The organism is Halalkalibacter sp. HAAS-P014 (assembly GCF_056619965.1).
This window is the reverse complement of the sequence record NZ_JBWQTV010000011.1, coordinates 230,686-275,788: the sequence shown is the minus strand read 5'-3', so window position 1 is coordinate 275,788 and position 45,103 is coordinate 230,686. Positions and strand designations below refer to the sequence as shown.

The window sequence follows — 45,103 nt, the reverse complement described above, 5'->3', positions numbered from 1 at the left end:
TGACACAAGTAAGGGAGAGGTCGACCTATACCGTTTTGAAAAAATTCGGAGCGATGAGCGTAACCGCCGTAATGTTTTAAGGCTTTTGAGCGAACTTCTCAAAAGACGCACGGCGAGAGGAGCCATCGCAAACAGTTGACACAAGTAAGGGAGAGGTCGACCTATACCGTTTTGAAAAAATTCGGAGCGATGAGCGTAACCGCCGTAATGTTTTAAGGCTTTTGAGCGAACTTCTCAAAAGACGCACGGCGAGAGAAGCCATCGCAAACAGTTGACACAAGTAAGGGAGAGGTCGACCTATACCGTTTTGAAAAAATTCGGAGCGATGAGCTAAATAGAGCTGATAGTAAATAGAGGCTATTCTCGATTATGAGATAGCCTTTAGTTCACTCAGAAGTTGATTTAATTTGGCATGATTATTCTCGCATCCTAATGAACTCATTTGGTTTTATTATATGAACCTCAAATACCTTTCTGTTTCGGTTCCCCCAACGGATTCCAAGAAAATTAGAATACCGAACTTAGCTAAAACAAAATATAACAAATAGAAAAAATATCAGCTCATATTGTGAAAAAATAGTGACATACTATAGATGGCATAGTTAGCTTATCATTAAAAGTGTTAAATATCCTGAACTTAGGAAGGGTGAATAGGGGAGGGCATTTAAAAAAGTGTGATCAAGTTCACTGCAAAGGTTGAACTTACATATGGAAATAAGGTGATTCTTTTAGCATAAAGTAATGAGACCCTCAGAAACAAGGGCTTTTTTAACAAGAAAGAGTTTTTTTACTTTTTTTGAGAAAGGATAATATTACCAAAAAAATGAACAACTTATTATCGCTTTCAAAAAAGGTTGTAAACTAAAAATCAGCATGCTAGTATACTAGTATAAATTATAGGGATAGATCATGATTACTATCGAAACTTAATTGTTTTACTATTAATTGAATTCAAATTAATTTTTGCACTGATCTCTACTATTTATGTTATGAAAGGATTCACAATTTTTTTAATGAGGTGACAACAATGAAAGACAACAACAATAACAAACATCGTCCTTTTGGATTAAGGGATAAAGTTGGTTATTTATTAGGTGATTTTGGTAATGATTTTTCATTCCTACTTGTAAGTGCTTTCCTTATGGTTTTCTATACGGATATACTAGGCATTTCTGCAGCTCAAGTAGGTACGCTTTTTTTCGTAGCTAGGTTTTGGGATGCCATAACGGATGTAATTTGGGGAAGGTTTATTGATAGCAGAAAACGAGGGAAGCTCGGAAAGTTTAGACCTTGGATTTTCCGTATGTCTTTCCCATTAGTTATCGTAAGTGCGTTATTATTCTTGGAAATACCGGGTATGTCTGATGGATTTTATCTTGCTTATGCTTATGTTACATATATTTTATGGGGGGTATTGTATACAACTGTAAATATTCCTTATGGTTCGATGGCAGCTGTCATCTCAGGGGAAGCTGTTGACCGTACAGCCTTATCAGCATGGAGAACGATGGGGGCAATGTCTGCTGGTTTAGTTATTAATGTTCTAGGTCCATTGGTTGTATTTGTTGATAATCAATTGGATGCTAATAGAATGTTTATGATGGCTGTAATCTTTAGTATTCTAGCTCTAGCTTGCTTTATGGGATGTGTTAGTTTATCAACTGAACGGATCACGTTACCAGAGAAGAAGAAAGATGATAAAGTTAATATCAAGCTAACATTGAAGGGGCTTGCGACAAATAAGCCGTTAATTTCAATCTTAATTGCATCACTTTTATTTATGACAAATGTACTTTTAATTAATGCTGTTAATGTTTATTTGTTCAAAGACTACTTTTTAAATGCGAGCGCGTTAGCGATCTTTGGTATAATTCAAGCTTTCGCTGCATTTATTACGGTGCCGTTTATTAAATCACTTGTTGCTAGATTTGGTAAAAAGGAAGTTGCTTCTGCAGGGATGTTAATAGCAAGTTTATCCTTTTTAACTTTATTTATTATACAGACAAGTTCACTCGTAGTGTTCTTTATCGGTACTGCAGTTGGTATGATCGGTTTTGCCTTATTTAACTTAGTTATTTGGGCGTTTGTTACAGATGCGATTGATTATCATGAATTTAAAACTGGTCTGCGTGAAGATGCAACAGTTTATTCCGTTTATTCATTTGCTCGTAAAATTGGTCAAGCCTTTGCAGGTGGTCTTACAGGTTATGCAATCGCGTTTGTCGGATATGATTCAACGAGGGCAACGCAATCTGAGGAGGTTGCTCAAGGTATTTATTCATTGGCAACTTTATTTCCAGCAGTTATTTTCGGTCTGGTTTTCTTAATTCTAGTCTTTATTTACCCACTTTCTAAACAACGTGTTCTTGATTTAGCCACAGAATTAGCTGAAAGAAGAAAGCAACAACAATAAAGACAGGCAATGAGGGGATAACTGACGATCAGTTATCTCCTTAAACATACTGAATTCTGTTCTTTACGAATAGAATTCAATATGAGATTATATTTTTATATAATATTTTTTTATTTAAATGAATAATTTTTTTTGGGAGAGTGTGAAAATGCTTACAATAGCGCCTAGAGTACCGGGTGAAAATAACCAAAAATACTCCTATCGAGTTATTAAGGATGCAATCATGTATTTAGAATTGAAGCCGGGTCAATCAATTAGTGAGATAGAAATAGCAGAATTGCTTAACATATCTCGGACGCCTGTTCGTGAAGTGTTAACAAAACTTAGAGAAGAACACTTGATTGAAGTGATCCCTCAAGTAGGTACCTATGTGTCAAAAATTAATCTTCAATTAATTGACGAGGCTGCTTTTATGCGATCAACTCTTGAAAAAGAGGTTTTAAAACAAGCGTGTCTTTCGTTTCCTGAGGATAAGTTAATAGATTTAAAGAGAAACCTTGCTCTACAAAAAGAGCTTCTGAAAAAAAGAGGAACAGAGCGTCAATTTCATGCATTAGATACAGAGTTTCACCTTTTGATCTTTCTTGGAAGCAAAAAAGAAAATGTGTGGTCTGCTATTACACGTTTGAGTACGCATTATAATCGTATTCGACTTCTTTCTGAAATGGAAAATAATTTTGAAGCTGCAATTATTCAGCACCAAGAACTTATCGAAATGATAGAAAGCAAAGATGTAAATAAAGTAAATAATATTGTTCAAGAACATATTATTGACCCAATGAAGGGGTGGGAGCGGTTATATCAACCAGGTTCAGTTTATGAGGAATATTTTGATTCACCAACGCTTAAAGCCAGTATCCATTAATGAAGGGTAATGGCCTTTCTTTTCCCTAAAATAAGTATGTGCCAACTCTATGAAGAATTTGTTAACAATTAAAAAAGTACTTATAAATCTATTGAACACTTCTTGTGTGTATGCTAGTATACAAGTATACAACATGAAAGAGAATTTAAGTTGATCTCCTGTTGTATAGTTTTTGTTTATTTAAGAACTATAAATAGTAAGAAATCATTCTTTAATTTAAGAATTCTTTTCTTAAGTGGGAGTAAATTTTTTTGGAGGTGATTCCTGTGTTACAAAAATTTGATGTACTAAAAGAGATGAATAAAGGTTACTTAGTTGCTGTTATTCGTGGACAAAATAAAGAGGATGCAGTAGAGATCTCTAAACACGCATTTAAAGGTGGCATTCGTTCTTTAGAAGTTACGTTTTCAACACCTGGTGCAGAAGATGCAATTGCTGAATTATCACGCTTAGGAAATGATGAGATGATTGTGGGAGCTGGTACAGTTTTAGATGCAGATACTGCAAGAATTGCGATCATGAAAGGTGCGCGTTATATTGTAAGTCCTCATTTTGATAAGGATATTGCTCTTATGTGTAATCGTTATGCAATCCCTTACTTACCAGGTTGTGGATCAGTCACTGAGATTATGAGTGCTCTTACATATGGTGTAGACGTTGTGAAATTGTTCCCCGGAAGTTTATTTGGACCATCGTTCATTAAAGATGTTAAGGGGCCAGTTCCTCATGCACAACTAATGCCATCTGGGGGCGTAAGTTTGGACAATGTTTCAGAATGGATTAAAAATGGAGCGTTTGCTGTAGGGATTGGAAGCGCATTAACAAAAGGCGTGACTGGAGATAACTATCAATCAGTAGAAGATGTCGCTAGAGAGTTTATTCAAAAGATTGAATCAATCAGAGGAGTATAACTATGAAAAAGGTAGTTACACTTGGCGAATTATTACTACGGTTATCAACACCTAGTTATTCTAAAATTGAACAATCTACCTCTTTTTCAAAAACCTTTGGTGGTGGAGAAGCAAACGTAGCGATTTCACTTGCTCAATTAGGCTTGAAAAGCTTGTTTGTAAGTAAATTACCTACCAATTCATTGGGCATTAGTGCAAAGCAACAGTTAAATAGCTATGGTGTCATGACGGATCACCTCCTTTACGGTGGTGACAGGATCGGGATTTACTTTTTAGAAAAAGGCTATTCAATACGCTCTTCTAAAGTGATCTATGACCGTCAACACTCTGCATTTGCGCACTCTGCCATTGACGAATATGACTTTGATTCAATTTTTGAAGGTGCTGATTGGTTTCACATTAGTGGAATTACTCCAGCATTAAATCAAGAATTGTTCAATATAACCAAGGAAGCGTTAGCTGTTGCTAAACAAAAAGGGCTAACGACTAGTTGTGATTTGAACTTCAGAAGTTCATTATGGTCTTTTGAACGTGCACGAGAAAAAATGACGGAATTAATGAACGATGTAGATGTATGTATTGGTATTGAACCTTTGCAATTGCTTGATGAACAAGGGAATGACATAAAAGATGCAATACCTAAACCTTTTGGCGAAGATGATCTAAACACTATTTTGAAGAGAATGCACAAACAGTTCGGCTTTTCGCATATCGCAATGACTTTTAGAGAAAGCATTAGTGTCACTAAAAATCGTTTACATGCTTTGATTTCTGATGGTGAAAAAATTCATCGTTCGAAAGAGGTTGAATTAGATATTGTTGACCGAGTTGGAGCAGGAGATTCTTTTTCTGCAGGTGTTATTTACTCATTGATTCAAAAGTATCAAACTCAAGATGCGGTTGATTTTGCATCTGCTTGTTTTTCATTAAAGCATACGATTGAAGGGGATGCGAATATCCTCCAACTTTCTGATATCGAACAATTCCTTGGACAGGATTCGTATCATTCTATAAAGAGGTAAATCAGACTAACTTTTTTTAAAATGATCGAATTAGCTCCAATGAGTAATACTACTTATGTGGGAGGAATGTTTTTTATGGAAACATTTATCCATGAAAATTTCATCTTGAAAAATCAAACTGCTATTGACTTGTATCATAATTTTGCAAAGCAAATGCCAATTTATGATTACCATTGCCATTTGTCACCTAAAGATATCGCCGAAAATAGAAAGTTCAACAACATTACTGAACTTTGGTTAGAAGGTGATCATTATAAATGGAGAGCAATGAGAGCAAATGGTATAGAAGAGCGTTTTATTACAGGTGATGCAAGTCCTAAAGAAAAGTTTGATGCATGGGCAAAGACTGTTCCATATACAGTTGGGAATCCTTTGTATCACTGGACTCATATTGAATTAAAGACCTATTTTGGTATTGAAGAATTATTAAATGAAAGTAGTGCAGATCGTATTTGGGATCAGTGCAATGAACTTTTAGAAAAAGATGAATTTCGTGTTCAACAATTGATTAAGCGCTCGAACGTTAACGTCATCTGTACTACGGATGATCCAACAGACGATCTTCATTTTCACGAAGTTATAGAAAGCCAAGAAGACTTTTCTGTAAAGGTTTTGCCAACGTTTCGTCCCGATAAAGGAGTAGAAATTAACCTTGGTACATTTGTTCCTTTCGTGAAAAAGCTAGAAGAAGTAGTGGGAAGATCACTTTCAAGCTTCAATGATTATCTAGCTGCCCTTGGTGAGAGAGTTGATTACTTCCATGAAAAAGGTTGTCGAATTTCTGATCATGGTTTAGGAGAAATTCCTTTTGCGACCTACGAAGAAAGTGAAGTTGAACAGATTTTTAAAGCTGCTCTTCAAGCAAAGAAAGTTTCACTCACCGAAGAGAAGAAGTTTAAAACTGCTGTATTAATTTATTTAGCAAAGCGTTATAAAGAAAAAGAATGGGCAATGCAATTACATTTTGGAGCTATTCGTAACAACAATCAAAAAATGTTTGAGCAATTAGGTCCAGATGCTGGTTTTGATTCGATCAATGATCAAGGTGAAGTAGCTGCACCACTAAATGCATTACTTAACGCTTTTGAAGAGCGTGGGCACTTACCAAGAACAATTCTTTATAACCTAAATCCAAACTACAATGACGTGGTTGGAAGTACATTGGCTAACTTCCAAACAGAGCCTGGAATTAAAGGGAAAATTCAATTCGGTTCTGGATGGTGGTTCAATGATACAAAGCGTGGGATGCTACGTCAAATGACGGCTTTAGCCGATCAAGGGCTTCTAATGCACTTTGTAGGAATGCTAACAGATTCACGTAGTTTTATTTCTTACAGCCGTCATGAGTATTTCCGTCGCATTTTATGTAACTTAATTGGGACTTGGGTTGAGGATGGCGAGGTTCCAAACGACGAGGCTTTGTTACAAGAACTTGTCGAGAATATTTGTTATAACAATGCGAGAAATTATTTTATGATCGATGTAAATTAACATAAACATAACAATTTATTAATCAGTTTCAAGCTGTTTAATAAAAGGAGGAAAAATAAAATGGAAATGAGTTTTCGTTGGTACGGAAAAACTGATTCTATCTCACTAGATTATATTCGTCAAATTCCAGGGATGGAAGGAATTGTTACGGCTATTTATGATATCCCTGTTGGTGAGGTATGGCCTTTAGACAAAATTATGGAATTGAAAAACACAGTTGAAGAAAAAGGGTTACGTATCTCTGTGATTGAGAGTGTACCTGTTCATGAGGATATTAAAATTGGACTTCCAACTCGTGATAAATATATTGAAAATTATAAGGAAACGCTTCGTAACTTAGGTAAAGCGGGTATTCCAGTTGTATGTTATAACTTTATGCCAGTTTTTGACTGGACTCGTTCGTCATTAGATCACGAGCTAGAAGATGGTTCAAAGGCATTGATTTTTGAAGAAGATGTTGTGGCAAAAATGGATCCTTTAACAGGTGAACTTTCACTACCAGGTTGGGATAGCAGTTATGAAAAAGAAGAGCTTCACCAACTATTCGAGCACTACAAAAAAGTAGATGAAGAGAAACTTTGGGAAAACCTAGAATATTTCATTAAAGAAATTATTCCTGTTGCTGAAGAGTCAGATGTTAGAATGGCTATCCACCCGGATGATCCACCATGGGCGATCTTTGGTTTACCACGTGTTATTACAAATAAAGAAAACCTTGACCGTTTTATCTCGCTATATGACAGCCCGTACAACGGCTTAACTATGTGTAGTGGGTCACTTGGTGCACACCCTGATAATGACTTCCCTGAAATGCTTCGCTACTTTGGGAAAAAAGATCGTGTTAACTTTGTACATGCTCGTAATATCAAACTTACAGGACCAAGATCATTTGAAGAGTCTGCTCACCCTTCAAAATACGGATCTGTTGATATGTACGAAGTAATCCGTGCAATGAAAGATTTTGATTATACTGGTCCAATTCGTCCTGACCATGGAAGAATGATTTGGGGAGAAACTGGTAAACCAGGTTATGGCCTTTACGACCGTGCATTAGGGGCAACTTATCTTTACGGATTATGGGAAGCAGAAGAAAAAAACAGAAAATAATAAATCGATAATCGATTATAGGAGGAAAAATAATGACAGTACCATTTAAAGTTGATTTAGACGGAAAAGTAGCAGTTGTCACTGGTGGAGGCGGTGTTTTAGGTTCGTATTTATGTACCGCTCTAGCAGAATGTGGTGCTAAAGTTGCTGTAATGGACCTTAACCAAGAACCTGCAGATAAAGTCGCTGCTCAAATCAATGAGTCCGGTGGGAAAGCAGTGGGTGTTGCTGCGAATGTTCTTGAGAGAGAAAGCTTAGAAAAAGCGAGAGAGATTATCGAAAAAGAGCTTGGTACATGCGATATTCTTATCAACGGTGCTGGAGGAAATAACCCTCGTGGTACAACTGATGATGAATTCTACGATGCAGAAGCAGTGAAACAAAACCCAGATTTGAAGACATTCTTCGATCTTGATCCAAAAAGTGTTGGTTTCGTATTTGACCTTAACTTCCTTGGTTCACTTCTTCCATCTCAAGTATTTGGTGAAGCAATGGTAGAGAAAAATGATGCTGTTATCATTAACGTTTCTTCCATGAATGCATTTACACCATTAACAAAGATTCCTGCATACAGTGGTGCGAAAGCGGCAATCAGCAACTTTACTCAGTGGCTAGCTGTTTACATGTCAAAAACAGGAATCCGTGTAAATGCGATTGCTCCTGGATTCTTAGTAACAAAACAAAACGAGCAGTTACTACTTAACGAAGACGGTACTTACACTGCTCGTGCTCAAAAGATCTTAACAAATACACCTATGGAAAGATTTGGTAAACCAGAAGAATTAATTGGTGCCTTACTTTACTTAGTGGACGAGCGTGCAGCAAGCTTTGTTACAGGGGTTGTACTGCCGATTGATGGTGGATTTGCAGCATACTCTGGCGTTTAAGCATTAACTTCTTAATTGGTTGCCGGTCTATTTTCTAGACCGAGCAACCTTTTAATAAATTAACTTGATAACCGTTCTCATATAGAAGATAGAGATCCTATTTGAGATCAGCTTCGTAATTTCAATCTGTGGAGGATATACCATGAAGGATAGTATTACAGAATTTAATAAAACAAAGAAGTTTCTTGTTTGTGTCGATTCAGATGGTTGTGCGATGGACACGATGGATGTAAAGCATATTAAATGCTTTGGTCCAAAAGCAATTGAAGTTTGGGGTTTAGAAAGTATTGAAAAACGCTTTATGGAAGTTTGGAACGATGTCAATCTTTATACGATGACACGAGGAATCAACCGTTTTAAAGGACTAGTTCGTACATTTGAACTAGTAGCTGAAGAAGGGTATGACATTCCTAGTTTGGCCACTGTTAAAGAGTGGACTGAAACGACAAACGAATTATCAAACCCATCTTTAGAAAGAGAAATTGAAAAAACAAACGATCCTGAATTAATTAATACATTAAAGTGGAGCAATGAAGTAAATAAAGCGATCACGGAACTTTCTGATGATGACGAGCCTTTTCCAGGTGTGAAAACAGGCTTAGCGACGATTGAAAACGTTGCTGATGTTGCGATTGTTTCATCAGCGAATGGTGGAGCTGTCCGTGATGAATGGACTAGACATGATCTCACTCCACATGTGCAAGTAATGCTTGGTCAGGAAGCAGGAACGAAGGCATATTGTATTGGTGAGCTTAAAAAGTTTGGATATGAAAGTGAAAATATTTTAATGGTTGGAGACGCTCCAGGAGACTTGGATGCAGCAAAAGTAAATGGTGTCCTTTATTACCCGATCCTTGTAGGAAAAGAAGGTTTCTCATGGGAACGACTAGCAACTGAAGCATTAGAACGTTTCATGGATGGTACGTTTAAAGGGGAATATCAAGAACAGTTAATAGATGAATTCCACTCTGTGTTAAAATAAATTTTTTAGGGAGTATGTGTTAGATGACTGCTAAAGTTGATGTGAAAATGCCTAAAGTAGACTTAAAAGCAAAGCCTTATCACTTATCTGATGAAGATATTAAATGGGTAAGAGATACGATTTCAGGTATGACGGATGAAGAAAAAATTGGTCAGTTATTCATTAATTTATTCTTCTTCGGTAAAGACCAGTATAGTGGAAATGATTTTACAAACCAAGAACTTCTCGAAAAATTCCACATCGGTGGTGCGCGCTACCAGGGTGGAACATCAGAACAGGTTCAAGGCTTAATCAATGAATTACAAAGCTATTCGAAGGTTCCGTTATTAGTAGCGGCAAACTGTGATGCTGGTGGTAATGGTGCTTGTAATGACGGTACATACATTGCCTCAGCTGCTATGTGCGAAGCTTCAGGAGATACACAAGTGTCTTACGATGCAGGTTATGTTAGTGGGCGTGAAGAACGTGCAATTGGGGTAAACTGGAATTTTGACCCTTGTGTTGATATTCTAAAAAACTGGAGAAATACGATCGTTAACACTCGTGCTTACGGTACAAATGCAGAAACTGTTATTACACATACCAATGCATATTTAAAGGGTCTTGAGGAAAGCAATATTGCTTCTTGTATTAAACATTGGCCTGGAGATGGTACAGAAGAGCGCGATCAACACTTAGTTTTGGGTGTAAATGAATTAAGTGTTGAAGAATGGGAAGAGTCTTTTGGAAAAGTGTACCGTAATCATATTGAAAACGGTGTAGATTCAATCATGTCTGGTCATATTGCTTTACCAGAATACCAAAAAGCGTTAGTTCCTGGACTGGAAGATAAAGATGTTCTTCCTGCAACCTTAGCACCTGAATTAATCAATGGCTTACTAAAAGATAAACTTGGTTTTAATGGCTTAGTTTTAACAGACGCTACTCACATGCTTGGTATGACGGCTGCCATGAGACGAGAAGATTATGTACCACAGTCGATTGCAGCAGGTTGTGACATGTTCTTATTCTTTAACAACATTGAAGAGGATTTCGGCTTTATGTTGAAAGGATATAAAAAAGGTGTTATTACGGAAGAGCGTCTTCAAGATGCATTAGAAAGAATCCTTGGATTAAAAGCAAAATATGGTTTGCACAAAGCAAAAGAAAATGGAACATTAACTCGTACGAAAGAAGACTTAGAAGTAGTCGGGTGTGAGGATCACATTGAACGTGCGAAACAAGCTGTCGATAAAGGAATTACGCTAGTTAAAAACACGTTAGATCAACTTCCAATTCGTCCTGAAACACACAAGCGTATCCGTCTTTATTTCCTAGAGGGCGAAGTTGGTGGTATTTATGAGCCGAACGAAAAAACGTTAAATTTCATTATTGAAGAATTAGAACGACGAGGTTTCGAGGTAACGCTAAATGATGGTAGTTCTCGAGTGAAAGGGTCTACGTTAAAATATCGTGATGAAGTAGACGCAGCTTTGATTTTTGCTGATGTTGTTGGCTATGGTGCAGAAAATAATTATCGTATTAGATGGAAAACAGCAATGTCTAATGAAGTACCATGGTACGTACATGAAGTACCAACTGTGTTTGTCTCACTAAATTTCACGACTCATTTGACCGATGTCCCAATGGTGAAATGCTATATCAACGCATACAAGGATTCTGAAATCACAATTAAATCAGTAATTGATAAAATTATGGGTGAATCAGAATTCAAAGGAACTCCCAATGAAAATGTTTGGTGTAACAAATGGGATACTAGATTATAACAATGAATTAGGGAAAAAAGAGAAATAGACTAAAGCCACGGTCAAGTTGAATCTAACTAGATCGTGGTTTTTTCATGGTGGAAACGTGTTTTGATGTTATGATGAAAGAGACATATTATGAAACAAATAGAGAGGGGCTTAAATGAATGAATATTCGCGATGCTAAAGAAAATGAGATAGAGACGATTCGAAAGAAAAGACTAGAAGCCTATAGCGAACATGCAAAAGCGATATCAGATCAACATTGGCAAGTTCTTAAAAATGCCGTTATTTCCGAAGCGGATAGACAAGAAGGTGTTGAGCTAATAGTTGCTGAAATAGATGGAGAAATAGTAGGCAGTGTTGCCTTATTTCCACCGGATGTTGATGCTTACGAGGGGAAGCTTGATGAGTTGGAGCATTCTGAGATTCGCTTACTAGCGGTAAATCATGAAGCTCGTGGAATAGGAGTTGCAAAGGCACTTGTAAAAGAATGCATCGAACGGACTAAAGCAAAAGGATATGACGCAATTGGTTTACATACTGCAGATTTTATGAAAAGTGCGATTGAACTTTATAGTCGAATCGGTTTTGAAAGATTGCCTCAATATGATTTTGAACCTGGGAATGATGGAGTAATTGTCAAAGCCTTTCGACTTGCTATTTAATAATTAATGATAGATACATAGGGACTGTCTTAAAAAGCATAGATTAAATGATAGTTAGACACATATTATCATATGCGACTTTATCTAATTACAGGGTCACGCCCTTGTGAGACAGTCCCTTGAGTTCTTATTAAAAAGGATCTCCTGGGGCCTACCCAACCATTTCAATGTTACATCCTCCTTTAGTTTGTTTCCCATAAATTCGAATAACATGTCTACGGTTTTGGGGAATGAACTTGAAATCACCTTCTGTATCTTCAGTAAATGTTTTCTTAAATATTACCTTTTTTTTTGTTCCGTAGTTCAATACTTACTGCTCCCTGATCAACTTTTATCGAATATTTCATTATTGTTTTTTTGTTTTTTGCTAACAGAAAATTATGATAATCAATCCCATTAAATTTACGGTATGAAAGATTAACAACGTTTCCCCACTTCTTATAAACATAACCAACTTTCGTACTAAATCTCAACACTTTCAATTTGTATAGTAACAATATAAATGCAATGACCATAATTAGACTTATATATTCTAGCATTTACTCACTCCTATGATAAACTTTGACAGTTAAGACAATAAGTACATTTTGCTAGGGATGTAGAGTTAATTTCTATTATAATGGCATAAGGAGTAAATGTCTTCAATTAGTAAATGACCAATGATAAGGTAGGTTGTTGTTATTTCGTGGGCTTAAGTTTTAACAAAAAACTACTAAATTAAATAGAAACACTAGGTTCAACAGTGGTCAATGTATTTTCAATTGTGTTGAGAGTAACAGTAGTCCCAATTGGAATTGCTGCTTTAAATCTACCGTGGCCAGTAGCAAGGTTGACCATTAAAGGCTTTCCTAAAGGGACTAAGAAACTATTGATCAAATCTTGATAGGTTGTACCCCAAGATACAAGGCAATTTGTACATTCACCCATTACAATTCCTATACAGTCTTTAAATTTACCTGCCATCTCTAATTGGGCTAAGTATCGGTAGATCATATTGGTCGGCGCATTAATTTCTTCTAAAAATAAGATTTTTCCTCTTGTATCGATTTCAAAAGGGGTCCCAAGAGCATTGACTAAAGAAGTCATATTTCCACCGACAATCGGTCCTGTGACATTTCCTGGAACTAAGCTGATTTGAGGCATATTAATTGGGTTCTGAATAAGCCTTGGAGAAACGATAGTAGAAGTCGCAGCAAAAAAGTGATTAAAGTTATAGGCTGGTGTAACTAACTGAAAATCAGCTAGCATTAGGCTGTGAAACGTAACTAGATCACTGAATTGATACAAACTGTTGAGAAGAATCGTTATATCACTGTATCCAGATACGAGTTTAGGATTCTGTCTAATTATTTCATAATTTAAAAAAGGAAGGAGCGTTTGAACTCCTGATCCCCCTCGAGTTGCGAGAATCATTTTCACTGCAGGATTTATAAACATGTTCATAATGTCTTCAGCCCTTTGTTCTGCAGGAGCAGCGGTAATCCCCTCAAACGAATAAACGTAACGGCCATATGCAATGTTAAATCCCATATTTTCTATTGTTTGTATTCTTGCATTTATAATATTTGCATCAAGGGGGCTGCCTGGAGTAACCAATCCGATCGTATCTCCAGTTTGCAATAATGGTGGTTGGATGGACATAAACTTCTCTCCCTGCTTTAATAATAAATTTAATGATGTTGCATTTTGTGAAAAAATGCATATTTGATATTTATGATGTGATTTATGTAATATTCAATGGATTGTTTGGATTAGGGAGAAGAGGTCGGGAATCAGTAGAACATTATTAACTGATTAGATTTAATGAGTTATTCATAAAATATATTTGCTTTATAGATTGCGATCTGTTAAGCTTAAGCAGAATTATTATTGTTCAGTCTGTTAGGTAAGAGTAAGTATTTAAACTTTTCGCCTTTGATAACTAATTTGAGCAACAATAGTATTAAATTGTGGATTGTTCCACACAGGAGGAAACAAACATGCAACAAGGTACAGTAAAATGGTTTAACGCAGAAAAAGGATTCGGTTTCATCGAAATTGAGGGTGGAGACGATGTATTCGTACATTTCTCAGCTATCCAAGGCGAAGGATTTAAATCTTTAGATGAAGGTCAATCTGTTACATTTGAAACGGAACAAGGACAGCGTGGACTTCAAGCTGTTAACGTTAAAAAAGCATATTAATATTTAAAAAGGACTCTTTAAGTAGAGTCCTTTTTTGTCTTTGAAAAAAGGCTGTTTTCGTAAAGATGGTTGCTATTAGAAAGTTTTTACTCGTAGTGAAATGAAGTGGAAGTCACTCGACTCCTGTGGGATTTAGAGGCTCGGCACCTCCCCACGGAAAGCGAGTGACTGGAGCGAAATGGAACGAACATGTGAATACAAGCAAGCCCAAAAACAACAAAGTATGCGAGTCAGCCTTGAAAAAAGATATATCGAGTTAGCAGACATTATCCTTATGCTTTTGTTTCGTCCTCTGATTTATCTTTATTAAACCAAAGAGGTTCATTGTCATCTACATCGCCATTATAATTAATAAGGATTTCGTCTCCTGCTCTTATATCTGTATAAGCATAGAATTCAAACGTGTGGTTATCAAAATTAATATCATAATGGGCATTTGGAGTATAAGAATGATTAAATAGCATTCCATACCCTAAAAGAAGTGCGGTATGGTTTATTCCGTACTCGAAAGCGTAATCACCGAGGAGGGTTTTCTCGATGTGTTCATGCTGTTCATTTGGATAAGGAATGACAGGTGCTTCATGTATCAACTGGCCTTTAGCTATATCGCATGTTGCAAACACTCCCCGATTAAACTCTCCATCACTTAGCTTTGATGTTTTTATTTCAATCATGTTGTCTCACCTACTGTTCTTAGATTGGACTATTATTTACAGATGTCCAATTGACTATATTGATGTTCTAAACACAATACAACAATAAACAAATGTAATTTTTAATTATACGTTATGATTACAATATCTTCAAATAAATACTTCACCTTACTTAAGAAGACTTTAATAAGTCAGCAAACCCTGCATTTGTTACAGAAGCTAAATCACCTGTTTTTAATTCAATTTGAATACCAATTATTCCACCACTAACAATAATTCTTTCAAGATTTCCAGCACTTTGGTCAATAAATGTTACAAATGATTTTTTCATTCCAATTGGAGAACAGCCACCACGTACATAACCCGTAATTTTTGTTATGTCTTTTACTGGAATCATTTCTATTTTCTTTTCAACGACCACTTTAGCAGCTTTCTTTAAATCGAGTTCAGCTTCAACTGGGATAACAAAAACATAGTAGGTTTTGCTTGCTCCATATGCTATTAATGTTTTATAGACCAAGTTTAGATCTTTATCGATTTTTCTAGCAACAGACATACCGTCAATTTTTCCATCATCTGCTTTGTAGAACAACACTTTGTAGTCGATGTTCTCTTTTTCTAAAATACGCATTGCGTTCGTTTTCTTCTTCATATAATCAGCTCCTTGTCCGTTCCATTAAGTGTAGTATAGGGATGTTTTGTTTAAAAGTCTGGAGAAAGGGTATCATCTTGTAAGAATAAGAGAAAATTGACATATAGATCAACTAAATACAAAATGGTGGGAAGGTAATAATCCCCAGTAATTTAAACATGCAAATTTAAAGAGGTATGTATTTGGTAATTTTCTAATGAGTTCATTTATGGGAGGTCTTCATTTTATGGCTAGTCAGACTGGATCGATTGTTCAAGGATCATTGGAAGCTTTGTTGGAGGACAAATCATTTTTGCCGGAATTAAGAGGTCAAGATAGAAAGCAAGCATTTGTTTCTTTAGCTTCAATCCTTTCAACACCTAACAAAATACATAAAGCATTTCTGCGAGTTGCTTTAGATAATGGCAAGATTGTTCGGATCCCTGCTTTTCGTGTTCAACATAACAACACACTTGGACCGTATAAAGGGGGAATTCGTTTTCATGAAACCGTTAATGAGGAAGAAGTTATTAATCTTGCAGCATTAATGACACTAAAAAATGCACTTCATGACGTTCCTTTCGGTGGTGGAAAAGGTGGCGTTGTTTTAAGTCCACGAGATCATTCAGCAAAAGAAATGAATTTAATCTGTCAAAAATATGTTCATTATTTTAGTGATGTAATAGGACCAGATAAAGATATTCCAGCACCTGATATGGGGTCAGGTGACCGTGAAATGGATTGGATGATGGCGGAATATAAAAGCATTCGACCAGGCGAACCATACAGAGGGAGTTTTACAGGGAAAAGTATTATTAACGGTGGTTCCTTAGGAAGAAGAGAAGCGACAGGGAAGGGAGTATACTTTACATTTCGTTACATGCTCCATGATTTTTTAAAGGAACAACAAACCTTTTTATCGAATACTGGAAACAAGTTTGCTAAGACTTTGTTAAGCTATACGAAAAAGCCACTAACTATAGCGGTTCAAGGTTTCGGAAATGTTGGTTCGGTTGCAGCGCTTGAAGCATATCATTGCTCGCTTTTACAAAATAAAGTTGTTTCAGTGAGTGATCGTAATGTTATGCTATATAATTCAGATGGTTTAGATATTCCTGCGCTAATTGATTACACTTCAAAAAACCAAGGAGATCTCCCAACAACGGAGGAGCAACTTGAGGAATCTGGAATTAAAGCAGTTATCGATGATCGAGATAAATTGATTACACTTGATGTAGACGTCATGATTTTTGCTGCGTTACAAGACCAAGTCCATAAGGGCAACATGGAGCAAGTTAAAGCAAAGATTATCGTAGAAGGTGCAAATGCACCAGTAACAGGGGAAGCTGATCGTTATTTAAGTGAAAAGGGAGTAATTATTATCCCTGATATCCTTGCTAATGCTGGTGGGGTAATTGTATCCTATTTCGAATGGTTGCAAGGGCGTGAAACACAATTTTATACGGAACAAGAAGTGTTTAAATTGTTGGTTGAAAAGATGAAAGCAACAATGGATACGCTCCTACCGAAATATTTTGCCGATCCACTACCGTTAAGGCAAAACTGCTACATTCATTCGGTGATGAAATTGAGCACGGTGCTTTATCGTCAAGGGAAATTGTATTAAGAGAAATTAGGGTTACGGAACAGTGAGCAATTTATAAGTACTTTACTCCCTTTGTATGGTAAAGTACTTTTTAAGAACGCTTTCTTAACCTGCAAAATAAATTAAGTAGAAGAGGATGATATCAGTATGTCAATTAAACAACTTAAAAGTACTGAAGAAGTAAATCAATTTGCACAACAACCAGGAAAAAACTTACTTTTAAAACACAGTACAACGTGTCCGATCAGTGCGAAAGCGCATGAAGAATTCCAAACATTTATCAACGAAACTGATGCTTCAGCAGCAATTGTATTAGTAATTGAAGATCGTCCGGTTTCTCTTCAAATTGCTGAAGATACAGGGATTAAGCATGAATCTCCACAAATTCTCCTATTTGAAGATGGGAAGGTTCGTTGGAATACATCTCATTGGAAGATTACTCAACAATCAATCAAGGAGGCTATGGAAAATGAATAAACAAGTGATCGTGTACTCTACAGACGGTTGTGTAGAGTGCAATTATGTGAAACAAATGCTTAAAGAAGAAGGCGTCCCTTTTGAAGTGAGAGATGTTATGGCCAGTGAAGAACACCAAAAAGAGGTTGAAAAGTTTGGTTTTATGGGTGTGCCTGTTACGGTAGTAGGAGATAAAGCGGTCAAAGGATTTACTCCTGAATTAAAAGAGCTTATCGAAAAACGATAAAGAGGTAAAAAAAGATGTACTCCGAAGGCCTTCAATGGCCAAAGAGTCATCTTTTTTTGTTAATTCGCCCAATTCGTAGTGATTGACCACTGGTGTTACAAATGCATTTCACCTTTTCAATTTAACCCCCAAAGATATCGGCTTCTGAATTAACGGCAATTAATATGATTGCGGATTCATCTCCAATGTTTTTTACGAAATGAGGAACACTAGCATTCCAACTGAAAGAATCGCCTTGTTCTAACACGATCGATTCTTCACATTGCTCAGCTAAAATTTTCCCTTTTACTACAACATGGCATTCTTCGCCTTCGTGTGAATGTGGTTGGACTCCTGTAGAAGCTCCAGGAGCAAGCTCAACATTCATTAAGCGTAATCCACCTTTTGACGTAAGGTTCTCCACCTTCATTGATCCGTTTTGATACGTTGTATACGTTCGTTGATCTTTTCTAACTACACGCATTCGATCATCTTTTTTTAGTAATAGGTATGGAAGGGGAATGTTGAGAAAATTCGCAACTGTCTCTAATGTGTTAATAGAAGGAGATGTATTGTTATTTTCCATGTTGCTAATGAATCCTTTTGAGAGACCTGTCCCATTGCTCATTTCTGCAATGGTTATTTTTTTTCGTTTTCGAATTGCGCGAATGGTTGATCCGATTTCCATGAGCCACCTCTGGTTCTCTTTATATGAAACTTATATTCATATTACCAAAAAGAATATTGACCTTCAATTGATGATTTGTTATTCTATATTTAACTTTTTTTCATATAAAGAAACATCAAGGTGCATTTTAGATATATAAATTTGTGCAAGAAAAGGAGAGAAATCAGGTGAATGATCAAATTTATAACAAGCTTGAACAAAAGATCGAGATAATCCATCAAGAAGGGAAACCTGATCTTGCACTTGTTGGACCGATACAACTTCCTGTACAGCTTGGTGAATACGAGAGAACTTTCCAATGGTATACATGGATCACATTAGAGGATTTACCTTCTTCTAAGGAGGAGTTGTTAAAAGCATTACCAACTGCAAATCTAGCAACCTCTCAACAATCATCGGTGTTAGTTTATGGAGATTTTTCAAGTGCTGATCAAGCTTTTATTCGGTTTCATAGTATTTGTCATACAGGTGATATTTTTGGAAGTAAACGCTGTGACTGTGGTTTTCAACTTAAGCAATCGATGAATATGATTGTTGAAAACGGGAGTGGTGCTCTTTTTTATATAGCCGATCATGAAGGACGAGGCATTGGTTTATTTTCGAAATCATTAGCATACCTATTGCAAGAAGAGGGTTATGATACGGTAGAAGCCAATGAAAAATTAGGCTTTCAAGATGATCATCGCTCATATGACGAAGCGATACGTGTACTCAAGACTTTTCGAATAAAGCCAGTGAGTTTAATCACGAACAATCCTAAAAAAGTAACGTCACTGCGTGAATCTGGTATTATAGTTGATCGACATGTATCGTTATGGGGAGATGCTTCCGAGTTTAATAGTAAGTATTTACAAACGAAAATAGAGAAGTCAGGCCATATGAAAGCTGTGGTAACGGAGCTTTCTAGTTAAACGTTGAATGGGTGAAGAAAATGAATTTGCAAACTGATGTTTGTATTGTTGGTGGAGGTCCAGCAGGTATATTGCTTGGTCACTTGTTAGCGAAAAAAGGTGTATCGACTGTTATTATCGAGCGTTCTAACGGTAAAAGCAAGGAGTTTAGAGGGGAACATATTACATCTGAAACAGAGGCCATCTTAAGAGAACATAATCTGTTTGATAAAATGGAGCAATTTGGAATACTTAAAATGAATAAGGTGGAATACTTTGCCGGGGAAAAGATTGTTAAGGTTGTCACTCCTGGAGTAAATGAGGATCATGTCGGAATTCATGTTCCACAATCTCATTTATTAGGAGCAATCATTGAACAATCAGCATCTAATTCAAATTTCCGATTGCTAACAAACACGCTCGTATTAGATTTAATTCAGGATGAAAATGGGTTTTATACTGGGGTTAAAGCGAAAAAGAACGATGAAGAATTTATTGTGAAAAGTTCAATCATTGTGGGGGCTGACGGCCGTTATTCGACAGTAAGAGAAACTACAAAGATTCCATTTGTAAAAAATAAACACGGGTATGACGTATTATGGGCAAAAATTCCTTCTCCTAAAGATTGGGAGCCTACTACTAAAATGTTGCTTGTTGATGACCATCAGCTTGCATTGTTCACGCAAACAGCTGGATTCATTCAAATTGGATGGAATATTGAAGCTGGATCATTTCCTTCACTGAGAAAACAGCCGTTACAGCCCTTTCTTAAAACACTGATTGAAAGCTTTCCTCAATTAAAGGAAATCACTTCTCAGCATTTGCAATCTTGGAAAAAATTTGTTTGTTTGAAGGTTGAAAGTTCGCGTTGTGAAACGTGGGTAAAGAATGGGTTAGTCTTAATTGGTGATGCTGCCCATACAATGACACCAACCGGAGCGATTGGAGTTAACTGTGCAATAAAAGATGCGCATGTTTTAGCGCCATTCATAATTGAAGCTCTTTTTGAAAATGATATGAGTGTTAAGCGATTAAAAAGGTATGAGCAAGTAAGAAGAGTTGAAATTGAAGCACAACAAGATAAGCAGCTAGAAAGTGAACGATCTTTTTGGAAAAATTTTTTGGAGCCAGTGGTTACATAACCACCTATACAGAAGCAATAGATGTAATTAATAACAAGAGATTGAAAGAGAATGCGTTGTGTAAAGCATTCTCTTTTTTGATGCGCTCCTCGCACTAGCATAATTGAGCGACAATGGATCAGAATTCCGTTCAAAATAATTTTGCATTTAGTATGCATATACTTTCACTAAAACAGAAATTAATAAAGGTAGTAAATACATATACATATTTATCTAACGAAGAGGGGGAGTGCCTCTTGTCATTGAAATTTAAGGTATGCTACACATCGTTGTCAGGTATGACAAATGTCATATACTTTACTTGACGTTCATGACTTCATAAGAGAGTCATTTTCCCTTATCATAAAGTAATTAGTTCTCCAAAAATCGATTAGATAGTTTCTTTCAAGGGGGAAAATATGAGTAAACAAAAACTAGCCCAACTTAGAAAAAGTGTCGCACCATTTGAAAACTCAGATGTGAAAACAAGTGTAAAACAAATACTGAATACGATTCCACCATTTTTTATATTATGGTTTTTAGCGTACCAGAGTTTGTCTATTTCCATTTGGCTAACCTTCGCTTTTGCCATTATTGCTGCAGGGTTTGTCGTACGAATTTTTATTATTTTTCATGATTGTTGTCACGGATCATTCTTTAGTAATAAAAAGGCAAATAACATACTTGGTACGATTACAGGGATCATTACGATGTTTCCGTATGCAAAGTGGAAGCGGGAGCATTCGATTCACCATGCAACAAGTGGGAATTTAGATAAACGTGGAACTGGCGATGTATGGATTATGACAGTAGAGGAATATGTCAAAGCGTCATTTAAAGAAAGAATTGCATACCGTATTTATCGCAACCCTCTGGTTATGTTTGGACTCGGTCCAATGTACTTGTTCTTTATTACAAATCGGTTCAATCGTAAAGACGCAAGAAAGAATGAAAGATTGAACATGTACTTGATCAATATGTCAGTTGTCGCGATTTATTCCTTTATGATTTGGTTGATTGGTTGGCAAGCGTTTCTTCTAATTCAAGCTCCAATCTTGTTTGTAGCTGGTGCATTAGGTATTTGGTTATTTTATGTGCAACATCAATTTGAAGATTCATATTTTGAAGATGAAGAAGACTGGGATTATGTAAAAGCTGCTATTGATGGCAGTTCTTACTATAAGTTACCGAAAGTACTGCAATGGGTGACTGGAAATATTGGTTATCATCATGTTCACCATTTAAGTCCACGAGTTCCGAATTATAACTTAGAAAAGGTTCATGAAACGACGCCTCCATTGCAAAAAGCCACAACGATTACGGTTGGATCTAGTTTACAATCGATCCGATTCCGTCTGTATGATGAGAATAGTAAAACGTTTGTCAGCTTTAAACAGGTAAAGCATCTACTTCCTAAATCAGAAACTGGTGTACAAGTTAAGAAAAGACAGCCAACCCTAGAAGGAAAATAATATAATTACTAAGAGAAAACCGTTCAACTTATTATTGAATGGTTTTTTCGCTTATAGAGTGTTCTGACAAAACGAAGTTAATTATTGTATGATAAATGAGTGAACTATGGCTCGTACGATGCTTTTTAGCAGAATAAGAGAGGAGGCTATTATGCAGAGTTGGTATAACCTTTTTCCAAAAAATACAGGACTAAGTATTTATGTATGGATCATTTTTTGTTTGTTACCATTTTATTTTATCTTCCGCTCTACTTCAGCAATTGAAATTATTTTTGGGATTTTGATGATTCTGCTATTTTTTCTTAGCTACCGATTATCATTTACTACCAAAGGTGGTCTTGTCTATCTATGGGTAGCCATTGAAATGGCCATAAGCATCGGTATGACACTTTTTTACGGTTATGTTTATTTTGCTCTTTTTCTAGCATTTTTCATAGGTAATGTTCAAAACAAAATTGGGTTCTTTACATTGTATGTAGTTCATTTGCTAACGACGGTCATTGCAGTGAGCTTAAGCTTTTTCACGCAGAATGAGTTGTTCTTTGCTCAGTTCCCTTTTATTATTATTTCGGTGATCGGAGTGATTTTGCTTCCGTTTAATACGTATAATCGAATCAAACGAGAAAAATTAGAAGGTCAATTAGAAGACGCCAATAAAAGAATTTCTGAATTGATGGTTATGGAAGAACGTCAACGGATTGCTCGTGATTTGCATGATACACTTGGTCAAAAATTATCATTGATTGGCTTAAAAAGTGATTTGGCTAAAAAGTTAATTGAGCGAAATCCGGATGCCGCAAAAGTTGAAATCAGCGATATTAATCAAACAGCTAGAACGGCCTTAAAGGAAGTCCGTGAGATGGTGTCGGATATGCGTGGTGCAAAGCTGGAGGATGAAATTATTCATATTCAACAAATCTTAAAGGCTGCCGAAATCGATTTTGAGATAGATGGAAGTACTCTGCTCGTAAACACACCACTATTAGTCGAAAATGTTGTAAGTATGTGTTTGAAAGAGGCTGTTACAAATGTCGTTAAACATAGCGAGGCAACTTGCTGTAAAGTAACCATTCAAGAGTCTCCTGATGAATTGCAAATCATCATTCAAGATAATGGAATTGGTTCAGAAGAGGTTGATTCCTTCAAAGGATATGGAATTCGTGGGATCCGAGAACGGCTAGAATTTGTAAATGGCAGCTTGGAAATCAAAAAATCAGCTGGAACCATTGTTGATATTCGTGTCCCGAATGTCATCCAGCAAACGACACTGGAGGGATTGACTTGATTAGAATTGTAATTGCCGAAGACCAGCGAATGTTGCTAGGAGCTCTTAGTTCATTGCTTGATTTAGAAGAAGATATGGAAGTGGTCGGCAAGGCGAAGAATGGAGAAGAAGCATTGGTTTTAGTAAAGAAGCATCAGCCTGACATTTGTATTATGGATATTGAAATGCCGATTAAAAGTGGGCTTGATGCAGCTGAAGAAATGGTAGAACAGTCATGTAAAGTCATAATTTTAACAACGTTTGCTCGAGCTGGTTATTTTGAACGTGCACGAAAAGCTGAAGTGAGTGGCTATTTGTTAAAAGACAGCCCGAGTGAGGAATTAGCTAACTCGATTCGGATCATCATGGATGGCAGGAAAATCTATGCTCCTGAGTTAGTGGACTTAGCATATGAAGATAAAAATCCACTGACTAATCGAGAAAAGCAGGTAATGGAGCTAATTGCTGATGGGAAAAGCACGAATCAGATTGCAAAGGAGCTTTCGTTAACGAATGGTACGGTACGCAATTATATTTCAGTGATATTAGATAAGCTAGAGGTTGGTAACCGAATTGAAGCGATCGCAAGGTTTAAAGAAAAAGGATGGTTTAAGTGAAGTTTAAGAAAGAGATGCAGTGCAAAGTAATAAGGGGGACCTTGGAGGTGCCTCTTTTTTGTGTCGAGATTTGATTTCTTTACTACCGAAGTATAATATTCCAATTGCATCACAAGCTAACATAGCATGACTTTTCGAAATTTACGTTAGAACAAGTTAGGTGATTGTGATGGAATCAAGTTGGCTTTCGATTGTCCCGTTTTTAGTGGTGATCCCGGTAGCGATTTATACGAAACAAGTACTCCCTGCTCTTTTTCTTGGCTTATTGGTTGGGTCATATATTATGGAACCTTCTGTTTTTGGTGGTATCCAGACGATGTTTGTTTATGTTGTACAAGCACTTATTGATACCAACAATATTAAAATTATTGTCTTTTTATATGCTTTTTCAGGGCTCGTTGGTATGATTAAGATGACAGGAGGAATAAGGGGCTTTGTTGAGAAGGCAGCAGAAAAAATTCAAACGAGAAAACAAGCTCTGCTGTTAACTTATGTATCCACGATTGGAACGTTTGCTGCTCCTACTTTTCGGTTTGTAACAATCGCCCCAATTATGCGAGCCTTGCTAAAAAAAATAAAAATGACTACAGCTGAACTTGGGTTTGTGATTGAGACAACGGCAACGCCGATTATTGTATTGATCCCTGTAGCTACGGCTTTTGTAGGATACATGGTGTCCATTATTCAGATCGCGACGGAAAATCAAGGAATTGAGTTAGATCCTTATTCACTTTTTATTCAAAGTATTCCGTTTAACTTTTTTTCAATTGTAATTATTTTATTGGGCGTATATTTAAGTTTCTTTCATCGCTCAAAAACAAAATCTACAGCGCCGATGCAAATCGATGAGAAAACAGTAGAAGAGGAAGATGATTGGCATGATTGTCACCCTTCTGTTGCAAAGGAGCTGCCGATTAAACCAATGAATCTTTTACTGCCACTCGTATTAGTCATTGGCTTTACATTATTCTTAACCTGGTGGGATGGTCATGTTCAAGGATATGATTTCTTTGAAGCGTTTATAGAAGCTGATGTGATTGATGCGATGGTCGTTGCACTTCTGATTACAATATTAATCTCGATTGCTTCTTATTTATTTCAAAAATTTAAATTAAATGATTTAATTGCCGGCTTTATAGATGGTGGGAATGAATTAATGTCTGTAATCCTATTATTATCAATTGTATGGGGGCTTTCTTCCATAACGGATGATTTAGGGTTCTCAGCCTTTGTGACTGTACATTCAGGCTGGATCCCACAGATGTTTATTGCTCCACTGATCTTTGTATTTGGAGCAGCAGTTTCCTATTTCATTGGTTCAGCTTGGGGGACGTGGGGAATTTTGATGCCTTTAGGGATTTCGTTAGCAACAGTAGGGGACGTTTCTCTTCCTCTAGTCATAGGATCCGTATTTGCAAGTGGTGCTTTTGGGGCCTTTGCTTCTCCTTTAAGTGATGATACGAATACGATCGCAAAAATCTTAGGGCTTTCTGTTATCGAATATGCAAAATATAAGTTGAAACCGGCATTGATTGCTGCAGCAATTACGACGGGACTTTATATAGCTGTTACATTTGTTTTATAGACGTAAACAAATTCCATAAAATTTTATAATTCTAGAAAATGCCTAATTTCATCATTAAAAGATGAAGTTAGGCATTTTTTGAGACTCTTCTATGAGTATCGTGATCGTACTTTCATGAAAGGAGTGCTGTATTCTAATAGGTAACCACCTCACTGAAGAACAATAGATAAAAGTAAATAGAATATTAAACCACTAACACAAGGAAAAGAGATCAAACTAACATATGGTCACACAGTCAAGTGTTTCTCAAGATTAGGTTTAAGATATAGCATTTATTAATAGTGAAAAATTGTAAGATGGGTTGGAATTTAATTATTGGTTAGGTAAATGTGAAGGTACCTTAAATTATAACTGATTTACCCCGAACAAAACTTAAACTAAAATAAAGTTAAGAATTTTGAAATAATTCAAAATACTTAACTAATCAAAAGAAAGTGGGGAATGATTTATGGACTTTCGTTTAACTGATGAGGAGAGAATGGTACAGGAAACGGTGAGAGATTTTGTTGAGAAAGAGTTAATGCCCTTAGAAAATCAAGTTTTAAGAAATGAACGTGAGGGGAGACCAGGAATCTCTCATGAGGAACTTCGTAAGCTGCAGCTAAAAGCTAGAGATATTGGATTCTGGGGAATCAATGCTCCTGAGGAGTATGGTGGTGCGAATTTAGGCCCAATGATGACAGCTTTGATGCAAATGGAGTTAGGTAGAACGATTGTACCTTTTGACTTCGGTGGTCATGCTCCAAATTTATTATATATTGCACTAAATGACCAACAGAAGAAAAAATACTTAGAACCTGTTGTCGATGGTGATAAAGTGGCTTGTTTCGCTCTGACGGAATCCAGCTCAGGTTCCGATGCATCGCAAATGTCAACGACTGCGGTGAAGCAGGGAAATGAATGGGTAATCAATGGGGAGAAGATTTACATTACTCATGGAAGTGAAGCAGATTTTGCAATTGTGTTTGCGGTAACAGATAAACAAAAAGGAATGAAAGGAGGAATAACTTGTTTTTTAGTTGATCGTGATATGGGCTGGCGTTCAGAGCCGATTCCGGTCATGTCTGGGAAGCATCATGAACCGGCAACTCTAGTATTTGATAATGTACGTGTTCCAGAGGAAAACATTATCGGTGAAGTGGGAGACGGGTTTAAGTATGCGATGGTTTTTATAAATCATAATCGAGGTTGGGTTATTCCATCATGGGCCATTGGTGGAGCTGAACGATTATTAAATATGGCGATTGAGTGGGCGAACAATCGAGTATCTTTTGGCAAGCCAATTGCAGATCGTCAAGCGATTCAATGGATGATAGCAGATTCTGCAGTTGACATTGAAGCAGCTAAATGGATTTTTCTTCGCTCAGCATGGATGGCCGAGCAAGAAGGATCATGGAAAACCGGGCAGGATAGCGTGTCATTCCGCCATCAGGCGTCGATTTCTAAATTGTATTCAGCAAATATGGTTAATCGAGTTGTAGACAATGTTTTACAAATCCATGGTGGTATTGGTTATACGAAAGAATCACCGGTTGAGCGTTGGTATCGTGAAGTGAGGATTTGGCGTATTTTTGAAGGTTCAGATGAAATGCTTCGCCGTACAATTGCAACGAACCTACTGAATGAAAGGGTGAAAGTTGGAGAGTTAATGAAGGCAGGGAGTGCTAGTTTAATTAGAAATTAACACAGTAAGTATTGTTTTAGCTAGTAAATGAAAGCGTTGTCAAAATCAACAAAAAGAAAGTTATGTTCATATTTAGTCCCTAGTCTCTACTTACCTTGATCGTTTTGAGAGCTATCAAGGTAAGTTTTTCGAAGTATTATTACTCGCAACAATATGAAGGAGGTAGTAATGCGTACAGACCTGGAATTGATAGCCCCGAAAGATTATAACTTAGGTTGGGATATAGACCGTTTTGCTGATACCGTAAGCACTCCAGCTCTTTATTGGGAAGATGAGGAAGGAAAAACAAAGACTTATAGCTATCAGGAACTTCGTCAGTTATCTAATCAATTTGCGAATGCTTTGAAAGAAATGGGGTTAGCAAAGGGAGATAAGGTGATTATTGTTCTTCCTCGCATTCCCGAAACGTATATTGCTTTTCTTGCTGCATTAAAGATTGGGCTCGTAATCTCACCAGGCTCTGATATGTTAATGCAAAAAGATCTTTTATATCGCATCAATCATTCACAGGCAAAAGCAGTTATTTGCTATCATTCAATCACGAATCGAATTAATGATATTCTAACTGAAACTATTGGATTAAAACATCTCATTTCAGTTGGAAGTAATGTTGAAGGCTGGCATAACTTCAAAGATTTGATAAAAGGAGTTTCTAGTGAGCTAGAGCAGGGAACAACTCGCGCAGTTGATCAGGCTTTTCTTTGCTATACATCTGGTACAACTGGAAACCCTAAAGGGGTTGTACATGATCATGGTTGGACCTATGCTCATAAGGCTCTTTCATTAAGAACGGGGGTTATTGGTGCTCCTGGAAATGTAGTTTGGAGTACAGTAAGCCCTGCTTGGGTGAAGTGGGTGCATAATGCTTTCATTAATACATTAGGAACAGGCTCAACTGTTTTATCCTATTTTGGTCCTGTAGATGGAGTAAAGTATTTACAGTTGTTGCAAAAATATGATGTGAACTTTTTATGTGCTTCGGCAACAGAATTTCGCATTATTGCAAGTATGAAAGGTTTGGAGCGTTTTTCGCTTCCTCATTTAAAAAATGCGCTTAGTGCAGGTGAAACATTAAATAAAGATGTGATTGATACGTTTAAAAAGAATTTTAATGTTTTCGTTGGTGATGCGTATGGTCAGACTGAAAGTACATTAGTGATTACTTCTTTAAATGATCAAAATGCAAAAATTGGATCAATTGGTAGATCCACTTTAGGAGATAAAGTGAAAGTGATCGATGAATTTGGGAATCCGTGCTCTGTAAATCAAGTTGGTGTCATTGCGATTCACCACAGTATACCTGGCCTTTTTCGAGGCTATCATAATGACCCCGAACGAACCGATGCTGCCTTTTTAGGAGAGTGGTACATGACTGGGGATCGTGCAAAAGTTGATGAAGAAGGCTATTTTTGGTTTGAAGGTCGTGCGGATGATATTATTATTAGCTCCGGTTATACAATTGGGCCAGCAGAAGTGGAAGAAGCATTACTTATGCATGAGGATGTAAAGGAATGTGCAGTTGTTCCTAGCCCCGATCAAATTAGGGGATCAATTGTTAAAGCGTATATCGTTTTAGAAGAAGATACAACTCCATGTGACGAACTAATTTTTCAATTGCAAAATCATGTGAAATCTATTACAGCAGCTTATAAATATCCTAGAGAAATAGAATTTGTTAATGAACTCCCAAAAACCATTACAGGAAAAGTACAAAGAGCTCAGTTACGTCTGTTAGAAAAACAAAAAAAGCAGCAAATTATCGTGAAAAATGAGTAATCCATTGAGTAAGAAGTTAAACGAGATAGCAATGAAAGGGACAGAGTTCTTCGTTTTTTTATGAGTATTCTGTAATTAACTGAGGGAAGGAGTTAGTTAAATATGAAAATAATCGTCATTATGAAGCAAACATTTGATACAGAGGAAAAACTCATATTAAAAGAGGGGCATATACAAGAGGACGGGGTTGAATTTATTATCAATCCTTATGATGAATACGCAATTGAAGAAGCTGTTAAACTCAAGGATGAATTTGGAGGGGAAGTAACTGTTATAACAGCAGGAGCTCCACGAGCAGAAAATGCCTTACGAACGGCATTGGCTATGGGGGCTGACAAAGGTGTAATTGTTGATACAGAGGATGTTGAACTCGATGAAAACGGGATAGTGAAGATACTAACAGCTGTCATAAAAGAGCGAGAATTCGACATTATTTTAGGTGGTAATGTTTCTGTTGATAATGGATCTGGTCAAGTTGGGCCGCGTTTAGCTGAAGAGTTGAATATCGCCCAAGTTACAACAATCACTAAATTAGCAGTTACAGGTGAAAAAGCTACTATTGAACGTGATGTAGAAGGAGATGTTGAAACGATTGAAGTATTATTGCCTGTATTGGTAACAGCACAGCAAGGGTTAAATGAACCTAGATACCCATCATTACCTGGGATTATGAAAGCTAAGAAAAAGCCAATGGAGCGACTAGATGTTGATGATTTAGACCTTGAGGAAGAACTTGAGCCGAAAACAGTGATCATCGAAACAGTTTTGCCAAGTGCGAAAAAAGCAGGGCGTATTTTAGATGGGGAAACGAGGAAGCAAGTCAAGGAACTAGTCAGTGTATTTCGCAATGAATTAAACGTTATCTAGGAATAAAGGAGGCGCAATGAATGAAAAAAAGAGTGCTTGTCTTGGCTGAAATAAAAGACGGAAGTGTTAGAAATGTAACCTTAGAGGCGATCACAGCTGGTAAACAAATTGAGAGTCATAGTGAGGTACTAGTTGTATCATTAGGAAGTGATGCACTAGATCACGTTGAAAAGTTGGAAAAGTATGGAGCAGATAAAGTGTATGCAATCAAAAATCAGGAGCTCGATACGTATACAACAGATGGATATTTTCAAGTGATGCGTGAAGTTATTGACTATGTGAAACCAGATGTCATTATACTGCCACATACTTCCATTGGAAAAGACCTTGCTCCACGAATTGCAACTCGCCTTGATTTAGGCCTTGTATCAGACGTTATTCGAGTTGAAAAAGTGGATGGAGAAGTTGTCTTGACTCAACCAATATATTCAGGAAAAGCTTTTCAAAAGAAGAAGATAGTCGATGGGCCTGTTTTTGCGACGATTCGTCCTAATAATATTGTTGCTGTTGAAACGGGTGGAACAGCAGAGGTTGAGGAACTTTCTATTGAAATTAAAGATTTACGAACAATTGTTAAAGATGTTGTTCGTAAATCAACGGGTGGCATTGACCTTTCTGAAGCGAAAGTCATCGTCTCTGGAGGACGAGGGGTGAAATCAGAAGAAGGGTTTAAACCGTTGCAGGAACTTGCTGAACTATTAGGTGGAGCAGTTGGAGCTTCGAGGGGGGCCTGTGATGCTGAGTACTGTGATTATTCTTTGCAAATAGGTCAGACCGGTAAAGTCGTCACACCCGATTTATATATTGCCATCGGAATTTCAGGAGCTATTCAGCATGTTGCTGGAATGTCGAGTTCAAAAGCGATCATTGCTATTAACAAAGATTCGGAGGCACCAATTTTTGAAATTGCAGATTATGGAATTGTAGGAGATTTATTTGAAGTAATACCAATATTAATAGAAGAATTAAAGGAGGCTTTAGTTGCAAATTAATCAGAAGAGAGGATGGAGGATGGGAATGCTTTTGATTTCATCCTCCCGTGTATATCACGATGTTAGGGGTGACGATAGTTATTGCTCGCTATTTATTTTTACATCTGGTTTAGATAGAAATTCATTAAACTAGGCAGAATAGCAAACCTAAAGGTGACAGATCACTTCAACTATGAACAGAGAGCCCCCCACCTCGCTGAACTTTGTGTTCTTCTAGTAGTGCTATTAACTAGTTTAATAATAGCCCTCCGATATTTGATCTTGGATCGTTCGGAGGAAATCTCTTGCTGCAGATGAATAGTATCGTTTCTTAGAGCGTATATACCCGCACGTTAAATTTGAGCGTTCATAGTTTACTAAAGGAATTGCGATCATATTGTCTTCAATTAGGTTTGTATTGCTTCGAATGGAAAACTCAGAAAGAATGCTGATGCTAATTCCTTCACTAATTGATTTTTTGATGATTTCGGTATTTTGTGTTTCAAATAGAATTTTAACTTTTCCGTATTGTTCGACGATATCATCGTAAATCGGTTTCGTAATTGTATGTATAATAAAAGTTTGATCAAGTATATCTGAAGGAGTAATTTCTTCTTTGAAGGCTAGCGAAGACTCTTTATTAACGCATACGTACATTCTTCCTTGAAACAAAGTATCAAAGTGAAGAATGTTTTTAAACGTATTAGCTGCTTTAATCCAGCCAATTTCATCAACAGATAAGAAGCCCATATCAATGTCATTTTTTTGGATATAATCAATGACGTTTTGTTGCTCAATAATACTAATAGTTGTATTCGGTTGTTTCTTTTTAAAAGTTGCAATTGCTTTTGGTAAGATTGTTAATAAGACACTAGGGCTGCTTACAATTTTTAGCTCGCGTTCTAATTGTGAATTGAGGGATTGTGCTTCTCTTTCTAACTCTTCCATTTTTGATTTTATATCATATACTTTTTCTATGATAATTCTTCCTTTTTCAGTTGGCTTTGATCCGACTCTCGATCTGTTAAACACTTTTACTCCGTATTTCTTTTCGAAATTAACAATGGACTGGCTGATCGTAGCAGTTGAGACAAAAAGATTTTGTGCAGCTTCAGAGATAGAACCTGTTTTGGCGACTTCGATAATATAGTCAAGCTGGTCTATATGCATCCTTTATCAACCTCTTTCAATAGGAAAAATTGAATATACGTTAAGAAAAAGTACATTTACTTAGTATATATTGAATTATATACTTGATTATAGAAAAGTCAAAATATTTTGTGTTTTAGAAAGGGGACGCATTCTAGGTGTTGAATATAAGAGATTAATAAACTATAAAAAGCAATTTGAAGAGTCGGAGGCTTTCAACAACACAGTTATAAATATGAGAAATAGAGATAATTTTTAAATTACCCATTAAGTTTCCAAAAAAATGACAGCGTTTACAAAAGTGCTTAAACTGCATATTTGAGGGTGTTATCCAGTTGGGAGTATGAACAATCTATAGATTTTAATTTGAAAAGAGGGGGTTCTCTATGAGAAATGTCATGTTATTTTTGGTTGTGTCAATGTTTCTAGTACTAGTAGCGTGTGGGGGAGAAGCTACAACAAGTAACGAAAGTAGTGAAGGTTCTGGTGATACTAGTAACGATTCGAACAGCGAACAACATGAGTCTATTACGATTAGACTTGGTCATGTGGGAGCAGACCAATCGGCATCTAATTTGGGATCAGAGTATTTTGCAAAGAAGGTTAGTGAAAAAACAGATGGTAAAGTAACAATTGATATTTATCCTGGAGCGCAACTGGGTGGAGATCGTGACATGGCTGAAAACATTTCGAATGGATCTTTAAGTATGAGTGCACTTAGTGTAGGAATACTAGGAAACTTCACACCTGTTTTTGAGGCGTTTAGTATGCCATTTTTAATTGAGAATGAAGATGTAGAGTACAATCTTTTCAAAGCTGATGTCGTCAAACAAGATGCCTTTAAAGAACTTGAGAAGTTTAATATAAAAGGTCTCGGCTTTATTACAACGGGGATGTTTCAAATCGGTACGAACACACATCCCATCCACAACCTAGACGACCTAAAAGGAGTATCAATCCGTTCATCAGAGAACAGTATGTTAGTAGAAGCTTACGCTGCTCTAGGTCTGAACCCAACACCAATGCCTTATTCAGAAATGTATAATGCCTTAAATACAGGTGTCATTGATGCTGGTGCCTTACAACCTGCATCATGGGTCACAGAAAGAATGGGTGAAGTGGTAGAACATATCTCAATGATAAATGCACTTCCTTGGCCACATTTCTTAGTGATAAATTTAGATGATTTTAACAATCTTCCAACTGAATACCAAACTGCGCTTGAAGAAGCAGCGATTGAGACTGAAGATCATATGTATGAAATGATTAAAGAGTACAATGCTAGTTATTTAGATGATCTCAAAGAAATGGGATTAACAATTGTAGAAGAAGTGGATCGTACCGGTTTTGATGAAAAACTTAACCCTGTATTTGAGAAATATTCAAATACACATCCAATTGTAAATGAAATGTTTGAATTGATTAATGAGTTGAATGAAGAATATTAATGATCGAAAGAGGTTGTCACTGACCTTTATTAGAACATGACAATTAAGTAGATCAAAAGGTATATCTCCTTTTGATCTACAAAAGTTTAGGGGAGATGTTATGAAAATAGTAGAATTTATTTATCGCTTCTCCAGATATTGCTTGTTTGTTTTTATGGCGATTATGATGGTTGTACTCATTATGCAAGTGTTTAGTCGTTCTATGCTCAATTATTCGTTTCAATGGGCGGAAGAACTCGCTCGTATTTTATTAGTATGGTCGACTTTTATTGGTGCAAGTGTTGCCTATCGTGAGAAAGGTCTTGCAGCTTTTGATATGTTAGAGCGAAAGGTAAGTGGTGTTCTTAAGGTAATCCTTTCGATTGTAATTCAACTGTTTATATTAGTATTTTGTACCATTGCGTTGATTTACGGTTTTAAACTGATGTCTCAACCAATTGTTTTCTATCAAACGTCACCAACGTTAAATATACCTATGCCCATTTTATATGCCGCTATACCAATTGGGATGGGACTAATCATATTATATACAATCGTTTATTTAAAAGAGCTTTTACAAAGAGACAAAGGAACTAAACATGTGCATTCCAATGAGCAGAAGGATTATACAACGATGTAATCAATAGATTGTACGATCATTTTAAACCAAAGAGGTGAGGTTTTTGACGATAACGATTGTCATCGTATTCTTTCTATTAACGATATTTATAGGTCTTCCAGTAGCATTTGCTTTAGGCCTTGGATCCTTGCTTTATATTTTGTTAAGTGGAGAGTTAAGTTATTTAGTAAATATTCCTCAAAGAATGTTTGTTTCTGCAGATAATTTCAGTTTATTAGCGATTCCCTTTTTTATGTTGGTTGGAGAATTGATGAATTCAGGAGGCATTACGAAACGAATTATTAACTTCTTTCATACTTTGCTTGGACACGTTCATGGTAGCTTAGCTTATGTCAACATTGGTGCGAGTGGTTTTTTAGCTTCAATTATAGGTTCTTCTAATGCAGTTGCAGCGATTACGAGTACATCAATTGTGCCTGAGATGAGAAAAAGTGGTTATAATAATGAATATTCGTCGGCTGTTAGTGCAGCTTCTTCTGTTTTAGGGCCAATTATTCCACCTAGTATTATTTTCATCCTTTATGCAGTAGCAGCAGGTATTTCCGTAAGTGCTCTATTCTTAGCAGGAATTTTACCAGGAATTATCATGATGTTGGCCTTATGTATAACAGCTTTCTTTTATGCGAAAAAGAATAATTTTCAGAGAGAACCTAGGTCTTCACTTCCTAATATTTTCAGAAGTTTTTGGTCAACCGTTCCAGCGTTATTAATTCCATTTGGTATTATGGGAGGAATTATTACTGGGATGTTTACAGCGACGGAAGCGGGGGTCATCGGTTGCTTATTGGCTTTTATTATCGGCATGTTCATTTATAAAGAATTAACTTGGAAAGCAATCCCGAATATCTTTATTAAAGCTAGTGTGACAACAGCAACGATCATGATCATTGCGGCAACAGCGAACCTTTTTGGTTGGGTAATGTCGATCGAGCAAATCCCACAAATGTTCGCTTCGTTATTATTGAGCATATCAGAAAATCCAATTATTCTATTAATCTTAATTAATATTATTCTATTAATAATTGGGATGTTCTTAGAACCCTTCTCGGCCATTTTGATTTTAGTCCCAGTGTTCATTCCTATCTTAGGTCAATTAGGTATCGATCCTGTACATTTTGGGTTAGTCATGAGCTTTAATTTAGCGATTGGAATGATTACACCACCAATGGGACTAAGTTTATTTATTGTTTCTGGTATAACAAAAGTACCACTTGATCGAATGACGAAAGCGCTCACACCATTTTTTATTACGGCCATTGTTGTATTACTTATTATCACATATATTCCTCAAATAAGTCTTTTTCTACCAAATCTGTTTAGTAGTTTTTAAGATTTCTTAATATTTCTAATGAGAAGGATTTAGGTTAAATCAACTTTCTATTGATGCGTACGTTAAGAGAGACAAGAGTACAAGGTTTGTAAATTCAAAAGTTTGGTGTGAACTTAATGAATAACAAACAACTGATTATGTTGTTACTTATGTTTTGTACATTCATCGCTGTAATGAATACGACAATGTTTAACGTTTCTGTACCTAGTATTATCGTTGATATGGGTATTTCGGCAGAGTCTGCGTCTTGGATTATATCAGGTTATTCAATCGGACTTGCATTGTCTACACTTATTTTTAGTAGCTTATCTGATTATTTACCTCTTCGTTCATTGTTAACGACGGGTCTACTAACCATTGGATTATCCTCTATTTTTGGTTTTTTTGCTTGGGATTTTTACAGTTTGTTATCAGCAAGGATATTACAATCTATTGGTGCTGGTTCTGTTACGGGTCTCTGCATTATTTTTATAAGAAGATATATTCCTGAAAGTAGGCGTGGAAGAGCTATTGCATTAATCTCAGCAGGAGGTTCCTTGGCTTTTGGGTTAGGTCCGTTAGTAGGGGGCGTCGTAAGTGAGTATTTTGGTTGGAGTGGATTGTTTGCTGTCACTTGTCTGATATTCATTGCGATCCCTTTGTTATTACACCTGATTCCACGAGAAAAAATAGAAACATTCCAATTTGATACATTCGGTGCTTTTTTGACGATTGTGAACACAACGACAATTCTCATTGCTTTAACTCAGCGCTCGGTTATATGGCTTTTTATTTGTGTTATATCTTTTATCGCTCACGCATTGCATTTAAAAAGCAAGAAAGAAACATTAATAAATTCAAAGTTACTAGAGATGGCAAGTTATCGTAGGCTTGCTGCGGTTAACTTTGGTGTTTTGATCGTTTATTTAGGTAATTTATTTATTATGCCACTAGCACTTGCAGACCATTATGGTCAATCACCTCTAAGCATAGGGTTGTGGATTGCACCTGGTGCAATTGTTGCGGCACTATCAACCCACTTTATCGGTCGTTGGATTGATCAATATGGAAGTTTATCGATCTTATTATTTGGGCTGCTTTTGACAACGGCAGTAATGGGAATTTTTTCGTACACACTTACAAGTACTCCAGTGATATTTCTGTTTGGCTATCTCTTTTTTGCACCTGCTTGTTCAGCATTGTTAGCAGCATTGAATAATGAAACATTACGAATCTTACCTCAACCACTTGTAAGTTCAGGGGCAGGACTCATGCAACTTATACAGATTCTAGGAAGCTCATTATCTGTTGCTTTTTGTGGATTCATTTTATCGATTCAACTTGATTTATATCATCGCGTTTCCTATCAATCCATCTATGCTATTTTATTGAGTGTGAACATTGTTTCATTATGTTTACTCCTTTGGTATAAAAAATCGTCGACAAATGAGGTGCGTTCTTTATTGAAGGGAAAAGGAGAGATTAAAGTAGAATAAATTTGTGCAGAGGTTTGTTATATTGTGTAAAAATTGCCTAATGTTCTGTTGCTCTTCATAATTGTACAAAAATCGAAATGTGTATTGTTTTAGAAGGAAACGTATTCTTAGTGTTGAATGTAAGATTAGTAAACAATAACTAAAAGGAGTGTTTTGAATGATTTATAAATATAAGGGAATATCTCCAGTTGTGGATGATTCGGTCTTTATTGCACCTGGAGCGAAGGTTATTGGAGATGTTGTAGTCGGTGAGCAGTCAAGTATTTGGTTTAATGCGGTGTTACGTGGTGATGAAGGTAGAATTGAGATTGGGAAAAGATGCAGTGTTCAAGATAATGTGACTCTTCATTTATATGAAGGGATGCCTGTAATCGTTGAAGATGAGGTAACGATAGGACACAATGCAATTATTCATGGTTGTAAAATCGGGAAGAGGTCTTTAATTGGGATGGGCTCAACGATACTAGATGGGGTCGAAATAGGAGAAGAATGTATCATTGGAGCAAATGCATTCATACCACAAGGTAAAAAAATTCCTCCTCGTTCATTGGTGCTGGGCTCACCAGCTAAGGTCGTGCGTCCTCTTGAAGAAAAGGATTTAGAGTTAATTCAACTCTCTATTGATACATACGTGAAGAGAGGCCAAGAGTATAGAGAAGAATTACAAAACCTATAATTGAAAAAAAGTGCCTGATTCCTTCATTGAGCAATGAGGTTAGGCACTTTTAGAGAAAAGTTACTTTTCGTTCTCTAGGAAGGATTGTAATTGATCTAATCGATCATCAAACTCTTTCGTATCGATCTTGCCTTCTGGAAGATCATCAACATTCATATCCTCCCATTGTAATGGTTTCTCATTTTCTTGTGTGCTCGGTGATACATCAGTTACTTCCGGAGCATTTTCTATTTGCTGATGAGAAACATGCTTGAAATCACGTTGATCAATTTCTCTTAGTCTAGCAAATAAATGTGTATATTCATCTTGTAACCTTTCTCGTTCTCGGACAATTTGTTCCATACGTAATTGAATTGCTTTTCTTTCATCAAAAGTCATGCGCTCACTCCTTATCCCATGATTTAACGATTTATTCAAATGATATCATATTTTCAAATACTTTTAAGTTAAAACTTAGTTTGGTAAGTATAATTAGAAAAGAGAAAAACTGGGATATAGGGGGAGTAGTACGTTTAATTTATAGTAAAGAAACACACATTCATCCGAGAGTTGATCCGGAATCATCATGCGTGTTTTTACTATCTTATGAAAGGTAATCAGTTATTGTTACATCAGAAATTCACATGTGCAGCATCACTGGTTCAGAATTAAGGTAATGGAAGTTACTTCTTCTTATCTTTTTTCATCTCATCTAACAGTATTTGTATGAAATCTATATTGTTGTCGATATAATTAAGTCTTTCGCGCGATAATACAGCCCAATCATCATTACGGTGCATGGCTGCAAAAATATGTGCCAAATTAAAAGAGTATTGATTATATAGAAAACTGATAACCCCACTAATTCTTACTTTATCTCCTTCTTTTTTCAGTACGTTTTCAAGATCCTTTTTAATCCACTGAGGGGCAACTTCTATTGCTTTTTGCACTAATACTTCAAATTCTTCGTTGTTCATGGTTTATGTACCTCTCTTTTACTAATCTTAGAGGGAGCGACAAAAAAGCTCTAGTTTCAAAATAAGCGTAAAGTAAAAACAGTATGTCCAAAATGGGACGACCTTTAGAGCTTTCCACAATTTACGACTCCCTATATATATTATTGTTATCATTTTATCACAAACTTTGTGTACATTATACCTAAGTTCAGAAGTGTTTTTGAAAAGGGCATACAGATGTTGGGTTTTGAAGTGAGGATTAGTTACTGCTTACAATATTAAGTGGAGCTTGATGAAATACTAACAGGGGTATACAATATAGAAGGATAATATTAAGATGATAAAGATAGTATGTTTCATGAATAGGAGTGAAAAGGGATGGAATACACTGACCAAATGAAAAATAGAGTAAAGCGTGTAGAAGGTCAAGTAAAAGCGATCCTACGAATGATGGAAGAGGAAAAAGATTGTAGAGAACTTGTTTCGCAAATGTCTGCTGCTAGAAATGCATTAGATCGGACAATTGGAGTTGTTGTAAGTTCGAACTTAGAGCACTGTGTTAGGGAGCAAATTGAAAAAGGCAAAGATACTGAAGAGTTTATTCAAGAAGCAGTTAATTTACTTGTAAAAAGTAGATAAGGACGGGGTTTTAAGTGTAGAACAACCCAATCCAGCCCACTAAAAAACATCCACTGGATGCTTTTTAGTGGGCCTTTACTATGATAAAGTTACTATAAAATGGTACCACAAAGGTGAGGGGAAATATGGAAACTGAAAAGTTATATTATCAAAACCAATACATTCGTTCTTTTACAACTAAGTTTCAGAAACAGGGGCAGGACGAAAAAGGGCGTATATATGTTGTTCTAGAAAAAACAGCTTTTTATCCGACTGGTGGTGGACAGCCTCATGATACTGGTACGTTAAATGGTGTTCATGTTTATGATGTTGAGGAAGTTGACGGAGAAATTCGTCATTTTTTAGAGGAGCGTATTGAATTATATCACGAGTGCGTTGGAGAAATTGATTGGGAGCGACGTTTTGATCATATGCAACAGCACGCTGGACAGCACATTTTATCAGCAGCCTTTGAAGATCTCTATTCCCTCAAAACCATTAGCTTCCATTTGGGAAAGGAGACTTGTTCAATTGACCTTCAAGTAGATCATCTTACTGATCAGGAAGCTAGCCAAGTAGAAAGCAAAGCCAATAACATTATTCTTGAAAATCGGCCGATAGAAGCAAAATGGATAACAGAAGGAGAGCTGGAAAATTATAAGCTAAGAAAAGAGCTGTCCGTATCAGAAAATATACGTCTAGTCATCATTCCTGAGTTTGATTTTAACGGCTGTGGTGGAACACACCCTCAATCAACTGGTCAGGTAAGTTCCATTAAAATTTTGCATTGGGAAAAGCAAAAGAAGAACATTCGCGTTCATTTTGTTTGTGGAAACAGGGTGAATAAACAGCTTCATGAAAAACAAAAGGTCATTCAAAGCTTAACGTCTGTTTTAAATGCACCACAAGAAAAAATGCAGGAAGCGACAATTCGCATCCTACAGCAACAAAAAGATCTTGAAAAAACAGTTGATGAGTTACGAATGAAGCTTATCGAATATGAAGCGAATCAATCTATTGCTAAAGCACAGTTACATCGTGACCATAAAATCGTTCAAGCTACATTTAAAAATCGCTCCATTTCTGAATTGCAGCAATTGGCAAAAGAAATTACGATGAAAACAAATGATATGTTAGTGCTGTTTATAAATGAAACTGATTGTAAGCTGCAACTGATTTGTTCAAGAAGCAACGAATTAAACCTTAATATGAATCAGCTAGTGAAGCTTGTCTTACCTCAAATTAATGGCAAAGGTGGGGGGAGTTCGGCATTTGCTCAAGGTGGAGGAGATCGGGTCATTACACCCGAACATTTAATGAAGGAAATAATTCATCATATAGGATAAGTTTTATGGAAGATAATATTGAAATGGTAATTCCGGTGATTTTCCTATGACATTTGATGTAATCAATAAAGTTCTATTACCTTCATCATTTCTTCATAATTCTTTGTTAAAGTAGACAACTATGAGAAGTGAGAGGAGACAGAGAATTATCATAGAGGGGGACAGATTAATGAAAACAGGAATAATAACTATGGGCATTATTGCTTTACTATTGATCTTCACAGCATGTTCAAATGATTTAAGCGAGGTTGATTCATTTACGCATATTCATGGTTTGGAGTACTCCCAAAGTGGTGAGGGTGTGTTTTTAGCTACGCATCATGGCCTGATTACTATTAATGAGGATGGTTGGGATCTAGTGGGTGAACCTGAACACCAGCACGACTTCATGGGGTATACAATCAAAGATAAGGAAACTATGATTTCAAGTGGCCACCCTGGTATTCAGTCAGACTTAGTTGATCCTTTAGGAGTCATCATTAGTTATGATTCAGGAGAAACATGGGAACCGATTGCGCTATATAAAGAAGTGGATTTTCATCTATTGCATATAAACGAGGAGAACCGGGAAATCATGTATGGAATTGACGTATACAATTCAAATATGTACAGATCAAACAATGGTGGATATGACTGGGACATGCTTGAGGTAACTGGACTATCGGTACCATTAGCTGAAGTTCTTTCCCTTACAACTCATCCACAATCTCCAGATCATTTACTAGCGGGAACTGAGGTAGGGTTATATGAATCAACCGATGGAGGGCTGACCTGGAGTGTAAAAGAAAGCAAATTTAGTGCAAGTGCCTTACGAACAGTTAATTCTGATTCAGAAGAGTTAGTTGCATATCTTATGGGTGAAAAAGAGGGTTTGTATTTCAGTGAAGATTTTGGGGAAACGTGGAAATCATTAAACTTTGAGTTAGAAAATGACTATGTAATGTATATAAGCAATCACCCAACCGATGATCAAAAGTTGGTGCTAGGGTCATTAATGCAAAGTATTTTTGAAACATCAGATTTTGGAGAAACATGGGAAGTGTTAGCAGAAGAAGGGCAAGTAAGGTAAAAAAATAAATATTCTTAGAAAATTTGTAGAGGGATAAATGAAGTTTATATAGCGTTTATCCTTTCTTCATTTAACTGGTGTATAAAGTAATCATGTAGAGCTTACCATGGAATAATTCGTTTAAATAGAATATAAAAAGTTTTTTGTGTACAATCAAATAGTGAAAAAGTATTTTAAATGATTCAGTATGTTAATAGGAAAAGAGGAGGAAAAGAATGGAAGAACAGATTCAACCATTAAATCCAATATTTCTTGAGATAGGCCCTTTAACAATTCATTGGTATGGTTTACTTATTGGTTTAGGAGTTGCTATCGGTTATATTATGGCAACAAGGGAAGCGGGTAGGAGAGGATTGCCAAAGGATACGTTTGCTGATTTTCTTATTTGGGCTTTACCTATCTCGATTCTTAGTGCTAGATTATACTATGTTATATTTCGATTCGAACATTACGTCGATGAGCCATTAAGAATCTTTGCTATTTGGGAGGGAGGCTTAGCGATACACGGGGGGTTAATTGGTGGAGCTTTAACCGCTGTTGTTTTTGCAAAAAAACGAAATATACCGGTTCTGAAATTACTAGATATCGTAGCACCAAGTGTGTTAATTGCTCAAGCAATTGGACGTTGGGGTAACTTTATGAATCAAGAAGTATACGGAGGACCAGTAACGAGAGAGTTTCTAGAGGGTATGATGTTACCTACTTTTATCATTGATCAAATGTATATTAATGGTACTTATTACCACCCGACCTTTTTATATGAATCAATTTGGAATTTGTTAGGGGTTGTCGTATTATTATACCTTCGACGACTTAATCTAAAGCAGGGTGAAATTTTTTACAGTTATTTAATCTGGTATTCTATCGGGCGATTTTATATTGAAGGTATGAGGTTAGATAATTTAATGATAGGAGATGCTTTGCGTACGGCGCAAGTCATTTCTATTATTCTAATTGTCGGTGCAATTGTTGCTTGGGTGTATCGTCGAACAAAGGGATTAGCGACGGTGGGATATTTAGATACTGATAAACAAGGTAAAAAGAAAAGAAAAAAGAAAAAAGTTTCCTAAGAAAATTTCTTCTTTTGAAATAAGAACAAATGCTGTCCATTTTGGTCAGCATTTTCTTATTAAGAATGGTTGGAAATTAATAATTATAAATATTGTTATAATAATAGGGGGCTGTAAGAATCTTGTTATAATTATTTACAATTAATGAGGTGAGAACAATGAAGAATATACTCATTGTCGATGATGAACAACAAATGCAAGCATTACTGAAACTATGTATTAAGTCAACTGAATTTGAAGTAGCAACTGCTAATTCTGGAAAGGAAGCACTTGAATTATGTGAGAGAAATCAATATGATTTGATGTTGCTCGATATTATGATGCCTGAGATGGATGGATTTGAAGTACTAAAGAATTTAAGCGAACGCAATTGTCTACTCCCAACGATTATTATTTCTGCTATAGGGGAGACAGATCAGGTAGTGGAAGGGTTAAATCTTGGGGCGTATGATTATATTACAAAACCGTTTGAACCGAAAGAGCTTGTTGCTCGAGTAAATGCCGTACTAAGACGGGCAGACCCTTCTCTGCAGGCAGGAAAAAGTAAAGGGATGTATGGAATTACTGTCGATCAGTCGCAACATATGGTTGTTTATAACCAAGACATGATTTCTTTTACAAAAAAAGAGTATCAAATTTTTGTTCATCTTTTCTCAAACCCTGGACGTGTGTATACAAGAGAACAACTTTTTTTTCTTGTATGGGACGAGTCCGATGATCGAGATTTTCGAAATATTGATACCCATATAAAAAATATTCGTGATAAATTACGAAAAGCAGGGGTTGAAAAAACAGTAGTAGAAACAGTTTGGGGTATCGGGTACAAAGTTCCACAATTGAAGGATTGATCCAATGAAATTATCGACAAAATTAGCATTGCTTGTATTTACGTCAACTCTAATGATTGTTTGTATAATGGGAACGTCCTTTTATATCCTTTCAAAAACATTTTATAAAGATCAACTCCAAAGGGATATTGAATTTAGACTTGATGCCCATCGTGAGATTTTAGAGACACACACGTTCCAAGAAACAATTGAACATGTAATTATAATGGAGCAAAGAAACGAAGAGAATACATTTATTGTGTTTGATGCTGATTTCAATGTTAGTGCAAGTACTCAACAAATATCGAATGAGATGCTTGACCTTTATCAAAACTGGCTTTTGGATACTTTGGCATATGCTAATAAAAAAACAGAATTTGTTAATATAATGAAAGAACATATCCCTCATATTTGGGCGTTTGAACCGATTGAAATTGAGGGGGAAGTGATAGGGTATTTATTTATAGATCAAGACACAGGTAGTTTTGAGGAGGCTCGGTGGACGCTTCTAGCTATTACAACGTTTATGGGACTCATCACATTATTATTATCAGGTATTTTAATTGTTCTCTTATCAAAAAGGGTAACGTTACCTCTAACGAATGCACAAAATTTAACCAAGGAGATCGCGAAAGGAAATTTTGATGTACAATTATCAAGTAAAGGAAATGATGAAATAGATCATTTATTAAAAGATATTTCTTCGATGGCTAGACAATTGAAAGAATATAGAGACACAAGGCAACAATTTCTTACTAATGTTTCTCATGACATCCGTACACCTTTGACCTATATTAAAGGTTATGCTTCTTTGTTAAAAGATCAAAAGCTAGAACCAGACCTTGTTCAAGATCAGGCATCAATTATTTATCAAGAAGCGATTCGTATGGAGGGACTTGTGAAAGATCTTTTTCAGCTAATGAAGCTAGAAGAAGGAAAGGTTCCGTTGAATATTCAAGAAGTTGATTTGGTAGAGTTTATTCATGAAACAACTAAGAAGGCAAAACTTGCCTCAGCTGATAAAAAAATAGAGCTACTTGTATCTTCCAATAAACCAGAAGTTGTTGCTCAAATAGATCAGGATAAATTTGAACGAGCGTTATTAAATTTAGTAATGAATAGTATTCGTCACACTAATACATCCGGGAAAATTGAAATTAGAATTGAGAAGTCAGAAGATGAAATCCAAATTATAATTGAAGACAATGGGGAGGGGATTCCAGCTGAAGACCTTCCACACATATGGAAACGTTTTTACCGGGTGGATAAATCACGTTCTACGAAGCATGGGGGCAGTGGAATAGGATTAGCAATTACCAAACAAATTATTGAATTGCATGGGGGGACAATTGATGTTAATAGTTCTTTAAATGTAGGAACGGTTTTCAAAATTCGACTATATAATTCTAAGTCTCGTATTCAAAAAGGAACTTAAATAGGATGTTTAAGTTCCTTTTGATATATATGGCTGTTTGGATTAACGTTTCTGGTTCCATATCATTACAATCCATCATCTTCAAAGCGTTTTAGATCGCTCTTATGTCCAATGACAATGAGAATATCTTTTTCAAAAATTACATCATCTGGAAATGGCGAGACATTAATATCTTCTCCACGTTTAATCGCTAAGATCGTACACCCAAATTTAGCACGAACATCTAAATCTATAAGTGAGCGATTATGTACCTTGCTAGTTGCCAATAATTCAACAATGCTATATTCATCAGATAACTCAATATAATCAACAATTTTTTCGGAAG

Annotated in this window: 44 protein-coding genes (1 of these 44 cut by a window edge); 35 read left to right on the top strand and 9 right to left on the bottom strand. The window is 36.3% G+C overall.

Going from position 1 to position 45,103, the window contains the following annotated elements:
- Nucleotides 1-1,027: 1,027 nt before the first annotated feature.
- The 10 genes from AC1FXZ_RS09960 (at nt 1,028) to AC1FXZ_RS09915 (ending at nt 12,091) form a co-directional block, all read left to right on the top strand.
- Nucleotides 1,028-2,413 carry an MFS transporter gene (locus tag AC1FXZ_RS09960; protein WP_480053077.1) on the top strand — a complete coding sequence of 462 codons (1,386 nt, stop codon included), beginning with the start codon at nt 1,028-1,030 and terminating at the stop codon, nt 2,411-2,413.
- A gap of 148 nt (nt 2,414-2,561) precedes the next feature.
- On the top strand, nt 2,562-3,278 hold the full coding sequence (locus AC1FXZ_RS09955) for a GntR family transcriptional regulator (protein WP_480053075.1): 717 nt from the start codon (nt 2,562-2,564) through the stop codon (nt 3,276-3,278).
- A 266-nt stretch (nt 3,279-3,544) separates the two neighbouring features.
- Complete coding sequence (locus tag AC1FXZ_RS09950; protein WP_480053073.1) at nt 3,545-4,189, top strand: bifunctional 2-keto-4-hydroxyglutarate aldolase/2-keto-3-deoxy-6-phosphogluconate aldolase; 645 nt, start codon at nt 3,545-3,547, stop codon at nt 4,187-4,189.
- Nucleotides 4,190-4,191: 2 nt separating this feature from the next.
- Nucleotides 4,192-5,211: a PfkB family carbohydrate kinase gene (locus tag AC1FXZ_RS09945; protein ID WP_480053071.1), complete on the top strand. Its 1,020-nt coding sequence runs from the start codon at nt 4,192-4,194 to the stop codon at nt 5,209-5,211.
- Between the two features lie 75 nt (nt 5,212-5,286).
- Nucleotides 5,287-6,702 (top strand): glucuronate isomerase, encoded by a 1,416-nt coding sequence (uxaC, locus tag AC1FXZ_RS09940; RefSeq protein ID WP_480053069.1) that lies wholly within the window; start codon nt 5,287-5,289, stop codon nt 6,700-6,702.
- Nucleotides 6,703-6,762: 60 nt separating this feature from the next.
- Nucleotides 6,763-7,809, top strand: coding sequence for a mannonate dehydratase (gene uxuA / locus AC1FXZ_RS09935; RefSeq protein ID WP_480053067.1), 1,047 nt, complete (start codon nt 6,763-6,765; stop codon nt 7,807-7,809).
- A 32-nt stretch (nt 7,810-7,841) separates the two neighbouring features.
- Nucleotides 7,842-8,696 carry an SDR family oxidoreductase gene (locus AC1FXZ_RS09930; protein WP_480053065.1) on the top strand — a complete coding sequence of 285 codons (855 nt, stop codon included), beginning with the start codon at nt 7,842-7,844 and terminating at the stop codon, nt 8,694-8,696.
- A 142-nt stretch (nt 8,697-8,838) separates the two neighbouring features.
- Nucleotides 8,839-9,678 (top strand): HAD family hydrolase, encoded by an 840-nt coding sequence (locus AC1FXZ_RS09925; protein ID WP_480053063.1) that lies wholly within the window; start codon nt 8,839-8,841, stop codon nt 9,676-9,678.
- Nucleotides 9,679-9,701: 23 nt separating this feature from the next.
- The gene (locus tag AC1FXZ_RS09920; RefSeq protein ID WP_480053061.1) at nt 9,702-11,444 is read left to right on the top strand and encodes a glycoside hydrolase family 3 protein; all 1,743 of its coding nucleotides are present in this window, start codon (nt 9,702-9,704) and stop codon (nt 11,442-11,444) included.
- A 146-nt stretch (nt 11,445-11,590) separates the two neighbouring features.
- Nucleotides 11,591-12,091, top strand: a complete 501-nt coding sequence (locus AC1FXZ_RS09915) for a GNAT family N-acetyltransferase (RefSeq protein WP_480053059.1) — start codon at nt 11,591-11,593, stop codon at nt 12,089-12,091.
- Between the two features lie 272 nt (nt 12,092-12,363).
- Here AC1FXZ_RS09915 and AC1FXZ_RS09910 read toward each other — a convergent pair whose 3' ends face one another.
- Nucleotides 12,364-12,630: a hypothetical protein gene (locus AC1FXZ_RS09910; RefSeq protein WP_480053057.1), complete on the bottom strand. Its 267-nt coding sequence runs from the start codon at nt 12,628-12,630 to the stop codon at nt 12,364-12,366.
- Nucleotides 12,631-12,808: 178 nt separating this feature from the next.
- On the bottom strand, nt 12,809-13,732 hold the full coding sequence (locus tag AC1FXZ_RS09905) for a S66 peptidase family protein (protein ID WP_480053055.1): 924 nt from the start codon (nt 13,730-13,732) through the stop codon (nt 12,809-12,811).
- 338 nt (nt 13,733-14,070) lie between these two features.
- Here AC1FXZ_RS09905 and AC1FXZ_RS09900 point away from each other — a divergent pair, with 338 nt between their 5' ends.
- Entirely contained in the window at nt 14,071-14,274 is a 204-nt protein-coding gene (locus AC1FXZ_RS09900) for a cold-shock protein (RefSeq protein WP_480053053.1), read from the top strand.
- A 272-nt stretch (nt 14,275-14,546) separates the two neighbouring features.
- On the opposite strand, the gene AC1FXZ_RS09895 is transcribed toward AC1FXZ_RS09900, so the two are convergent.
- Together AC1FXZ_RS09895 and ybaK are read right to left on the bottom strand one after the other, a co-directional pair.
- The gene (locus tag AC1FXZ_RS09895; RefSeq protein ID WP_480053051.1) at nt 14,547-14,948 is read right to left on the bottom strand and encodes an SET domain-containing protein; all 402 of its coding nucleotides are present in this window, start codon (nt 14,946-14,948) and stop codon (nt 14,547-14,549) included.
- A 151-nt stretch (nt 14,949-15,099) separates the two neighbouring features.
- On the bottom strand, nt 15,100-15,579 hold the full coding sequence (ybaK, locus tag AC1FXZ_RS09890; RefSeq protein ID WP_480053049.1) for a Cys-tRNA(Pro) deacylase: 480 nt from the start codon (nt 15,577-15,579) through the stop codon (nt 15,100-15,102).
- A gap of 226 nt (nt 15,580-15,805) precedes the next feature.
- Here ybaK and AC1FXZ_RS09885 point away from each other — a divergent pair, with 226 nt between their 5' ends.
- From AC1FXZ_RS09885 to AC1FXZ_RS09875, 3 genes are all read left to right on the top strand, one after another.
- Nucleotides 15,806-17,185, top strand: coding sequence for a Glu/Leu/Phe/Val family dehydrogenase (locus tag AC1FXZ_RS09885; protein WP_480053047.1), 1,380 nt, complete (start codon nt 15,806-15,808; stop codon nt 17,183-17,185).
- 126 nt (nt 17,186-17,311) lie between these two features.
- The gene (gene ytxJ / locus AC1FXZ_RS09880) at nt 17,312-17,641 is read left to right on the top strand and encodes a bacillithiol system redox-active protein YtxJ (protein WP_480053045.1); all 330 of its coding nucleotides are present in this window, start codon (nt 17,312-17,314) and stop codon (nt 17,639-17,641) included.
- Nucleotides 17,634-17,867: a glutaredoxin family protein gene (locus tag AC1FXZ_RS09875; protein WP_480053043.1), complete on the top strand. Its 234-nt coding sequence runs from the start codon at nt 17,634-17,636 to the stop codon at nt 17,865-17,867. The genes ytxJ and AC1FXZ_RS09875 overlap by 8 nt, the downstream gene beginning before the upstream one ends.
- 121 nt (nt 17,868-17,988) lie before the next feature.
- Here AC1FXZ_RS09875 and AC1FXZ_RS09870 read toward each other — a convergent pair whose 3' ends face one another.
- On the bottom strand, nt 17,989-18,534 hold the full coding sequence (locus tag AC1FXZ_RS09870) for a helix-turn-helix domain-containing protein (RefSeq protein WP_480053041.1): 546 nt from the start codon (nt 18,532-18,534) through the stop codon (nt 17,989-17,991).
- Nucleotides 18,535-18,701: 167 nt separating this feature from the next.
- Between AC1FXZ_RS09870 and AC1FXZ_RS09865 the strand changes: the two genes are divergently transcribed.
- The 10 genes from AC1FXZ_RS09865 to AC1FXZ_RS09820 all read left to right on the top strand — a co-directional run bounded on the left by AC1FXZ_RS09865 (nt 18,702) and on the right by AC1FXZ_RS09820 (nt 30,802).
- Nucleotides 18,702-19,445, top strand: a complete 744-nt coding sequence (locus AC1FXZ_RS09865; protein ID WP_480053039.1) for a GTP cyclohydrolase II — start codon at nt 18,702-18,704, stop codon at nt 19,443-19,445.
- A gap of 20 nt (nt 19,446-19,465) precedes the next feature.
- Nucleotides 19,466-20,566, top strand: a complete 1,101-nt coding sequence (locus AC1FXZ_RS09860) for an FAD-dependent monooxygenase (RefSeq protein ID WP_480053037.1) — start codon at nt 19,466-19,468, stop codon at nt 20,564-20,566.
- A 398-nt stretch (nt 20,567-20,964) separates the two neighbouring features.
- Complete coding sequence (gene desA, locus AC1FXZ_RS09855; RefSeq protein WP_480053035.1) at nt 20,965-22,017, top strand: Delta(5) desaturase DesA; 1,053 nt, start codon at nt 20,965-20,967, stop codon at nt 22,015-22,017.
- Between the two features lie 151 nt (nt 22,018-22,168).
- The gene (locus AC1FXZ_RS09850; RefSeq protein ID WP_480053033.1) at nt 22,169-23,302 is read left to right on the top strand and encodes a sensor histidine kinase; all 1,134 of its coding nucleotides are present in this window, start codon (nt 22,169-22,171) and stop codon (nt 23,300-23,302) included.
- Nucleotides 23,299-23,898 carry a response regulator gene (locus tag AC1FXZ_RS09845; protein WP_480053031.1) on the top strand — a complete coding sequence of 200 codons (600 nt, stop codon included), beginning with the start codon at nt 23,299-23,301 and terminating at the stop codon, nt 23,896-23,898. Before AC1FXZ_RS09850 ends, AC1FXZ_RS09845 begins: the two co-directional genes overlap by 4 nt.
- A 169-nt stretch (nt 23,899-24,067) precedes the next feature.
- Nucleotides 24,068-25,483, top strand: a complete 1,416-nt coding sequence (locus AC1FXZ_RS09840; protein ID WP_480053029.1) for a Na+/H+ antiporter NhaC family protein — start codon at nt 24,068-24,070, stop codon at nt 25,481-25,483.
- Between the two features lie 448 nt (nt 25,484-25,931).
- A complete protein-coding gene (locus AC1FXZ_RS09835) occupies nt 25,932-27,167 on the top strand; it encodes an acyl-CoA dehydrogenase family protein (protein WP_480053027.1) in 1,236 nt (411 codons plus the stop codon).
- A gap of 168 nt (nt 27,168-27,335) precedes the next feature.
- Nucleotides 27,336-28,943 carry an acetate--CoA ligase gene (locus AC1FXZ_RS09830; RefSeq protein ID WP_480053026.1) on the top strand — a complete coding sequence of 536 codons (1,608 nt, stop codon included), beginning with the start codon at nt 27,336-27,338 and terminating at the stop codon, nt 28,941-28,943.
- A gap of 102 nt (nt 28,944-29,045) precedes the next feature.
- Nucleotides 29,046-29,810, top strand: a complete 765-nt coding sequence (locus AC1FXZ_RS09825) for an electron transfer flavoprotein subunit beta/FixA family protein (RefSeq protein ID WP_480053024.1) — start codon at nt 29,046-29,048, stop codon at nt 29,808-29,810.
- 20 nt (nt 29,811-29,830) lie between these two features.
- Complete coding sequence (locus tag AC1FXZ_RS09820; protein WP_480053022.1) at nt 29,831-30,802, top strand: electron transfer flavoprotein subunit alpha/FixB family protein; 972 nt, start codon at nt 29,831-29,833, stop codon at nt 30,800-30,802.
- A 234-nt stretch (nt 30,803-31,036) separates the two neighbouring features.
- Here the strand turns inward: AC1FXZ_RS09820 and AC1FXZ_RS09815 are convergent, their stop codons facing one another.
- A complete protein-coding gene (locus AC1FXZ_RS09815; protein ID WP_480053020.1) occupies nt 31,037-31,951 on the bottom strand; it encodes a LysR family transcriptional regulator in 915 nt (304 codons plus the stop codon).
- 365 nt (nt 31,952-32,316) lie between these two features.
- Between AC1FXZ_RS09815 and AC1FXZ_RS09810 the strand changes: the two genes are divergently transcribed.
- The 5 genes from AC1FXZ_RS09810 to AC1FXZ_RS09790 all read left to right on the top strand — a co-directional run bounded on the left by AC1FXZ_RS09810 (nt 32,317) and on the right by AC1FXZ_RS09790 (nt 37,478).
- The gene (locus tag AC1FXZ_RS09810) at nt 32,317-33,378 is read left to right on the top strand and encodes a TRAP transporter substrate-binding protein (protein ID WP_480053018.1); all 1,062 of its coding nucleotides are present in this window, start codon (nt 32,317-32,319) and stop codon (nt 33,376-33,378) included.
- A 100-nt stretch (nt 33,379-33,478) separates the two neighbouring features.
- Nucleotides 33,479-33,997, top strand: coding sequence for a TRAP transporter small permease (locus AC1FXZ_RS09805; protein ID WP_480053016.1), 519 nt, complete (start codon nt 33,479-33,481; stop codon nt 33,995-33,997).
- A gap of 43 nt (nt 33,998-34,040) precedes the next feature.
- The gene (locus tag AC1FXZ_RS09800) at nt 34,041-35,327 is read left to right on the top strand and encodes a TRAP transporter large permease (RefSeq protein WP_480053014.1); all 1,287 of its coding nucleotides are present in this window, start codon (nt 34,041-34,043) and stop codon (nt 35,325-35,327) included.
- Between the two features lie 116 nt (nt 35,328-35,443).
- Entirely contained in the window at nt 35,444-36,802 is a 1,359-nt protein-coding gene (locus tag AC1FXZ_RS09795) for an MFS transporter (RefSeq protein ID WP_480053012.1), read from the top strand.
- A 157-nt stretch (nt 36,803-36,959) separates the two neighbouring features.
- Nucleotides 36,960-37,478: a gamma carbonic anhydrase family protein gene (locus tag AC1FXZ_RS09790; protein WP_480053010.1), complete on the top strand. Its 519-nt coding sequence runs from the start codon at nt 36,960-36,962 to the stop codon at nt 37,476-37,478.
- A 60-nt stretch (nt 37,479-37,538) separates the two neighbouring features.
- Here the strand turns inward: AC1FXZ_RS09790 and AC1FXZ_RS09785 are convergent, their stop codons facing one another.
- On the bottom strand, nt 37,539-37,856 hold the full coding sequence (locus AC1FXZ_RS09785) for a hypothetical protein (RefSeq protein WP_480053008.1): 318 nt from the start codon (nt 37,854-37,856) through the stop codon (nt 37,539-37,541).
- 284 nt (nt 37,857-38,140) lie between these two features.
- The gene (locus tag AC1FXZ_RS09780; protein WP_480053006.1) at nt 38,141-38,434 is read right to left on the bottom strand and encodes a hypothetical protein; all 294 of its coding nucleotides are present in this window, start codon (nt 38,432-38,434) and stop codon (nt 38,141-38,143) included.
- Between the two features lie 357 nt (nt 38,435-38,791).
- Here AC1FXZ_RS09780 and AC1FXZ_RS09775 point away from each other — a divergent pair, with 357 nt between their 5' ends.
- The 6 genes from AC1FXZ_RS09775 (at nt 38,792) to AC1FXZ_RS09750 (ending at nt 44,778) form a co-directional block, all read left to right on the top strand.
- The gene (locus tag AC1FXZ_RS09775) at nt 38,792-39,052 is read left to right on the top strand and encodes a metal-sensitive transcriptional regulator (RefSeq protein ID WP_480053004.1); all 261 of its coding nucleotides are present in this window, start codon (nt 38,792-38,794) and stop codon (nt 39,050-39,052) included.
- A gap of 125 nt (nt 39,053-39,177) precedes the next feature.
- Nucleotides 39,178-40,377: an alanyl-tRNA editing protein gene (locus tag AC1FXZ_RS09770; protein ID WP_480053002.1), complete on the top strand. Its 1,200-nt coding sequence runs from the start codon at nt 39,178-39,180 to the stop codon at nt 40,375-40,377.
- A gap of 169 nt (nt 40,378-40,546) precedes the next feature.
- The gene (locus tag AC1FXZ_RS09765) at nt 40,547-41,446 is read left to right on the top strand and encodes a F510_1955 family glycosylhydrolase (RefSeq protein WP_480053000.1); all 900 of its coding nucleotides are present in this window, start codon (nt 40,547-40,549) and stop codon (nt 41,444-41,446) included.
- A 215-nt stretch (nt 41,447-41,661) separates the two neighbouring features.
- Complete coding sequence (lgt, locus tag AC1FXZ_RS09760; protein ID WP_480052998.1) at nt 41,662-42,516, top strand: prolipoprotein diacylglyceryl transferase; 855 nt, start codon at nt 41,662-41,664, stop codon at nt 42,514-42,516.
- Nucleotides 42,517-42,674: 158 nt separating this feature from the next.
- Nucleotides 42,675-43,364 (top strand): response regulator transcription factor, encoded by a 690-nt coding sequence (locus tag AC1FXZ_RS09755; protein WP_480052996.1) that lies wholly within the window; start codon nt 42,675-42,677, stop codon nt 43,362-43,364.
- A 4-nt stretch (nt 43,365-43,368) separates the two neighbouring features.
- The gene (locus AC1FXZ_RS09750) at nt 43,369-44,778 is read left to right on the top strand and encodes a sensor histidine kinase (protein ID WP_480052994.1); all 1,410 of its coding nucleotides are present in this window, start codon (nt 43,369-43,371) and stop codon (nt 44,776-44,778) included.
- Between the two features lie 65 nt (nt 44,779-44,843).
- On the opposite strand, the gene AC1FXZ_RS09745 is transcribed toward AC1FXZ_RS09750, so the two are convergent.
- Nucleotides 44,844-45,103, bottom strand: partial view of a potassium channel family protein gene (locus AC1FXZ_RS09745; protein WP_480052992.1) — the final stretch only. The gene runs 406 nt beyond the window's last position; only the last 260 of its 666 coding nucleotides appear in the window; its start codon lies beyond the right edge, outside the window — the gene reads right to left on this strand; it ends in the stop codon at nt 44,844-44,846.

What these genes read in the sequence shown, in the direction of transcription:
- AC1FXZ_RS09960 (WP_480053077.1), top strand. Translation starts at nt 1,028, where the DNA reads ATGAAAGACAACAACAATAACAAACATCGTCCTTTTGGATTAAGGGAT.
- AC1FXZ_RS09955 (WP_480053075.1), top strand. Translation starts at nt 2,562, where the DNA reads ATGCTTACAATAGCGCCTAGAGTACCGGGTGAAAATAACCAAAAATAC.
- AC1FXZ_RS09945 (WP_480053071.1), top strand. Translation starts at nt 4,192, where the DNA reads ATGAAAAAGGTAGTTACACTTGGCGAATTATTACTACGGTTATCAACA.
- uxaC (WP_480053069.1), top strand. Translation starts at nt 5,287, where the DNA reads ATGGAAACATTTATCCATGAAAATTTCATCTTGAAAAATCAAACTGCT.
- uxuA (WP_480053067.1), top strand. Translation starts at nt 6,763, where the DNA reads ATGGAAATGAGTTTTCGTTGGTACGGAAAAACTGATTCTATCTCACTA.
- AC1FXZ_RS09930 (WP_480053065.1), top strand. Translation starts at nt 7,842, where the DNA reads ATGACAGTACCATTTAAAGTTGATTTAGACGGAAAAGTAGCAGTTGTC.
- AC1FXZ_RS09925 (WP_480053063.1), top strand. Translation starts at nt 8,839, where the DNA reads ATGAAGGATAGTATTACAGAATTTAATAAAACAAAGAAGTTTCTTGTT.
- AC1FXZ_RS09920 (WP_480053061.1), top strand. Translation starts at nt 9,702, where the DNA reads ATGACTGCTAAAGTTGATGTGAAAATGCCTAAAGTAGACTTAAAAGCA.
- AC1FXZ_RS09915 (WP_480053059.1), top strand. Translation starts at nt 11,591, where the DNA reads ATGAATATTCGCGATGCTAAAGAAAATGAGATAGAGACGATTCGAAAG.
- AC1FXZ_RS09910 (WP_480053057.1), bottom strand. Translation starts at nt 12,630, where the DNA reads ATGCTAGAATATATAAGTCTAATTATGGTCATTGCATTTATATTGTTA.
- AC1FXZ_RS09905 (WP_480053055.1), bottom strand. Translation starts at nt 13,732, where the DNA reads ATGTCCATCCAACCACCATTATTGCAAACTGGAGATACGATCGGATTG.
- AC1FXZ_RS09900 (WP_480053053.1), top strand. Translation starts at nt 14,071, where the DNA reads ATGCAACAAGGTACAGTAAAATGGTTTAACGCAGAAAAAGGATTCGGT.
- AC1FXZ_RS09895 (WP_480053051.1), bottom strand. Translation starts at nt 14,948, where the DNA reads ATGATTGAAATAAAAACATCAAAGCTAAGTGATGGAGAGTTTAATCGG.
- ybaK (WP_480053049.1), bottom strand. Translation starts at nt 15,579, where the DNA reads ATGAAGAAGAAAACGAACGCAATGCGTATTTTAGAAAAAGAGAACATC.
- AC1FXZ_RS09885 (WP_480053047.1), top strand. Translation starts at nt 15,806, where the DNA reads ATGGCTAGTCAGACTGGATCGATTGTTCAAGGATCATTGGAAGCTTTG.
- ytxJ (WP_480053045.1), top strand. Translation starts at nt 17,312, where the DNA reads ATGTCAATTAAACAACTTAAAAGTACTGAAGAAGTAAATCAATTTGCA.
- AC1FXZ_RS09875 (WP_480053043.1), top strand. Translation starts at nt 17,634, where the DNA reads ATGAATAAACAAGTGATCGTGTACTCTACAGACGGTTGTGTAGAGTGC.
- AC1FXZ_RS09870 (WP_480053041.1), bottom strand. Translation starts at nt 18,534, where the DNA reads ATGGAAATCGGATCAACCATTCGCGCAATTCGAAAACGAAAAAAAATA.
- AC1FXZ_RS09860 (WP_480053037.1), top strand. Translation starts at nt 19,466, where the DNA reads ATGAATTTGCAAACTGATGTTTGTATTGTTGGTGGAGGTCCAGCAGGT.
- desA (WP_480053035.1), top strand. Translation starts at nt 20,965, where the DNA reads ATGAGTAAACAAAAACTAGCCCAACTTAGAAAAAGTGTCGCACCATTT.
- AC1FXZ_RS09850 (WP_480053033.1), top strand. Translation starts at nt 22,169, where the DNA reads ATGCAGAGTTGGTATAACCTTTTTCCAAAAAATACAGGACTAAGTATT.
- AC1FXZ_RS09840 (WP_480053029.1), top strand. Translation starts at nt 24,068, where the DNA reads ATGGAATCAAGTTGGCTTTCGATTGTCCCGTTTTTAGTGGTGATCCCG.
- AC1FXZ_RS09835 (WP_480053027.1), top strand. Translation starts at nt 25,932, where the DNA reads ATGGACTTTCGTTTAACTGATGAGGAGAGAATGGTACAGGAAACGGTG.
- AC1FXZ_RS09830 (WP_480053026.1), top strand. Translation starts at nt 27,336, where the DNA reads ATGCGTACAGACCTGGAATTGATAGCCCCGAAAGATTATAACTTAGGT.
- AC1FXZ_RS09825 (WP_480053024.1), top strand. Translation starts at nt 29,046, where the DNA reads ATGAAAATAATCGTCATTATGAAGCAAACATTTGATACAGAGGAAAAA.
- AC1FXZ_RS09820 (WP_480053022.1), top strand. Translation starts at nt 29,831, where the DNA reads ATGAAAAAAAGAGTGCTTGTCTTGGCTGAAATAAAAGACGGAAGTGTT.
- AC1FXZ_RS09815 (WP_480053020.1), bottom strand. Translation starts at nt 31,951, where the DNA reads ATGCATATAGACCAGCTTGACTATATTATCGAAGTCGCCAAAACAGGT.
- AC1FXZ_RS09810 (WP_480053018.1), top strand. Translation starts at nt 32,317, where the DNA reads ATGAGAAATGTCATGTTATTTTTGGTTGTGTCAATGTTTCTAGTACTA.
- AC1FXZ_RS09805 (WP_480053016.1), top strand. Translation starts at nt 33,479, where the DNA reads ATGAAAATAGTAGAATTTATTTATCGCTTCTCCAGATATTGCTTGTTT.
- AC1FXZ_RS09795 (WP_480053012.1), top strand. Translation starts at nt 35,444, where the DNA reads ATGAATAACAAACAACTGATTATGTTGTTACTTATGTTTTGTACATTC.
- AC1FXZ_RS09790 (WP_480053010.1), top strand. Translation starts at nt 36,960, where the DNA reads ATGATTTATAAATATAAGGGAATATCTCCAGTTGTGGATGATTCGGTC.
- AC1FXZ_RS09785 (WP_480053008.1), bottom strand. Translation starts at nt 37,856, where the DNA reads ATGACTTTTGATGAAAGAAAAGCAATTCAATTACGTATGGAACAAATT.
- AC1FXZ_RS09780 (WP_480053006.1), bottom strand. Translation starts at nt 38,434, where the DNA reads ATGAACAACGAAGAATTTGAAGTATTAGTGCAAAAAGCAATAGAAGTT.
- AC1FXZ_RS09775 (WP_480053004.1), top strand. Translation starts at nt 38,792, where the DNA reads ATGGAATACACTGACCAAATGAAAAATAGAGTAAAGCGTGTAGAAGGT.
- AC1FXZ_RS09770 (WP_480053002.1), top strand. Translation starts at nt 39,178, where the DNA reads ATGGAAACTGAAAAGTTATATTATCAAAACCAATACATTCGTTCTTTT.
- AC1FXZ_RS09765 (WP_480053000.1), top strand. Translation starts at nt 40,547, where the DNA reads ATGAAAACAGGAATAATAACTATGGGCATTATTGCTTTACTATTGATC.
- lgt (WP_480052998.1), top strand. Translation starts at nt 41,662, where the DNA reads ATGGAAGAACAGATTCAACCATTAAATCCAATATTTCTTGAGATAGGC.
- AC1FXZ_RS09755 (WP_480052996.1), top strand. Translation starts at nt 42,675, where the DNA reads ATGAAGAATATACTCATTGTCGATGATGAACAACAAATGCAAGCATTA.
- AC1FXZ_RS09750 (WP_480052994.1), top strand. Translation starts at nt 43,369, where the DNA reads ATGAAATTATCGACAAAATTAGCATTGCTTGTATTTACGTCAACTCTA.